A 57,671-nucleotide genomic window follows, 5' to 3' on the forward strand; every position below is an offset into this window, starting at 1 on the left:
ACATTCGTTTGCGTCAGGCAGGCGTTGAAAAGCCGGAGCGTGAAACCTTTGAAGGTGCGCTGAAAACCGGGCGTCTGGCGCTGGAAAGTTTAGGTCTGGGACCGTATGAAGCACGGGAGCGCGCCGATGTTTTTCGCCGTTTTAATATTCAGATGGTGGAAGAGATGGCAATGGTTGAGAACGACACCAAAGCCCGTGCGGCGGTCTATAAACGTACCAGCGCGATGTTAAGTGAGATCATTACTGAGGACCGCGAACATCTGTCATTAATTCAACGACATGGCTGGCAGGGAACCGAAGAAGGGAAACATACCGGCAACATGGCGGATGAACCGGAAACGAAACCCTCATCCTAATAAAGAGTGACGTAAATCACACTTTACAGCTAACTGTTTGTTTTTGTTGCATTGTAATGCGGCGAGTCCAGAGGGAGAGCGTGGACTCGCCAGCAGAATATAAAATTTTCCTCAACATCATCCTCGCACCAGTCGACGACGGTTTACGCTTTACGTATAGTGGCGACAATTTTTTTTATCGGGAAATCTCAATGATCAGTCTGATTGCGGCGTTAGCGGTAGATCGCGTTATCGGCATGGAAAACGCCATGCCGTGGAACCTGCCTGCCGATCTCGCCTGGTTTAAACGCAACACCTTAAATAAACCCGTGATTATGGGCCGCCATACCTGGGAATCCATCGGTCGTCCGTTACCAGGGCGCAAGAATATTATCCTCAGCAGCCAGCCGGGTACGGATGATCGCGTAACGTGGGTTAAATCGGTGGATGAAGCCATCGCGGCGTGTGGTGACGTACCAGAAATTATGGTGATTGGCGGTGGTCGCGTTTATGAGCAGTTTCTGCCAAAAGCGCAAAAACTGTATCTGACGCATATCGACGCAGAAGTGGAAGGCGACACCCATTTCCCGGATTACGAGCCGGATGACTGGGAATCGGTATTCAGCGAATTCCACGACGCTGATGCGCAGAACTCTCATAGCTATTGCTTTGAGATTCTGGAGCGGCGGTAAGTTTGTATATCAGAATTCCGGCATCACTGATACGTGCAGATATCCGTGTATACAAGACGTATAAATTGTACAGGAGCACGATATCATGACTGCAAAACGTACCACACAAAGTGTGACCGTCACCGTCGACCGTGAGTTAGTCAATCGCGCTCGTGATGCAGGCTTAAATATGAGCGCCACCCTTACGGTTGCGCTCAATGCTGAACTTAAAAAACATGCAGCAACACGTTGGCGTGAAGAGAATGCAGAAGCTATCGCTGCGTTAAATCAATTGGCTGATGAAACCGGATGTTTCTCTGATGAGTACCGGAACTTCTAGCGATGCAATTTACGGTATACCGCAGTCGCGGCAGGAACGCCGCGTTGCCCTTTGTTATCGATGTTACCAGCGACATTATTGGTGAGATTAATCGCCGTATCGTTAATCCATTAACACCTATTGAACGATTTAGCCATATTCGCCCACCAGAACGGCTTAACCCAATCCTTTTACTGGTAGACGGCAAAGAATATGTGCTCATGACGCATGAGACTGCAACTGTTCCAGTTAACACGCTGGGAACGAAATTTTGCGATGCCAGCGCGCACCGAACTTTGATTAAAGGAGCATTAGATTTTATGCTCGACGGGATTTAAGACGCGACCGCCTCTCCCTCACCCAAATCCTTATGCCGGTTCGACGGCTGGACAAAATACTGTTTATCTTCCCAGCGCAGGCAGGTTAATGTCCCGCCCCAACAGCAGCCAGTATCCAGCGCGTAAATACCTTCCGGCGTACCTTTGCCCTCCAGCGATGCCCAGTGACCAAAGGCGATGCTGTACTCTTCAGCGACAGGGCCAGGAATCGCAAACCACGGTTTCAGTGGGGCAGGGGCTTCTTCCGGCGATTCTTTGCTGTACATATCCAGTTGACCGTTCGGGAAGCAAAAACGCATACGGGTAAAGGCGTTGGTGATAAAACGCAGTCTTCCCAACCCCCGCAATTCCGGTGACCAGTTATTTGGCATATCGCCGTACATAGCGTCGAGAAAGAAGGGATAGGAGTCACTCGACAGCACCGCTTCTACATCGCGTGCGCACTCTTTGGCGGTCTGCAGATCCCACTGCGGCGTGATCCCTGCGTGGGCCATTACCAGCTTTTTCTCTTCGTCGATTTGCAGCAAAGGCTGGCGACGCAGCCAGTTAAGCAGCTCGTCGGCATCCGGCGCTTCCAGCAGCGGTGTCAGGCGATCTTTCGGTTTATTGCGGCTGATCCCGGCGAATACCGCCAGCAGATGCAGATCGTGATTGCCCAGCACCAGACGTACGCTGTCGCCTAAGGATTTCACATAGCGCAGAACATCCAGCGAACCCGGTCCGCGCGCAACCAGATCGCCTGTCAGCCAGAGGGTATCTTTCCCAGGGGTAAATTCTACTTTATGCAGCAATGCGATCAGTTCATCGTAACAACCATGAACGTCGCCAATAAGGTATGTCGCCATATTCTTTTAATGAATGAGTGTGGGAACGGCGAGTCGGAATACGGGAATGTCGATGCTGAAGGGGACGCCATTTTCATCGATCATTTCGTAGTGACCCTGCATGGTGCCCAGCGGGGTTTCAATGATTGCACCGCTGGTGTACTGGTACTCTTCGCCAGGCGCGATAAGTGGCTGAACGCCAACCACTCCTTCGCCCTGGACTTCGGTTTCACGGCCATTGCCATTGGTGATCAGCCAGTAACGCCCCAACAACTGCACTGGCGCTCGCCCCAGATTGCGTATGGTTACGGTATAAGCAAAAACGTAACGTTCATTATCAGGTGAAGATTGTGCCTCAATGTAGACGCTTTGAACCTGAATACACACTCGGGGCGAATTGATCATCGTTAACTCTCCTGCAAAGGCGCGTTCTCCGCCAGATAGTTCGCCATCTGGCAATATTGCGCGACAGAGATATTTTCCGCTCGCATCGCCGGGTCGATCCCCATTCCCGTTAACACCTCGACGCTAAACAGGTTGCCGAGGCTGTTACGAATGGTTTTACGACGCTGGTTAAAGGCTTCGGTGGTGATGCGGCTCAACACGCGAACATCTTTGACCGGGTGAGGCATCGTTGCATGAGGAACCAGGCGCACGACGGCGGAATCCACTTTGGGTGGTGGTGTAAAGGCTGACGGCGGAACTTCCAGCACCGGGATCACGTTGCAATAGTATTGCGCCATGACGCTTAATCGACCATACGCCTTGCTGTTCGGTCCTGCAACCAGACGATTCACCACCTCTTTTTGCAACATAAAGTGCATGTCGGCAATGGCATCAGTATAGCTAAACAGATGGAACATCAACGGCGTGGAGATGTTATAAGGCAGGTTGCCGAAAACACGCAGCGGCTGGCCCATTTTCGTAGCCAGTTCGCCAAAGTTAAAGGTCATCGCATCCTGCTGATAAATAGTCAGTTTCGGGCCTAAGAATGGATGCGTTTGCAGACGTGCCGCCAGATCGCGGTCAAGTTCGATGACCGTCAGCTGGTCCAGGCGTTCGCCGACCGGTTCGGTCAATGCCGCCAGACCGGGGCCGATTTCGACCATCGCCTGGCCCTTCTGCGGGTTAATGGCAGAAACAATGCTGTCGATCACGAACTGATCGTTAAGAAAGTTTTGCCCGAAGCGTTTACGGGCTAAGTGGCCCTGGTGGACTCGATTATTCATTGGGTGTTAACAATCATTTTGATGGCGAGATTAAGCGCCGTAATAAAACTGCCGACATCGGCTTTGCCACGTCCCGCCAGTTCAAGCGCGGTGCCGTGGTCCACTGATGTGCGAATAAAGGGCAGGCCCAGCGTAATGTTCACACCGCGCCCGAAGCCCTGGTATTTTAGCACGGGAAGACCCTGATCGTGGTACATCGCCAGCACGGCGTCGGCGTTATCGAGATATTTCGGCTGAAACAGGGTATCGGCAGGCAGCGGCCCGTTGAGTTTCATCCCCTGCGCCCGCAGCTCGTCGAGCATCGGAATAATGGTGTCTATCTCTTCCGTACCCATATGACCGCCTTCGCCTGCGTGCGGATTCAGCCCGCAGACCAGAATGCGCGGTTCGGCAATACCAAATTTGGTCCGCAAATCGTGATGCAAAATAGCAATGACTTCGTGCAAAAGCGCAGGGGTGATGGCGTCCGCAATATCGCGCAGCGGTAAATGCGTCGTTGCCAGCGCCACGCGAAGTTCTTCGGTTGCCAGCATCATCACCACTTTTTTTGCCTGTGAGCGCTCTTCGAAAAACTCGGTATGACCGGTAAATGGAATGCCAGCGTCGTTAATAACGCCTTTATGCACGGGGCCTGTGATCAGCGCAGCAAATTCACCGTGCAGACAGCCATCACACGCTCGCGCCAGCGTCTCCACCACATAATGCCCATTTTCAACCGCTAACTGCCCCGCAGTGACAGATTCACGTAGCGCGACAGGAAGTAGCGTTAATGTGCCCGCAGTTTGCGGTTGTGCAGGGGAGTTGGGGGTATAAGGGCGGAGGGTGAGCGGCAAACCGAGCATCGCTGCCCGGTCGGTAAGGAGAGTGGCATCGGCACAAACAACCAGTTCGACCGGCCACTCACGCTGTGCAAGCTGGACAACTAAGTCCGGGCCAATCCCGGCGGGTTCGCCGGGAGTGATCACAACACGTTGGGTTTTAACCATTAGTTGCTCAGGATTTTAACGTAGGCGCTGGCACGTTGTTCCTGCATCCAGCTTGCTGCTTCTTCCGAGAACTTACGGTTCATCAGCATGCGGTATGCACGATCTTTCTGCGCAGCGTCGGTTTTATCGACATTACGGGTATCCAGCAGTTCGATTAAATGCCAGCCGAATGAAGAGTGAACCGGTGCACTCATTTGACCTTTGTTCAGGCGGGTCAGCGCATCACGGAAGGCTGGATCGAAAATATCTGGTGTAGCCCAGCCGAGATCGCCGCCCTGGTTAGCAGAGCCTGGATCCTGAGAAAACTCTTTCGCTGCAGCGGCAAAAGTCGTTTTACCACTCTTGATATCGGCAGCAATTTGCTCCAGTTTCACGCGGGCCTGTTCGTCGGTCATGATCGGCGACGGTTTCAGCAGAATATGGCGAGCATGAACTTCGGTCACCGAGATATTTTTGCTTTCGCCGCGCAGGTCGTTAACTTTCAGAATATGGAAGCCAACGCCGGAACGAATCGGGCCAACAATGTCGCCTTTCTTCGCGGTGCTTAACGCCTGGGCAAAGATACCCGGCAACTCCTGAATACGACCCCAGCCCATCTGGCCGCCGTTCAGCGCCTGCTGGTCGGCAGAATGAGCAATCGCCAGCTTACCGAAATCAGCGCCGTTACGCGCCTGATCGACAATGGCGCGCGCCTGGCTTTCCGCTTCGTTCACCTGATCAGAGGTCGGGTTTTCCGGCAGCGGGATCAGGATGTGGCTCAGGTTCAGCTCAGTGCTGGCGTCGTTTTGGTTACCCACCTGCTGCGCCAGGGATTCGACTTCCTGCGGCAGGATGGTGATGCGACGACGCACCTCGTTGTTACGCACTTCAGAGATAATCATCTCTTTGCGGATCTGGTTACGATAGGTGTTGTAGTTCAGACCATCATAAGCCAGACGGCTGCGCATCTGATCCAGCGTCATGTTGTTCTGTTTCGCGATGTTAGCAATCGCCTGATCCAGCTGCTCATCGGAGATTTTCACTCCCATTTTCTGCCCCATCTGCAGGATGATTTGATCCATGATCAAACGCTCCATGATTTGGTGGCGCAGCGTCGCGTCATCAGGAAGTTGCTGTCTTGCCTGAGCAGCGTTCAGTTTTACCGACTGCATTAATCCATCAACGTCGCTTTCCAGCACGACGCCGTTATTGACGACGGCTGCGACTTTATCGACTACCTGGGGGGCAGCGAAACTGGTATTCGCGATCATGGCGATACCGAGAAGCAGCGTTTTCCAGTTCTTCATACTTTTTCCATTTCAATTAACCGCACTGCGGATTACGTGGTAAATCAACAAATCACAAAGTGTTTTGATACGGCAGAATGTTCGAACGCAGCATCTCTTGCGTACCCAGACCGTAGTTGGAGCTCAGGCCGCGAAGTTCGATGTTAAAGCCGATTGCGTTGTCATATACCGCATGTTGTTTATCGTTATCCCAACCGTTCAGCTTCCGCTCGTAACCGACGCGAATCGCATAGCAGCAGGAGCTATATTGCACACCTAACATAGAGTCGGCTTGCTTGTTCGCATTGGTGTCGTAGTAGTAGGCCCCGACAATTGACCAACGATCGGCAATTGGCCAGCTGGCGACGGCACCTACCTGCGAAATACCATTCTTATACTGCTCTGCCGTGGAATAGTACTTAGGCAGCGTAGCCTGAATATATTCCGGGCTGGCGTAACGGTAGTTCAACTGCACCAGACGGTCTTCATCCCGACGGTATTCAATGCTGGAGTTACTGGTGGCTACGTTATCCAGACGCGTGTCGTACTGAATCCCGCCACGCAACCCCCAGCGCTCGGAGATACGCCAGTAGGTATCGCCTGCCCATACCAGTGAGCCCGTTTTGTCGTCATTCTCCCATGTTATGTTGTCATCGCCAGTGCGAGACTCCGTGAAATAGTAGATTTGACCAACGGAAATATTAAAACGTTCAACGGCAGCATCATCATATATGCGAGATGTGACACCGGTCGTCACCTGGTTAGCGGAGGCAATACGGTCAAGACCGCCGTAAGTCCGGTCCCGGAACAGGCCAGAGTAGTCAGATTGCAGCAGAGACGAGTCGTAGTTATAGATGTCGCTCTGATCGCGATACGGCACGTATAAATACTGCGCGCGCGGTTCCAGCGTTTGGGTATAACCCGGAGCCAGCATTTCCATATCGCGTTCAAAGACCATTTTGCCGTCAACTTTGAATTGCGGCATCACACGGTTAACGGATTCGTCCAGCTTGGTTGTGTTTCTGGAGTTATACCAGTCAAGATTAGTTTGCTGATAATGGGTTGCCAGCAACTTCGCTTCGGTATTGATGCTGCCCCAGTTATTAGAGAGCGGCAAATTGATGGTCGGTTCCAGGTGAACACGGGTTGCTTCAGGCATGTCGTCTCTGGTGTTAACAAAGTGTACTGCCTGGCCGTAAATGCGTGTATCAAACGGACCAACATCATTCTGGTAGTAGTTAACGTCTAACTGCGGCTCTGCCGAGTAGCTACTGGTGTTCTGCTCGCTGAAGACCTGGAACTGCTTGGTTGAAACGGTGGCATTGAAGTTTTGCACCGCATAGCCAACGCTGAATTTTTGCGTTGCGTAGCCGTCAGTACTGGAACCGTACTTGTTATCAAAATCATTGAAGTAGCTAGGATCGCTCACCTTGGTGTAGTCGACGTTGAAACGCCACACCTGATCCATGACCCCGGAGTGTTGCCAGTAGAACAACCAACGACGTGAACTGTCATCGTTCGGGTGTTCATCTTCATAGACTTTATCGGAAGGCAGATAGTCCAGTTCCATCAAACCTGCGCCCGCCTGGGAGAGGTAGCGGAATTCGTTCTCCCACATGATGTTGCCACGACGATGCATATAATGCGGCGTGATGGTGGCATCCATATTTGGCGCAATGTTCCAGTAATATGGCAGGTAGAACTCAAAGTAGTTGGTGGTGGTGTACTTGGCGTTCGGGATCAAGAAACCAGAACGACGTTTGTCACCCACCGGCAACTGCAAATACGGGCTATAAAAGATCGGTACCGGACCCACTTTAAAGCGGGCGTTCCAGATTTCCGCAACTTGTTCTTCGCGGTCATGAATAATTTCGCTACCTACTACGCTCCAGGTGTCGGAACCCGGCAGACAGGAGGTAAAGCTACCGTTATCCAGAATGGTATAGCGGTTTTCGCCACGTTGTTTCATCAGGTCCGCTTTACCGCGACCCTGGCGACCCACCATCTGGTAATCACCTTCCCAGACGTTGGTATCTTTGGTGTTCAGGTTCGCCCAGCCTTTCGGCCCTTTGAGGATCACCTGGTTATCGTCGTAATGGACATTACCGAGCGCATCAACGGTACGTACTGGCTCCGGTTGTCCTGGTGCCTCTTTTTGATGGAGCTGCACTTCGTCGGCCTGCAGACGGCTGTTACCCTGCATGATATCCACGCTGCCAGTAAACACGGCGTCATCCGGGTAGTCCCCTTTCGCGTGGTCAGCATTGATAGTCACGGGTAAGTCATTGGTATCGCCCTGTACCAGAGGACGATCATAGCTTGGCACGCCCAACATGCACTGTGAGGCGAGGTCGGCTGCCAGTCCCTGTTGACTATAAAGGGCGGTGGCAATCATGGTGGCCAGGAGAGTGGGGATACGTTTTTTCATACGTTGATTTTATTGTTCCATCATCGGTAACGTTGCGCGTGACAAACGGTCAGAGACTAACGTACTCGTCATCTCTACGCTAGTGTTAATCCTGTCCGAATAGCGTCAGTGGTGTTAGGCACGGCATTGAATGACAGGTATGATAATGCAAATTATAGGCGATGTCCCACAATTGACCGCAGCCGGAAAACGGTAAAAGCACCTTTATATTGTGGGAGATAGCCCTGATATCCGTGTGTCGATTTGGGGAATATATGCAGTATTGGGGAAAAATCATTGGCGTGGCCGTGGCCTTACTGATGGGCGGCGGCTTTTGGGGCGTAGTGTTAGGCCTGTTAATTGGCCATATGTTTGATAAAGCCCGTAGCCGTAAAATGGCGTGGTTCGCCAACCAGCGTGAGCGTCAGGCGCTGTTTTTTGCCACCACTTTTGAAGTGATGGGGCATTTAACCAAATCCAAAGGTCGCGTCACGGAGGCTGATATTCATATCGCCAGCCAGTTGATGGACCGAATGAACCTTCATGGTGCTTCCCGTACTGCGGCGCAAAATGCGTTCCGGGTTGGAAAATCAGACAATTACCCGCTGCGCGAAAAGATGCGCCAGTTTCGCAGTGTCTGCTTTGGTCGTTTTGACTTAATTCGTATGTTTCTGGAGATCCAGATTCAGGCGGCGTTTGCTGATGGTTCGCTGCATCCGAATGAACGGGCGGTGCTGTATGTCATTGCCGAAGAGTTAGGCATCTCCCGCGCCCAGTTTGACCAGTTTTTGCGCATGATGCAGGGCGGTGCACAGTTTGGCGGCGGTTATCAGCAGCAATCTGGCGGTGGTAACTGGCAGCAAGCGCAGCGTGGCCCGACGCTGGAAGATGCCTGTAATGTGCTGGGCGTGAAGCCGACGGATGATGCGACCACCATCAAACGTGCCTACCGTAAGCTGATGAGTGAACACCATCCGGATAAGCTGGTAGCAAAAGGTTTGCCGCCTGAGATGATGGAGATGGCGAAGCAGAAAGCGCAGGAAATTCAGCAAGCCTATGAGCTGATAAAGCAGCAGAAAGGGTTTAAATAAGTTTCAAATTGTAGGCCGGATAAGGCGTTCACGCCGCATCCGGCGGCACAAATTGCCGGATGCGGCGTGAACGCCTTATCCGGCCTACCTAATCGCGCTAGCGAGACTATTAAAAATCCGCGGGTGCCTTAAACGTCATACTATTGCCATATGCCGGATGGGTAATCGTCAACATCTCTGCATGTAGCAGTAAACGTGGTGCCATTGCCCTGGCTTCTGGTGATGCATAAAAACGATCGCCGAGAATCGGATGACCCAGCGCCAGCATATGCACACGCAATTGATGCGAACGCCCGGTAATCGGTTTTAACACCACTCTTGCCGTATTATCTGCCGCATATTCCACCACTTCATATTCCGTCTGCGCAGGTTTACCCGTTTCGTAACAGACTTTCTGTTTCGGGCGGTTTGGCCAGTCGCAAATCAGCGGCAGATCTACCAGACCTTCCGCAGGGGATGGATGCCCCCAGACGCGGGCCACATATTGCTTTTTCGGCTCGCGCTCGCGGAACTGGCGTTTTAATTCCCGCTCCGCGGCTTTGGTCAGCGCCACTACAATCACGCCGCTGGTAGCCATATCCAGACGATGCACCGATTCCGCCTGAGGATAATCACGCTGAATGCGTGTCATCACGCTGTCTTTGTGCTCCTCCAGACGCCCCGGCACAGACAACAAACCGCTCGGCTTGTTGACCACCATAATGTGGTCATCCTGATACAGGATAACCAGCCAGGGTTCCTGCGGTGGATTGTAGTTTTCCATCCCCATTTTTGGCTCCGTTACTGATGCGTCACAACGATCAAACGCAGGGCATCCAGACGCCAGCCTGCCTGATCCAGGCTTTCCATTACCTGCTGACGGTTGCTCTCAATGGCGGTCAGTTCGTCGTCACGAATGTTCGGGTTCACTGCGCGCAGCGCTTCCAGACGAGACAGCTCGGCAGACAGTTTTTCGTCGGCTTCGTTACGTGCTGCATCAATCAATGCACGGGCAGATTTCTCGATCTGCGCTTCACCCAGCTGAAGGATAGCGTGAACATCCTGCTGCACGGCATTAACCAGCTTGCTGCCAGTGTGGCGGTTAACCGCGTTAAGCTGACGGTTAAAGGTTTCAAACTCCACCTGCGCCGCCAGGTTGTTGCCATTTTTATCCAGCAGCATACGTACCGGCGTCGGCGGCAGGAAGCGGTTGAGCTGCAACTGCTTCGGAGCCTGGGCTTCAACGACATAAATCAGTTCCACCAACAGCGTACCTACCGGCAACGCTTTGTTTTTCAACAGTGAAATCGTGCTGCTACCGGTATCGCCAGAGAGGATCAGATCCAGACCGTTGCGGATCAGTGGGTGCTCCCAGGTAATAAACTGCGCATCTTCACGCGCCAGCGCTACCTCACGGTCGAAGGTGATGGTGATGCCATCTTCCGACAGGCCCGGGAAGTCCGGCACCAGCATATGATCGGACGGCGTCAGTACGATCATGTTGTCGCCGCGATCGTCCTGATTGATACCGATAATATCGAACAGGTTCATGGCGAAGGCGATCAGGTTGGTATCGTCATCCTGCTCTTCAATGCTTTCAGCTAATGCCTGCGCTTTTTCGCCACCGTTGGAATGGATCTCCAGCAGGCGGTCACGACCCTGTTCCAGCTGTGCCTTCAACGCCTCGTGCTGCTCGCGGCAGTTTTTGATCAGATCGTCAAAGCCTTCGGTTTGATCCGGTGAGGCCAGGTAGTTAATCAGATCGTTATACACGCTATCGTAGATAGTGCGTCCGGTCGGGCAGGTGTGCTCGAATGCATCCAGACCTTCGTGATACCAGCGTACCAGTACCGACTGAGCGGTTTTTTCCAGATAAGGCACATGGATCTGAATATCGTGCGCCTGACCGATACGATCCAGACGACCAATACGCTGCTCCAGCAGATCCGGGTTGAACGGCAGATCGAACATTACCATGTGGCTGGCGAACTGGAAGTTACGCCCTTCAGAACCAATTTCCGAACACAGCAGCACCTGCGCGCCGGTGTCTTCTTCGGCAAACCATGCCGCAGCGCGGTCACGCTCAATAATCGACATGCCTTCGTGGAACACCGCGGCGCGGATACCTTCACGCTCACGCAGTACCTGCTCCAGTTGCAGCGCGGTAGCGGCTTTAGCGCAGATCACCAGCACTTTCTGAGAGCGATGGCTGGTCAGGTAACCCATCAGCCACTCAACGCGCGGGTCGAAGTTCCACCAGGTGGCGTTATCGCCTTCAAATTCCTGATAAATACGCTCCGGGTAGAGCATATCGCGAGCGCGATCTTCCGCACTTTTACGTGCGCCCATAATGCCGGACACTTTAATCGCCGTCTGATACTGCGTCGGCAGCGGCAGCTTAATAGTGTGCAGCTCGCGTTTCGGGAAGCCTTTCACACCGTTACGCGTGTTACGGAACAGCACGCGGCTAGTGCCGTGGCGATCCATCAGCATCGAAACCAGTTCCTGACGGGCGCTCTGGGCATCTTCGCTGTCGCTGTTTGCCGCCTGCAGTAACGGCTCAATATCCTGCTCGCCGATCATCTCACCGAGCATGTTCAGTTCGTCATTGCTGAGTTTGTTACCTGCCAGCAGCATGGCAACGGCATCTGCTACCGGACGATAATTTTTCTGCTCTTCAACGAACTGCGCGAAATCGTGGAAACGGTTCGGGTCCAGCAGACGCAGACGGGCGAAGTGGCTTTCCATCCCCAGTTGTTCCGGGGTCGCAGTCAGCAGCAGAACGCCGGGCACATGCTCTGCCAGTTGTTCAATGGCCTGATATTCACGGCTCGGCGCATCTTCGCTCCACACCAGGTGATGCGCTTCATCGACCACCAGCAGGTCCCATTCGGCTTCACAGAGATGTTCCAGACGCTGTTTGCTACGACGGGCAAAATCCAGCGAGCAAATGACCAGCTGTTCGGTGTCGAACGGGTTGTAAGCATCGTGCTGAGCTTCGGCGTAACGCTCGTCATCAAACAGGGCAAAACGCAGATTGAAGCGGCGCAGCATTTCTACCAGCCACTGATGCTGTAAGGTTTCCGGGACGATAATCAGTACACGTTCAGCAGCGCCAGAGAGTAGTTGCTGATGCAGGATCATCCCGGCTTCAATGGTTTTCCCTAAACCCACTTCGTCAGCCAGCAGGACGCGCGGCGCATGGCGGCGACCAACATCATGAGCGATGTTGAGCTGATGCGGGATCAGACTGGTACGCTGACCGCGCAGGCCGCTGTACGGCATACGGAACTGTTCGCTGGAATATTTACGTGCGCGATAACGCAGCGCAAAGCGGTCCATACGGTCAATCTGCCCGGCAAACAGACGGTCCTGCGGTTTGCTGAACACCAGTTTGCTATCAAGGAAAACTTCACGCAGGGCTACGCCGGACTCTTCAGTATCCAGGCGAGTACCGATATAGGTCAGCAAGCCATTTTCTTCTTTTACTTCTTCGACTTGCATCTGCCAGCCGTCGTGGCTGGTAATAGTATCACCAGGGTTGAACATCACGCGGGTCACGGGGGAATCACTGCGTGCGTACAGACGGTTTTCACCAGTAGATGGGAAAAGTAAAGTGACAGTTCGCGCATCCACCGCGACAACGGTTCCAAGTCCCAATTCGCTTTCTGTATCGCTGATCCAGCGTTGACCAAGTGTAAAAGGCATATGTGTTCGGCTCTATATCTTTAATTGCAGGCAATAACCACCCGCTACCTTGCTTATGAGGTAGTGGCGTTATTCAGGTCCAGGAATGGAAAGGGCGCTATGGTACTGGATGGCAAAGCATTCGTCACGCATCAAAATGGTATCTGACGAACTCTTTTTTTGCTCAAAATAGCCCAAGTTGCCCGGTCATAAGTGTAGCAAAATTATCCTCAATAAAAGGGAGTATTCCCTCCGCCACCGGTTGCAACTGGCGGGTCAGATAGTGTTCGTAATCCAGTGGTGAACGTTGGTAGTCCAGCGGCTCCGGGCCGTTGGTGGTCCAGACGTACTTAATGGTGCCGCGGTTCTGATATTGCAAGGGGCGACCGCGCTTTTGGTTTTCTTCATCGGCAAGGCGAGCGGCGCGTACATGAGGCGGCACATTACGCTGGTATTCGCTCAGTGGACGGCGAAGGCGTTTACGGTAAACCAGCCGTGCATCCAGTTCGCCAGCCATCAGTTTGTCGATGGTTTCGCGAACGTATTCCTGATATGGCTCGTTGCGGAAGATACGTAGGTATAGCTCCTGCTGAAACTGCTGGGCCAGCGGTGTCCAGTCGGTGCGCACGGTTTCCAGCCCTTTAAACACCATCCGCTGCTTATCGCCCTCCTGAATCAGCCCGGCATACCGTTTTTTACTGCCGGTATCGGCTCCGCGAATGGTTGGCATCAGAAAACGGCAGAAATGGGTTTCATACTCCAGTTCTAATGCGCTAGTCAGCCGTTGCTGTTGCAATGTTTCTGCCCACCAGGCGTTAACGTGCTGCACCAGTGCACGACCGATTTTCGCCGCTTCTTCTTCCGAATGTGCGCCTTTCAGCCAGACAAACGTTGAGTCGGTATCGCCGTAGATCACGTCGTAGCCCTGCGCTTCAATCAACGCTTTGGTTTGCCGCATGATCTGATGACCACGCATGGTGATCGACGACGCCAGGCGCGGATCGAAGAAGCGGCAGGCGGTGGTGCCAAGCACGCCATAAAAGGCATTCATAATGATCTTCAGCGCCTGCGACAGCGGTTTATTGCCCTGGCGTTTGGCTTCATCGCGCCCGTGCCAGATGTTAGTCACAATCTCCGGCAGGCAATGTTTCTCCCGCGAGAACCAGGCATCGAGAAAGCCTTCGGTGCTGTGCTCTGGATCAGGCTGCGCCATGCCTTCCACCAGCCCGACGGGATCAATCAGATAGGTGCGGATGATCGAGGGGTACAGGCTTTTGTAGTCCAGCACCAGTACCGAATCATAAAGCCCAGGCCGCGAATCCATCACATAGCCGCCAGGGCTGGCGTGCGGCGGCACTTCGCCGAGATTAGGCGCGACATAACCAGCGCGATGCATTCGCGGAAAATAGAGATGACCAAACGCTGCCACCGACCCCCCGTGCCGATCTACCGGCAGGCCGTTAACCGTCGCTCGTTCGAGTAAAAACGGCATGATTTCAGTTTTGTGGAAGATCTGCGTCACCAGTTCGCAATCTTTCAGGTTATAAGTTGCCAGCGCAGGTTTATCTTCGGCGAAACGGCGGTCAATTTCGTCCATCCGATCCCACGGGTTATCGATAGATTTTCCTTCGCCTAATAACTCCTGAGCGACGGTTTCCAGCGAGAATGAAGAGAAATTCCAGAATGCAGATTTCAGCGCCTCAATACCGTCGATAATTAGCCGACCTTTGGCCTGGGCAAAAAAGACGCCGTTTTTAAAGCCGTGCTCGCGCCACTCCAGCTCACTGTTATCGCGCCCCAGACGCAGTGGAATACGGTAGCGCTCGGCATGTTTTTGCAGCATTCGCAGATCGAACTGCACCACGTTCCAGCCGATGATCACATCGGGATCATGAGTTGCAAACCAGGCGTTGAGTTTTTCCAGCAGCTGCGGACGACTGGCGACGTACTCCAGTTCGAAATCAAGCGCGGAGGCATCGCCATTCTCCGGCCCCAGCATATAAACGATGCGCTGCCCGCAGCCTTCCAGACCGATGCAGTACAGTTCACCGTGGCGGGTGGTTTCAATATCAATAGAAACCCACTTGAGCGGCGGGCGGTAGTCGGGATGCGGTTTCAGACGGGCATTAACGATAGCGCCATTGCGCATATCACCCTCGACCCACACCGGAGAGGTGATAAACCGCTCCATCAGATAGCGTTCTGGCGGGCGCACATCGGCCTCGTAGACGGTAACGCCACCTTCACGCAGGCGCTTTTCGTAATTCATCAACTGGCGATGGGCGCGACAGTAAAGGCCATACACCGGCTGGCGGTGAAAATCCTTTAACGCCAGCGGCGTCAGGCGAAAGCCTTGTTCACCCTGCAAAATATGCTGGGCGCGGGGAACCTGATTGGCGGGAATAAACGCCACGGACTCTTGCGGTGCAAGCGTAACCTGCAACGGCCCGTTGTCCGTCGCCAGCCAGAAGGAGACCTCTGTCCCTTGCGGGGTGTCCCGCCAGTGTCGGGTTAAGATAAAACCTGCCTGCGCCACGCTGAAATTCCATCAAAAAACCAGGCTTGATTATAGCCTGGTTTCGTTTGATTGGCTGTGGTTTTATACAGTCATTACTGCCCGTAATATGCCTTCGCACCATGCTTACGCAGATAGTGTTTATCCAGCAATGTTTGCTGCATATCTGGCAATTGCGGGGCTAACTGGCGGCAGAAAATCCCCATATAAGCGACTTCTTCCAGCACGATGGCGTTATGCACTGCGTCTTCGGCGTTTTTACCCCATGCAAACGGGCCGTGAGAATGGACCAGCACGCCAGGCATTTGCGCTGCGTCGATACCCTGTTTTTCGAAAGTTTCAACGATGACGTTACCGGTTTCCCACTCATATTCGCCGTTGATTTCTGCGTCGGTCATTTTACGGGTACAGGGAATGGAGCCGTAGAAATAGTCGGCGTGGGTGGTGCCGGTTGCCGGGATTGACTGACCCGCCTGCGCCCAGATGGTGGCGTGGCGCGAGTGTGTATGCACAATGCCGCCAATGGACGGGAATGCCTGATAGAGCAGTCGGTGAGTTGGCGTGTCGGAGGAGGGCTTTTTCGTACCTTCTACCACTTCACCGGTTTCGATGCTGACCACGACCATATCGTCAGCGGTCATGATGCTGTAATCGACGCCGGAAGGTTTGATTACAAAGACGCCGCGCTCGCGATCAACGGCGCTGACATTGCCCCAGGTCAGCGTGACCAGGTTGTGTTTTGGCAGCGCCAGGTTGGCTTCTAAAACCTGACGTTTGAGATCTTCTAACATGTTGACTCCTTCGTGCCGGATGCGCTTTGCTTATCCGGCCTACAAAATCGGAACGTGTAGGCCAGATAAGACGCGTCAGCGTCGCATCAGGCGTTACATACCTGATGCGGCTACTTAGCGACGAAATCCGTAATACACTTCGTTCCAGCGCAGCGCGTCTTTAAACGCTGGCAGGCGGGTGTCGTTATCAATCACCGTGATTTCAATGTCGTGCATCTCGGCAAACTGGCGCATATCGTTGAGATTCAGCGCATGGCTGAAGACGGTATGGTGCGCGCCACCAGCAAGTATCCACGCTTCGGAAGCTGTTGGCAGATCCGGTTGCGCTTTCCACAGCGCATTCGCCACTGGCAGTTTCGGCAAGGAGTGCGGAGTTTTCACCGTGTCGATGCAGTTAACCAGCAGACGGTAACGATCGCCGAGATCAATCAAGCTGGCGACAATCGCCGGACCAGTTTGGGTATTGAAGATCAGGCGGGCAGGATCGTCTTTACCGCCAATACCGAGGTGTTGAACGTCGAGGATCGGTTTCTCTTCTACAGCGATCGACGGACAGACTTCCAGCATATGGGAGCCGAGCACCAGGTCATTACCTTTTTCGAAGTGGTAAGTGTAGTCCTCCATAAAGGAGGTGCCGCCCTGCAGACCGGTTGACATCACCTTCATGATGCGAAGCAGGGCGGCAGTTTTCCAGTCGCCTTCGCCCGCAAAGCCGTAGCCCTGCTGCATCAGACGCTGTACGGCCAGACCAGGAAGCTGCTTCAGACCGTGCAAATCTTCAAAGGTGGTGGTGAACGCGTGGAAGCCACCTTGTTCCAGGAAACGCTTCATCCCCAGCTCAATACGCGCCGCTTCCAGCACGTTCTGTCGTTTTTCGCCGTGGATTTGTGTCGCAGGCGTCATGGTGTAGCAGCTTTCGTACTCATCGACCAGCGCGTTAACATCGCCATCGCTGATGGAGTTCACTACCTGCACCAGATCGCCAACCGCCCAGGTATTGACGGAGAAACCGAACTTGATCTGTGCGGCAACTTTATCGCCATCGGTGACCGCCACTTCACGCATGTTATCGCCAAAACGGCAGACTTTCAGATGACGGGTATCCTGTTTAGATACCGCCTGACGCATCCAGGAGCCGATACGCTCATGTGCTTGTTTATCCTGCCAGTGACCGGTAACGACAGCATGTTGCTGACGCATACGCGCGCCAATGAAGCCGAACTCGCGACCGCCATGTGCAGTCTGGTTCAGGTTCATAAAGTCCATGTCGATACTGTCCCACGGCAGCGCCGCGTTGAACTGGGTGTGGAATTGCAGCAACGGTTTGTTGAGCATGGTCAGGCCGTTGATCCACATTTTGGCCGGGGAAAAGGTGTGCAGCCATACCACCAGACCAGCGCAACGATCGTCGTAATTCGCGTCACGGCAAATAGCGGTGATTTCATCCGGCGTGGTGCCCAGCGGTTTCAGCACCAGTTTGCAGGGCAGTTTCGCTTCCGTATTCAGCGCATTAACGACGTGTTCGGCATGTTGGGTGACCTGACGTAGGGTTTCGGGGCCATACAGGTGCTGGCTGCCAATTACAAACCACACTTCATAATTATCAAAAATCGTCATTGTCGTGTCCTTATAGAGTCGGAACGGCCTGGGCAGCCTGTGCCGGGGCGGAAGTTGGAAGATAGTGTTGTTCGGCGCTCATCGCCCATTGCTGATAGCGGCGATAAAGCTGTTCAAAGCGTTGTGCCTGTTCGCTGCGAGGTTGCAGGGTTTTCTCTACCGCACTGGCCATTTTTTGCTGTGCTGATGGGATGTCTGCGTGCACTTTCGCGGCGACGGCAGCAAAAATCGCCGCACCGAGCGCACAGCACTGGTCAGAGGCAACAATTTGCAGCGGGCGATTCAGCACGTCGCAGCAGGCCTGCATAATGACCTGGTTTTTACGCGCGATGCCGCCCAGTGCCATCACGTTATTGACGGCGATCCCCTGATCGGTGAAGCACTCCATAATTGCGCGTGCACCAAAGGCGGTGGCAGCAATTAAACCGCCGAACAGCAGCGGAGCATCGGTGGCGAGGTTCAGATCGGTAATCACGCCTTTCAGGCGTTGGTTCGCGTTTGGCGTGCGGCGGCCGTTAAACCAGTCGAGTACTACCGGCAGGTGATCCAGAGACGGATTTTTGGCCCATGCTTCGGTCAGCGCCGGGAGCAGTTGTTTCTGGCTGGCTTTGATTTGCTCTTTCAGTTCCGGATGTTGGGCGGCAAGCTGTTCCAGCGGCCAGCCGAGTACGCGACCGAACCAGGCGTAGATATCACCAAACGCCGATTGGCCTGCTTCCAGACCGATAAATCCAGGCACCACGCTGCCATCAACCTGACCGCAAATGCCTTTAACTGCCCGCTCGCCAACGCTCTGTTTGTCGGCAATCAGAATGTCGCAGGTGGAAGTACCGATAACTTTTACCAGAGCGTTAGGCTGTGCGCCCGCGCCGACTGCGCCCATATGGCAGTCAAACGCGCCGCCGGAAATCACCACGCTTTCAGGCAGGCCGAGACGCTGTGCCCATTCCGGGCATAACGTGCCCACCGGAATATCGGCAGTCCAGGTGTCAGTGAACAGCGGGGAAGGCAAATGGCGATTGAGGATTGGGTCCAGTTCGTCAAAGAAACTGGCTGGCGGCAGGCCGCCCCAGCTTTCGTGCCATAGCGACTTATGCCCGGCGCTGCAACGTCCGCGACGAATATCCTGCGGGCGCGTGGTACCGGAAAGCAGAGCTGGCACCCAGTCGCACAGCTCAATCCACGATGCGGCAGATTGCGCCACGGCGCTGTCCTGGCGAGTCACATGCAGTATTTTTGCCCAGAACCATTCGCTGGAATAAATACCGCCAATATAGCGGGAGTAGTCAACTTTGCCCGGCGCGTGACACAAACGGGTGATCTCTTCCGCTTCTTCAACCGCGGTGTGGTCTTTCCACAATACGAACATCGCGTTCGGGTTTTCGGCAAACTCCGGGCGCAGCGCCAGTACATTACCGTCGGCATCAATCGGTGCGGGCGTTGAGCCGGTTGTGTCTACGCCAATCCCGACCACGGTTGCGCGCTGTTCGGCACTAAGCGCTGCCAGCACGGTTTTCAGCGCCGCTTCCATTGACTCAATGTAGTCACGCGGATGATGACGGAACTGGTTATTTGGGGCATCACAAAATTGCCCTTTCTGCCAACGGGGATACCACTCTACGCTGGTGGCGATCTCTTTACCGGTGGCGCAGTCCACCGCCAAAGCTCGCACAGAATCACTGCCAAAATCGAGGCCAATTGCAATCGCCATCGTTTCACTCCATCCAAAAAAACGGGTATGGAGAAACAGTAGAGAGTTGCGAAAAAAAGCGTCAGGTAGGATCCGCTAATCTTATGGATAAAAATGCTATGGCATAGCAAAGTGTGACGCCGTGCAAATAATCAATGTGGACTTTTCTGCCGTGATTATAGACACTTTTGTTACGCGTTTTTGTCATGGCTTTGGTCCCGCTTTGTTACAGAATGCTTTTAATAAGCGGGGTTACCGGTTGGATTAGCGAGAAGAGCCAGTAAAAGACGCAGTGACGGCAATGTCTAATGCAATATGGACAATTGGTTTCTTCTCTGAATGGCGGGAGTATGAAAAGTATGGCTGAAGCGCAAAATGATCCCCTGCTGCCGGGATACTCGTTTAACGCCCATCTGGTGGCGGGTTTAACGCCGATTGAGGCCAACGGATATCTCGATTTTTTTATCGACCGACCGCTGGGAATGAAGGGTTATATTCTCAATCTCACCATACGCGGCCAGGGGGTGGTGAAAAATCAGGGACGAGAATTTGTCTGCCGACCGGGTGATATTTTGCTGTTCCCGCCAGGAGAGATTCATCACTACGGTCGTCATCCGGAGGCTCGCGAATGGTATCACCAGTGGGTTTACTTTCGTCCGCGCGCCTACTGGCATGAATGGCTTAACTGGCCGTCAATATTTGCCAATACCGGTTTCTTTCGCCCGGATGAAGCGCACCAGCCGCATTTCAGCGACCTGTTTGGGCAAATCATTAACGCCGGGCAAGGGGAAGGGCGCTATTCGGAATTGCTGGCGATAAATCTGCTTGAGCAATTGTTACTGCGGCGCATGGAAGCGATTAACGAGTCGCTCCACCCACCGATGGATAATCGGGTACGCGAGGCTTGTCAGTACATCAGCGATCACCTGGCAGACAGCAATTTTGATATCGCCAGCGTGGCGCAGCATGTCTGCCTGTCGCCGTCGCGTCTGTCACATCTGTTCCGCCAACAGTTAGGGATTAGTGTCTTAAGCTGGCGCGAGGACCAACGCATCAGCCAGGCGAAGCTGCTTTTGAGCACCACACGGATGCCTATCGCCACTGTCGGTCGCAATGTTGGCTTTGACGATCAACTCTATTTCTCGCGGGTATTTAAAAAATGCACCGGGGCCAGCCCCAGTGAGTTCCGTGCCGGTTGTGAAGAAAAAGTGAATGATGTAGCCGTCAAGTTGTCATAATTGGTAACGAATCAGATAATTGACGGCTTGACGGAGTAGCATAGGGTTTGCAGAATCCCTGCTTCGTCCATTTGACAGGCACATTATGCAAGCATTGCTGGAACACTTTATTACCCAATCCACCGTGTATTCATTGATGGCGGTGGTGTTGGTGGCCTTTCTGGAGTCGCTGGCGCTGGTCGGTTTGATTTTACCCGGTACGGTGCTAATGGCGGGACTGGGGGCGCTGATTGGCAGCGGCGAGTTAAGTTTCTGGCACGCCTGGCTGGCAGGGATCGTCGGTTGCCTGCTGGGCGACTGGATCTCCTTCTGGCTGGGCTGGCGTTTTAAAAAGCCGTTGCATCGCTGGTCATTTCTGAAGAAGAACAAAGCATTACTCGATAAAACTGAACATGCGTTGCATCAACACAGCATGTTTACCATTCTGGTCGGTCGTTTTGTCGGCCCGACGCGTCCGCTGGTGCCAATGGTGGCGGGAATGTTGGATCTCCCGGTGGCGAAATTTATTACGCCAAATATTATCGGCTGCCTGTTATGGCCTCCGTTTTACTTCCTGCCGGGGATTCTGGCGGGTGCGGCGATCGATATTCCTGCCGGGATGCAGAGCGGTGAATTTAAGTGGTTGCTGCTGGCAACAGCGGTGTTTTTGTGGGTTGGCGGCTGGCTGTGTTGGCGGTTATGGCGCAGCGGCAAGGTAACTGATCGTTTAAGTCATTATTTGTCGCGCGGTCATTTGTTGTGGTTGACACCGTTGATTTCTGCCATCGGCGTGGTGGCGCTGGTGGTGTTAATTCGCCACCCGTTGATGCCGGTATATATCGATATTTTGCGGAAAGTGGTTGGGGTTTAGGGGATAGTCTGTGCGGGTTGCCTGATGCGACGCTTGCCGCGTCTTATCAGGCCTACAAAACGCACTGTCCGTAGGTCGGATAAGGCGTTCACGCCGCATCCGACAGTGCATACTAACCCGTAATCCCCAATATTGCCGAAGCACTCGCCTTACCGCTCAACAATTCTTCAGTCTTACCCTGCCAGGCGATGCGCCCGTCGGCGACCACCACCGAGCGTGTGGCGATCCGCGCCGCATCTTCCACACTGTGCGACACCATCAATAGCGTCATTTTTTGCTGCTGGCAGCTCGTGCTCACCAGCGTCAGCATCTCCTGACGTAACGCCGGATCGAGCGCAGAGAACGGTTCATCGAGCAATAAAATCGGCTGTTCGCGCACCAGACAACGCGCTAACGCCACGCGCTGTCGCTGACCGCCGGAAAGCTCGCCCGGTAACCGCGCCATTAAATTATCAATCCCCATCTGACGGGCAATAGCGTGCATTTTCTCCTGCTGCGCCGCGTTCAGTTTCAAGCCCGGATTTAGCCCCAGCCCGATGTTCTGCGCGACCGTCAGGTGACTGAACAGGTTGTTCTCCTGAAACAGCATCGACACCGGACGGCGTGACGGCGGCGTAGTGGTGTGATCAATACCCTCGATAGTCAGCGAACCGCTGGCTGGCGTCAGAAAACCGGCGATCAAATTTAGCAGGGTACTTTTACCCGCGCCGCTTGGCCCGAGGATCGCCACCTGCTCGCCGGGTTCCACCGTTAAGCTAAAACGCATCGGCAAATGGTGATAAAGCCAGGTGATATCAGTCAGTTTTAACATTTCGCCCCGGTAGTTTTTCAATCACGGTAAACAGCAGAAAACAGAGCAGCAGCAGAATTAACGCGGTGACCGCGCCGTCCTGGCTGCGATAGGAGCCAATTTGCTGGTAGAGATAAAACGGTAGGGTTCGGAAATCATCGTTACCGAACAACGCCACCACGCCAAAATCACCAATCGACAGTACACAGGCAAAGGCCAGCGCCTGCGCCAGCGGACGTTTCAGGGCGCGCAGCTCCACCACTTTTAAGCGCGACCAGCCTTCAATGCCCAGCGACTGACAAAGCATGCTATAGCGGGCAGTGATATCGCGCATCGGGTTTTCCAGCACTTTCAGCGCATAAGGGATGGCCATTAACGCATTGGTGAAAATCACGATGCCGTCAGCAGATTGTGGCAGGCCGATGGTGTTGTTGAGCAGTAAAAAGAAGCCCGTTGCCAGCACAATCCCCGGCATAGCGAGGATCAACATGCCGCTCATCTCCAGCGCCTGGCCCGCCAGCATTTTTTGCCGTGCCCGCAGTTCGCGACTGCTCCATAGCAGCATCATGGTCAGCACCACGCACAATACGCCTGCCGCCAGCGCAATACGCAACGAGGTCCACAGCGCCTGCCACAGCACCGGCTGCGCCAGCACTTCCGGCAACTGGCGATTTATCCCATCGACGAGCACCGCCAGTAACGGTGGCAGCAACAGCAACAGCGCCAGCACAATTAACACCGTGTCGCAAATGCGGCTATGCAGACGATCGTCCGGGTCGCGCCAGCCTTGCAGCAGCGTGGTGCCGGGCGCAATGGCCTTACTTAGTCGCTGACTCAACAGCACCAGCCCAAGGCAACAAACCATCTGGATCAGCGCCAGCATCGCCGCGCGGGCGGGATCGTAGTCGTAACTCAGCGCTTGATAGATTGCCAGCTCGATAGTGGTCGCCTGCGGACCACCGCCCAGCGACAGCACGGTGGCGAAGCTGGCGAAACAGAGCATAAAGATCAGCGCAGCAACCGGCGGGATTTGGCGCCGTAACCACGGCCATTCAACGAAGCGGAAAAAATGCCAGCCGCGCATGCCAAGCTGGGCAGCAAGCTGACGCTGTTCGCCGGGAATGTTTTCCAGTGCCTGGAGCAATAAGCGGCTCGCCATCGGCAGATTAAAAAATACGTGCGCCAGCAAAATGCCTTGCAGGCCGTAGGGCGAAAAGGTCCACTCCAGACCGAGCGACTGGCAGAGTGATGCCAGCCAGCCCTGGCGACCATAGACGCTAAGAATGCCGAAAACAGCAACCAGCACCGGGAGGATCAAGGTCATTGCGCACAGACGCAACAGCACCAGCCGACCCGGAAAGCGCCTGCGATAGAGCGCGCGGGCGAGGAATATCGCGGGTACGACAGAGAGCAGCGCCGAGAGAAACGCCTGCCAGAAGGAGAAGCGCACCACATGCCACAGGTAGCTGTCCTGCCAGATTGCCATCCAGTCACCCTGCGGCGCGTTCCACCACAGGGCGAGAAATGCCGCCAGTGCAACCGCCACCACAAGCGTAGCGGCGCTTACGCCTGGAATTAACCAGCCGGGAATTAACGGCTGACGGCGCGTTGCCATTCGCTAATCCATGCCTGACGTTGTGCCGCCACCTCGGCTGGCGTGAACTCCAGCGTGGTTGCCGGTTTGGTCAATTTTTCAAAACCGGCAGGCAGCGTGACGTTTGCCACCGGATACATCCAGTTGCCGGTTGGGATCGCATTCTGAAAAGCCGGAGAAACCATAAACTGGAGGAATTTTTGCGCCAGCTCCGGCTGTTTGCTGGCAGCGGTGCGGGCGGCGACTTCCACTTGCAAATAGTGACCTTCGCTGAAGTTCGCGGCGGCGTAGTTATCTTTCTTCTCTTCGAGAATGTGATAAGCCGGAGAGGTGGTGTAACTCAGTACCAGATCGCTTTCGCCTTTTAAAAACAGGCCGTAGGCTTCGCTCCAGCCTTTGGTGACCGTGACCGTTTTCTTCGCCAGCTTCTGCCAGGCTTGTGGGGCGTCATCGCCATAGACTTTTTGCATCCACAACAACAGGCCCAGGCCCGGCGTACTGGTACGCGGATCCTGATAAATCACCCGCCAGTTTTGATCGCTTTCAACCAATTCTTTCAGGCTTTGCGGCGGATTTTTCAGTTTGTTCTTGTCATAGACGAAGGCGAAATAGCCGTAATCAAACGGGACGAAAGTGTCATTATTCCAGCCGCCGGGAACGTTAACGGCATCCGCTGCCACACCGCTTTTAGCAAACAGCCCGGTTTTGCTGGCGGCATCTAACAGATTGTTATCCAGCCCCAGCACCACATCGGCTTTACTGTTTTTGCCTTCCATCCGCAGACGGTTGAGAAGCGAAACGCCATCTTCCAGCGCCACCAGTTTCAGTTCGCAATTACAGTCGGCTTCAAAGGCTTTTTTCACCACCGGACCTGGCCCCCAGTCGGCGGCGAAGGAATCGTAGGTATAAACAGTCAGAACGGGTTTAGCGAAAGCGGGTGCTGTACAGAGCAACAGCAGGGGAAGATATTTTTTTAACACTTTGCACCTCAAAGAAGAGTGGCAAAGGACTTGAGAAGGAGCCTCAAATCCCTTCGCCGGCGTTATCCGGATCAGGTTCGACGGGTATTTTCTCAGCGCACGCGGCAGCGTGGCACCCCGTTGAGAACGGCGTTAGTGTAGTGATTTTGTTATCAACCAGCAATCATGGATCCGGTGGTGCAAACCACGCGGATTTAAAATCGAACCAGCCGAGGGTGTTCATACGCAGACCGCGCATACTGCGTTGCCCCTGAATGATCAGCCAGTGGTGGATAAGTGGCACCATTGCTTTACTGGCGACCAGTTGCTGGCACCAGTTCGCCAGATTCATTTCGCCATTGCGCCAGCGGGCGGCGTCGGCTTGCCAGTCGATCGGAATACAGTGTTGGAGCAGCGGCACCTCGCACAAGTGCGCGAACAGCGAAAAATCCAGCGGCAGCGTAAAGTTGGCGCTGTTAAGCCAGATATCGCTCTCGATCTCTCCTTCGTGCCACTGATCGTAGCTGATCTCTTTAATTTCAAGTGTGACCTGATGACTTGCCAGAATCTGCTGCATGATCCTGGCAATCACCCGATGCTCAATATGATCCTGATAAAAGGTCAGGGTGAGGCTTTCCAGCCCGGCAGGTTTTTCGCACTGCGCCGGGTGGGCATGATGCCAGCGCGGCAACAGCCCGTAGGCTGGAAACCAGAGTTGCTGGTATTGTTCCTCGGCGAAATAGACCAGATTAGTTGGAGAAAGCACATAACTTACCCAGTCCCTGACTTGCTGATTCGCCCCACGATGGGTGCGGCTGTCGAACAGTAAATAGTAGCAACCTTCCTCCAGCCGACTTTCAATCTCTTTTTCCTCGCCCTGCGGCCCTTTTAGCATCAGACCGCCGGCTGGCTCGTCGGCAATTTCTGGCAGAACCCAGACATTTACTTCGTCGATTAATGCGCGATAACCGAAGAAGTCATCGAATGCCTGAATTTTCAGTTGATTGGTGCTGTTGCGGATCACCGCATACGGACCGGTGCCGATGGGATGGCTGGCAAAGTTACTGAGGGTTTCCCATTCTCGTGGCAGGATCATCGCCGGAACTTGCCCCAGCAGTAACGGTAACCAGCGGTCCGGTTGCGTGAGATGGATATCCAGCGTCCAGGGCGTCGGCGACACAATGTCCGCAATATGCGAATAGAGCGGCAGCGTATTGATTCGTTTTAAAGAGGCGATCACGTCGTCCATTTCCAGTTCACGACCATGATGAAAATGGACTCCTGGACGCAAAAAGAAGCGCCAGTGAAGCGGTGATATTTGCTGCCAGTGGTGGGCGATGTCTGCTTCCAGTTCCCCATTTTCCTCATTTATGCGCGTTAGCGAACTGAAGATTTGCCGGGCGATATGGGTTTCGGAACGGCGCAATGCACTGCCGGGCAGCAGATTGCGCAACGGACGATAGTAGAGAACGCGCAGGATGTGCCGCCCCTGGCGGAAGGTACGCCCCAGATGAGAAACCAGCATTTGCCGCACAGCCGCTTTGTCGCCAACCAGTTGCACCAACTGATCGATACGATCCTGCTCCAGCAGGTCCTCTGCTCGCTGTTGCTGAAGCGCCAGCCCGGTATAGAGGAATGTTAAACGTGAGCGTTTACCGCGCCCGACCTCCGCTTCCCACGTCAGCCAGCCGCGATCCTGCATGGTATTGAGCAGGGTGCGCATATGACGACGGGAGCAGCTCAATAACTCCGCTAGTTCGTTGAGCGTTGTGTCCTGCGATTTACCCTCGCAGCATTGCCACAGGCGGATGAACTGTTGTTGCAGACGAGCGGATGGCATAAAAGGGGAACTCCTGCGCAAAAGTCAGCAATTTTATTTTCCCTATATTAAGTCAATAATTCCTAACGATGAAGCAAGGAGGTGCCCCATGCGTCAGTTTTATCAGCACTATTTTACCGCGACAGCGACGTTGTGCTGGTTGCGTTGGTTAAGCGTCCCACAACGATTAACCATGCTTGAAGAGCTGATGCAGTGGGAGGGGAGTCATTCTGACTACTGATTTGCGGACATCATGTGTGACTGAGTATTGGTGTTAATCGCCACGCCAGCAGTGATTATCTGCTGGCTTTTTTCTTTTTGGCGATTGAGTGCCGGACGGTTTACAAACTAACGCATAAATGCCGGTTGCTTCTCTTCATAAGACGCAATAGCGTCGTCGTGCTGCAGGGTCAGGCCGATGCTGTCCAGACCATTCATCATGCAGTGGCGGCGGAAGGCATCAATGGCAAAGCGATAAGTTTTCTCACCCGCTTTCACCTCTTGCGCTTCCAGGTCTACATCAAAATGAATCCCCGGATTGGCTTTCACCAGCGCAAACAGTTCGTCCACTTCTGCATCGCTTAATTTCACCGGCAGCAGCTGGTTGTTAAAGCTGTTGCCGTAGAAGATGTCAGCAAAACTCGGTGCAATCACCACTTTAAAACCGTAATCGGTCAATGCCCACGGCGCATGCTCACGCGAGGAACCGCAGCCGAAGTTTTCTCGTGCCAGCAAAATGGAAGCGCCCTGATATTGCGGGAAGTTCAGCACGAAGTCCGGGTTTGGCTGTTGGCCTTTTTCATCCAGAAAACGCCAGTCGTTAAACAGATGCGCGCCAAAACCTGTACGGGTCACTTTCTGCAAAAACTGTTTCGGGATGATTGCATCGGTATCGACATTGGCGGCATCCAGCGGAACCACCAGGCCTGTGTGTTTGATAAATTTCTCTGCCATGGTGTGCTCCTTATTTAATGTTGCGAATATCGGCGAAATGACCAGTAACAGCAGCAGCGGCAGCCATTGCCGGGCTGACCAGATGCGTGCGTCCACCGCGCCCCTGGCGGCCTTCAAAGTTACGGTTGCTGGTGGAGGCACAACGTTCGCCCGGATTCAGGCGGTCGTTGTTCATCGCCAGACACATTGAGCAGCCTGGCAAGCGCCATTCAAAACCGGCTTCGATAAAGATTTTGTCCAGACCTTCCGCTTCCGCCTGGGCTTTTACCGGACCAGAGCCGGGAACCACCAGTGCCTGCACGCCCGGCGCGACTTTCCGGCCTTTGGCGATTTCTGCCGCTGCGCGTAAATCTTCAATGCGCGAGTTGGTGCAGGAACCGATAAACACTTTGTCGATAGCCACTTCGGTCAGCGGAATACCCGGTTTCAGCCCCATATAGGCCAGCGCTTTTTCTGCCGACGCGCGTTCAACCGGATCGGCAAACGAAGCCGGATCGGGAATGTTGTCGTTCACGGAGATCACCTGACCGGGGTTAGTTCCCCATGTTACCTGCGGGGCGATCTCTTCTGCTTGCAGAGTGACAACGGTATCGAAAGTTGCGCCTTCGTCGGTTTTCAGAGTTTTCCAGTAGGCAACGGCGTCGTCGAAATCTTTACCTTTCGGCGCATGCAGACGGCCTTTAATATAGTTAAAGGTGGTTTCGTCCGGCGCAACCAGACCGGCTTTTGCGCCCATTTCGATTGCCATGTTGCACAGGGTCATACGACCTTCCATGCTTAAATCACGGATTGCTTCGCCGCAAAACTCCACCACATGCCCGGTACCGCCAGCGCTGCCGGTTTTACCGATAATCGCCAGCACAATATCTTTCGCGGTAATGCCCGGCGCAGCTTTGCCCTGGACTTCAATTTTCATGGTTTTCGCGCGCCCCTGTTTCAGGGTCTGCGTTGCCAGTACGTGTTCGACCTCGGATGTACCGATACCAAAGGCCAGTGCACCAAACGCCCCGTGGGTGGCGGTATGTGAGTCGCCGCAGACAATGGTCATTCCGGGTAAGGTGACGCCCTGTTCCGGCCCCATTACGTGGACAATCCCCTGATACGGGTGATTCAGGTCATACAGTTCGACGCCAAACTCTTTGCAGTTTTTGATCAGTTCCTGCATCTGGATGCGCGCCATCTCACCGCAGGCATTAATGTCTTTAGTCTGAGTCGAGACGTTGTGATCCATGGTGGCGAAGGTTTTCCCCGGCTGACGTACCGGGCGACCGTGGGCGCGCAGACCATCGAACGCCTGCGGTGAGGTCACTTCATGTACCAGATGACGGTCGATATATAACAGCGGGGTTTCGTTTTCGGCTTCGTACACTACGTGAGCGTCGAATAATTTTTCGTATAACGTCTTAGCCATGATTACACCCCTTCTGCCACATAGCGGGCAATGATATCGCCCATTTCATCGGTACTAACGGCGGCAGCGCCACGGGCTAAATCCCCGGTGCGAATGCCTTCTTCTAACGCGCGGTTAATGGCGCGTTCAATGGCGGAAGCCGCATCATCGGCATCCAGGCTGTAACGCAGCAGCAGCGCCAGCGACAGAATTTGTGCAATCGGGTTGGCGATGTTTTTGCCTGCGATATCGGGTGCCGAGCCGCCCGCCGGTTCATACAGACCAAAACCTTGCTCGTTCAGGCTGGCGGAAGGCAACATGCCCATCGAGCCTGTGATCATCGCGCATTCATCAGACAGAATGTCGCCAAACAGGTTGGAGCACAGCAGTACGTCAAACTGCGACGGATCTTTAATCAGCTGCATGGTAGCGTTGTCGATGTACATATGCGCCAGTTCGACATCCGGATACTCCGTGGCGATCTCGTTAACAATTTCCCGCCATAAAATAGAGGATTGCAGCACATTGGCTTTGTCGATTGAGGTGACTTTGCGACGACGCTTGCGGGCAGATTCAAACGCGATACGGGCAATGCGCTCGATCTCAAAACGGTGATACACCTCGGTATCAAACGCTTTTTCATATTGTCCGCTACCTTCGCGGCCTTTTGGTTGACCGAAATAGATGCCACCGGTCAGTTCGCGCACGCACAGGATGTCGAAGCCGTTAGCGGCAATGTCAGCACGCAGCGGACAGAATGCTTCCAGCCCCTGATACAGTTTTGCCGGACGCAGGTTGCTGAATAATTTGAAGTGCTTACGCAAAGGCAACAGCGCGCCGCGTTCTGGTTGCTGGTCTGGCGGCAAATGTTCCCATTTCGGGCCGCCCACCGAGCCAAACAGCACGGCATCGGCTTGCTCACAACCTTCAACCGTCGCAGGCGGCAGCGGCTGCCCGTGGTTATCAATGGCTGCGCCGCCTACATCGTAATGGCTGGTGGTGATACGCATCGCAAAGCGGTTACGCACGGCATCCAGCACTTTCAGTGCCTGGGTCATCACTTCCGGCCCGATCCCATCTCCGGGTAAAACGGCAATATGGTAATTCTTCGACATCACACGGTTTCCTTGTTGTTTTCGTTGTGTTGAGCTTTGCGTTGCAACTCTTTTTCGACTTCTGCGGCGCGCCAGATATTGTTCAGTACGTGCACCATGGCTTTGGCGGAGGACTCGACAATATCGGTGGCCAGGCCGACGCCGTGGAAGCGGCGACCGTTGTAGTTAGCGACGATATCCACCTGACCCAGCGCATCTTTACCGTGGCCTTTGGCGGTCAGGCTGTATTTCACCAGTTCGACGTTATAGTCAGTGATGCGGTTAATCGCCTGATAGACGGCATCGACCGGACCATTACCGTTGGCAGCTTCCGCTTTAACTTCCTCGCCACAGGCCAGTTTGACGGCGGCAGTGGCAATATCGTTAGAACCAGACTGCACGCTGAAGTAATCCAGACGGAAATGCTCCGGCTCTTCTTGCTGCTTACCGATGAAGGCCAGCGCCTCCAGATCGTAATCAAACACCTGACCTTTTTTGTCCGCCAGCTTCAGGAAGGCATCGTACAAATTGTCTAAATTATATTCACTTTCTTTATACCCCATCTCATCCATGCGGTGTTTTACTGCCGCACGACCGGAACGAGAGGTCAGATTCAGCTGGATTTGGTTCAGACCAATAGATTCTGGTGTCATGATTTCGTAGTTTTCGCGGTTTTTCAGCACGCCATCCTGGTGGATACCGGAGGAGTGTGCGAATGCGCCGCTGCCAACAATGGCTTTGTTTGCCGGGATCGGCATATTACAAATCTGGCTAACTAACTGGCTGGTGCGCCATATTTCCTGGTGATTAATGGCGGTATGAACGTTAAGAATATCCTTACGTACTTTGATCGCCATGATCACTTCTTCCAGCGAACAGTTACCGGCTCGCTCGCCGATCCCATTCATTGCACCTTCCACCTGGCGCGCTCCGGCATGTACCGCCGCCAGTGAGTTGCCAACTGCCAGGCCTAAATCGTCGTGGGTATGTACGGAGATAATGGCTTTGTCGATGTTAGGCACGCGTTCATACAGGCCGCTGATGATTCCGGCGAACTCAAATGGCATGGTGTAGCCCACGGTGTCCGGAATGTTGATGGTGGTGGCACCGGCATTAATCGCCGCTTCAACCACGCGCGCCAGATCGGCAATGGGTGTGCGTCCGGCATCTTCGCAAGAAAATTCAACATCATCGGTGTAATTACGGGCGCGTTTCACCATATAGATAGCGCGTTCGATCACTTCATCCAGCGTGCTGCGCAGCTTGGTGGCGATGTGCATTGGCGAAGTGGCAATAAAGGTATGGATACGGAAGGCTTCGGCAACTTTCAGAGATTCAGCTGCCACGTCGATATCCTTTTCCACGCAGCGAGCTAACGCACATACGCGGCTGTTTTTGACCTGGCGGGCGATGGTCTGCACCGATTCGAAATCGCCCGGCGAAGAGACGGGGAAACCGACTTCCATCACGTCAACACCCATACGCTCAAGGGCCAGCGCAATTTGCAGTTTTTCTTTCACACTCAAGCTTGCCTGTAACGCCTGTTCACCGTCGCGCAATGTGGTATCGAAAATAATGACTTGCTGGCTCATGGTTTGGGTCCTTGTCTCTTTTTGAGCGCCTCGCTTCGGGCATAAAAAAACCCGCGCAATGGCGCGGGTTTTTTGTTTGACTGCGTGCTGGCTTAATGCTGAATGCCGCTCACTCGTCTACCGCGCAAAGAAGATGCGTTTAGTAGTAGTAGACCGATAAAGCGAACGATGTGAGTCATTAAATCAGCTCCAGATGAATACGATATGCTTTTAGAGTTACTGGATACAAAAACGGATGTCAACCCTGACGCAACAAAAACGTTCCGCCAGAGTGAGTTCTGCATTCGTCAAATTAGCTAATTGTGCTGCGGTGGTTAAAACAAGCGATATTAATTTCTGCTTAACCACCGACGCTTTTCATCGGTTGACATATTTCAGAATAAATTTTTGCATCTAATCAACGAGGAAAAGGGGGATAAAATGCACGCGTTACAAAACCTATCTTGATGATTTGTATTGAATTATATGTTTTGCTAATTTTTTGATATTCATTTGGTGAATATTATTGTTCGATTAATGTTAAGAATTAATGCATTAAACATATAAATTAATTATTAAAAAAGCACATTTAATCCATTTTGTGGATGATTGAGTATTCGCGGTAGTTATGATTAGATTGTTTTCGCAACAAAAACATTATGGATTATTATGCTGCGGTAAATGACTCTTTACTCGGCAATGGGTTCTGTTTTTATAAGAACCCGTATCTTTATGTTTTCCTAATTTTTCTCATTTTCCTTTTTCTTATTTTATATGCATGATAAATCATATTCTCGAGGATTATTTCTCTGCATTCCAATAAGGGAAAGGGAGTTAAGTGTGACAGTGGAGTTAAGTATGCCAGAGGTACAAACAGAGCAACCAGAGACGGCGGAGTTAAGCAAGCCACAACTACGCATGGTCGATCTCAACTTATTAACCGTTTTCGATGCCGTGATGCAGGAGCAAAACATCACCCGTGCCGCTCATGTTCTGGGGATGTCGCAACCTGCGGTCAGTAACGCGGTTGCACGCCTGAAGGTGATGTTTAATGACGAGCTTTTTGTTCGTTATGGCCGTGGCATTCAACCGACTGCTCGCGCATTTCAACTTTTTGGTTCAGTTCGTCAGGCATTGCAATTAGTACAAAATGAATTGCCAGGTTCAGGTTTTGAACCCGCGAGCAGTGAACGTGTATTTCATCTTTGTGTTTGCAGTCCGTTAGACAGCATTCTGACCTCGCAGATTTATAATCACATTGAGCAAACTGCGCCAAATATACATGTTATGTTCAAGTCTTCATTAAATCAGAACACTGAACATCAACTGCGTTATCAGGAAACGGAGTTTGTGATTAGTTATGAAGACTTCCATCGTCCTGAATTTACCAGTGTGCCATTATTTAAAGATGAAATGGTGCTGGTAGCCAGCAAAAATCATCCAACAATTAAAGGCCCGTTACTGAAACATGATGTTTATAACGAACAACATGCGGCAGTTTCGCTCGATCGTTTCGCGTCATTTAGTCAACCGTGGTATGACACGGTAGATAAACAAGCCAGTATCGCGTATCAGGGCATGGCAATGATGAGTGTACTGAGCGTGGTGTCGCAAACGCATCTGGTCGCTATTGCGCCGCGTTGGCTGGCTGAAGAGTTCGCTGAATCTTTAGAGTTACAGGTATTACCGCTGCCATTAAAACAAAATAGCAGAACCTGTTATCTCTCCTGGCATGAAGCTGCCGGGCGCGACAAAGGCCATCAGTGGATGGAAGAGCAATTAGTCTCAATTTGCAAACGCTAACTGAATGCAGAATAGGTCAGATATTGATTACTGATTTATTCTGTATTTTTTATTGAATATAGAATTTTATTCTGAATGTGTGAGTTCACTATTTTAGGATTAATTAAAAAAATAGAGAAATTGCTGTAAGTTGTGGGATTTAGCCGATTTATTATCAATTTAATCCTCCGTAATGGAGGATTTTATCGTTTCTTTTCACCTTTCCTCCTGTTTATTCTTATTACCTCGTATTTATGTCTCTGGCTACCAATTGCTTAAGCAAGATCGGGCGGTTAATGTGTTTTACACATTTTTCCGTTAAACAGTGAGGCAGGCCATGGAGATGTTGTCTGGAGCCGAGATGGTCGTCCGATCGCTTATCGATCAGGGCGTTAAACAAGTATTCGGTTATCCCGGAGGCGCGGTCCTTGATATTTACGATGCATTGCATACCGTGGGTGGTATCGATCATGTATTAGTTCGTCATGAGCAGGCGGCGGTGCATATGGCCGATGGTCTGGCGCGCGCGACCGGGGAAGTCGGCGTCGTGCTGGTAACATCGGGGCCAGGGGCGACCAATGCGATTACTGGCATTGCCACCGCTTATATGGATTCCATTCCATTAGTTGTCCTTTCCGGGCAGGTAGCGACCTCGTTGATAGGTTATGATGCCTTTCAGGAGTGCGACATGGTGGGAATTTCCCGCCCAGTGGTGAAGCACAGTTTTCTGGTTAAGCAAACGGAAGACATTCCGCAGGTGCTGAAAAAGGCTTTTTGGCTGGCGGCAAGTGGTCGCCCTGGACCAGTGGTCGTTGATTTACCGAAAGATATTCTTAATCCTGCGAACAAATTACCCTACGTCTGGCCGGAGTCGGTCAGTATGCGATCTTACAATCCCACGACCTCCGGACATAAAGGGCAAATTAAGCGCGCTCTGCAAACGCTGGTGGCGGCAAAAAAACCGGTTGTGTATGTAGGCGGTGGGGCAATCACGGCGGGCTGCCATCAGCAGTTGAAAGACACGGTGGAGGCGTTGAATCTGCCCGTTGTTTCCTCATTAATGGGGCTGGGGGCGTTTCCGGCAACGCATCGTCAGGCACTGGGCATGCTGGGAATGCACGGCACCTACGAAGCCAATATGACGATGCATAACGCGGATGTGATTTTTGCCGTCGGGGTACGTTTTGATGACCGAACGACGAACAATCTTGCGAAGTACTGCCCAAATGCCACGGTTCTGCATATCGATATTGATCCTACTTCCATTTCTAAAACTGTGACTGCTGATATCCCGATTGTTGGAGATGCCCGCCAGGTCCTCGAACAAATGCTTGAACTCCTGTCGCAAGAATCCGCCCATCAACCGCTGGATGAGATCCGCGATTGGTGGCAGCAGATTGAACTGTGGCGTGCTCGTCAGTGCCTGAAATACGATATTCACAGTGAAAAGATTAAACCGCAGGCGGTTATCGAGACTCTTTGGCGGCTGACGAAGGGGGACGCTTACGTGACGTCTGATGTCGGGCAGCACCAGATGTTCGCCGCACTTTATTATCCTTTCGACAAACCGCGTCGCTGGATTAACTCTGGTGGCCTCGGCACGATGGGGTTTGGTTTACCTGCGGCACTGGGTGTCAAAATGGCGCTGCCAGAAGAAACCGTGGTTTGCGTCACTGGTGACGGCAGTATTCAGATGAACATTCAGGAACTGTCAACCGCCTTGCAATACGAGTTGCCGGTATTGGTGGTGAATCTCAATAATCGCTATCTGGGGATGGTGAAGCAGTGGCAGGACATGATCTATTCCGGCCGTCATTCACAATCTTATATGCAATCGCTACCCGATTTCGTCCGTCTGGCGGAAGCCTATGGGCATGTTGGGATCCAGATTTCTCATCCGCAAGAGCTGGAAAGCAAACTTAGCGAGGCGCTGGAACAGGTGCGCAATAATCGTCTGGTCTTTGTTGATGTTACCGTCGATGGCAGTGAGCACGTCTACCCGATGCAGATTCGCGGGGGCGGAATGGATGAAATGTGGTTAAGCAAAACGGAGAGAACCTGATTATGCGCCGGATATTATCAGTCTTACTCGAAAATGAATCAGGCGCGTTATCCCGCGTGATTGGCCTTTTTTCCCAACGTGGGTACAACATTGAAAGCCTGACCGTTGCGCCCACCGACGATCCGACATTATCGCGTATGACCATCCAGACCGTGGGCGATGAAAAAGTGCTTGAGCAGATCGAAAAGCAATTACACAAACTGGTCGATGTCTTGCGCGTGAGCGAGCTGGGGCAGGGGGCGCACGTCGAGCGGGAAATTATGCTGGTGAAAATTCAGGCCAGCGGCTACGGACGTGACGAAGTGAAGCGCAATACGGAAATATTTCGTGGGCAAATCATCGATGTCACGCCATCGCTTTACACCGTCCAACTGGCAGGCACCAGCGATAAGCTTGATGCATTTTTAGCATCGATTCGCGATGTGGCGAAAATTGTGGAAGTTGCTCGCTCTGGTGTAGTTGGACTTTCGCGCGGCGATAAAATAATGCGTTGAGAATGATCTCAATGCGCAATTTGCAGCCCAACATGTCACGTTGGGCTTTTTTTGCGAATTCAGTGGGAACCTGGAATAAAAGCAGTTGCCGCAGTTAATTTTCTGCGCTTAGATGTTAATGAATTTAACCCATACCAGTACAATGGCTATGGTTTTTACATTTTACGCAAGGGGCAATTGTGAAACTGGATGAAATCGCTCGGCTAGCGGGAGTGTCGCGGACCACTGCAAGCTATGTTATTAACGGCAAAGCGAAGCAATACCGTGTGAGCGACAAAACCGTTGAAAAAGTCATGGCTGTGGTGCGTGAGCACAATTACCACCCGAACGCCGTGGCAGCTGGGCTTCGTGCTGGACGCACACGTTCTATTGGTCTTGTGATCCCCGATCTGGAGAACACCAGCTATACCCGCATCGCTAATTATCTTGAACGTCAGGCGCGGCAACGGGGTTATCAACTGCTGATTGCTTGCTCAGAAGATCAGCCAGACAACGAAATGCGTTGTATTGAGCATCTTCTACAGCGTCAGGTTGATGCCATTATTGTTTCGACGTCGTTGCCACCAGAGCATCCTTTTTATCAACGCTGGGCTAACGACCCGTTCCCGATTGTCGCGCTGGACCGCGCCCTCGATCGTGAACACTTCACCAGCGTGGTTGGTGCCGATCAGGATGATGCCGAAATGCTGGCGGAAGAGTTACGTAAGTTTCCCGCCGAGACGGTGCTTTATCTTGGCGCGCTGCCGGAGCTTTCTGTGAGCTTCTTGCGTGAGCAAGGTTTCCGTACTGCCTGGAAAGATGATCCGCGCGAAGTGCATTTCCTTTATGCCAACAGTTATGAGCGGGAGGCGGCTGCCCAGTTATTCGAAAAATGGCTGGAAACGCATCCGATGCCGCAGGCGCTGTTCACAACGTCGTTTGCGTTGTTGCAAGGGGTGATGGATGTCACGCTGCGTCGCGATGGCAAACTGCCTTCTGACCTGGCAATTGCCACCTTTGGCGATAACGAACTGCTCGACTTCTTACAGTGCCCGGTGCTGGCAGTGGCTCAACGTCACCGCGATGTCGCAGAGCGTGTGCTGGAAATTGTCCTGGCAAGCCTGGACGAACCGCGTAAGCCAAAACCTGGGTTAACGCGCATTAAACGTAATCTCTATCGCCGCGGCGTGCTCAGCCGTAACTAAGCCGCGAACAAAAATACGCGCCAGTGAATTTCTCATTGGCGCGTCGAGTACGGGAATGGACATCAATATCCTTAAAGTAAATAAGACTATTCCTGGCTATTATTGATAAATGCTTTTAAACCCGCCCATTAATTAACTCACCTGCTGAAATTCACAATAATTAAGCAATATTGACAGAGCGTTTTTGCATTATTTTGTTACATGCAGAGATGAATTGCCGATTTAACAAACACTTTTCTTTGCTTTTGCGCAAACCTGCTGGCATCAAGCGCCACACAGACGCAACAGGGACTGTTAACTGGGGAAGATATGTCCTAAAATGCCGCTCGCGTCGCAAACTGACACTTTATATTTGCTGTGGAAAATAGTTAGTCATTTTAAAACGGTGATGACCATGAGGGATTTTTTCTTACAGCTATTCATAACGTTAATTTGCTTCGCACGTTGGACGTAAAATAAACAACGCTGATATTAGCCGTAAACATCGGGTTTTTTACCTCGGTATGCCTTGTGACTGGCTTGACAAGCTTTTCCTCCGCTCCGTAAACTCCTTTCAGTGGGAAATTGTGGGGCAAAGTGGGAATAAGGGGTGAGGCTGGCATGTTCCGGGGAGCAACGTTAGTCAATCTCGACAGCAAAGGGCGCTTATCAGTGCCTACCCGTTATCGGGAACAGCTGCTTGAGAACGCTGCCGGTCAAATGGTTTGCACCATTGACATTCATCACCCGTGCCTGCTGCTTTACCCCCTGCCTGAATGGGAAATTATCGAGCAAAAATTATCGCGTCTGTCGAGCATGAACCCGGTTGAGCGCCGTGTGCTGCGCCTTCTGTTAGGTCATGCCAGCGAATGTCAGATGGATGGCGCCGGTCGATTATTAATCGCGCCAGTACTGCGGCAACATGCCGGGCTGACAAAAGAAGTGATGCTGGTTGGACAGTTCAACAAGTTTGAGCTGTGGGATGAAACAACCTGGCATCAACAGGTCAAGGAAGATATCGACGCAGAGCAGTTGGCTACCGGAGACTTATCGGAGCGACTGCAGGACTTGTCTCTATAAAATGATGGAAAACTATAAACATACTACGGTGCTGCTGGATGAAGCCGTTAATGGCCTCAATATCCGTCCTGATGGCATCTACATTGATGGGACTTTTGGTCGCGGTGGTCACTCACGTCTGATCCTCTCGCAGCTTGGCGAAGAGGGGCGTTTGCTGGCGATCGATCGCGACCCGCAGGCTATCGCCGTTGCGAAGACTATTGATGATCCGCGCTTCTCCATCATCCACGGACCTTTCTCCGCGCTGGGCGAATATGTTGCCGAGCGCGATCTTATCGGCAAGATCGACGGCATTCTCCTCGATCTTGGCGTCTCTTCACCGCAACTTGATGATGCTGAACGCGGCTTTTCCTTTATGCGCGATGGTCCGCTGGACATGCGTATGGACCCAACCCGTGGGCAGTCAGCCGCTGAATGGCTACAAACCGCAGAAGAAGCCGATATCGCCTGGGTATTGAAAACCTATGGTGAAGAGCGTTTTGCCAAACGCATTGCCCGCGCCATTGTCGAGCGAAACCGCGAACAGCCGATGACCCGCACCAAAGAACTGGCGGAAGTCGTGGCTGCCGCAACGCCGGTGAAAGATAAGTTTAAACATCCCGCGACCCGTACCTTCCAGGCGGTGCGCATTTGGGTAAACAGTGAACTGGAGGAGATAGAGCAGGCGCTAAAAAGCTCGCTCAACGTGCTGGCCCCGGGGGGGAGGCTCTCGATCATCAGCTTCCACTCGCTGGAAGACCGCATTGTGAAACGCTTTATGCGTGAAAACAGCCGTGGTCCGCAAGTTCCGGCAGGGTTACCGATGACTGAAGAGCAGCTCAAAAAACTGGGTGGCCGTCAGCTGCGAGCACTAGGCAAGTTAATGCCGGGCGAAGAAGAGGTGGCTGAGAACCCTCGTGCCCGTAGTTCAGTTCTGCGTATTGCAGAGAGGACGAACGCATGATCAGCAGAGTGACAGAAGCTCTAAGCAAAGTTAAAGGATCGATGGGAAGCCACGAGCGCCATGCATTGCCTGGTGTTATCGGTGACGATCTATTGCGATTTGGGAAGCTGCCACTCTGCCTGTTCATTTGCATTATTTTGACGGCGGTGACCGTGGTAACCACGGCGCACCACACCCGTTTGCTGACCGCTCAGCGCGAACAACTGGTGCTGGAGCGAGATGCTTTAGACATTGAATGGCGCAACCTGATCCTTGAAGAGAATGCGCTCGGCGACCATAGCCGGGTGGAAAGGATCGCCACGGAAAAGCTGCAAATGCAGCATGTTGATCCGTCACAAGAAAATATCGTAGTGCAAAAATAAGGATAAACGCGACGCATGAAAGCAGCGGCGAAAACGCAGAAACCAAAACGTCAGGAAGAACATGCCAACTTTATCAGTTGGCGTTTTGCGTTGTTATGCGGCTGTATTCTCCTGGCGCTGGCTTTTCTGCTCGGACGCGTAGCGTGGTTACAAGTTATCTCCCCGGATATGCTGGTAAAAGAGGGCGACATGCGTTCTCTTCGCGTTCAGCAAGTTTCCACCTCCCGCGGCATGATTACTGACCGTTCTGGTCGCCCGTTAGCGGTGAGCGTGCCGGTAAAAGCGATTTGGGCTGACCCGAAAGAAGTGCATGACGCTGGCGGTATCAGCGTCGGTGATCGCTGGAAGGCGCTGGCTAACGCACTCAATATTCCGCTGGATCAGCTTTCAGCCCGCATTAACGCCAACCCGAAAGGGCGCTTTATTTATCTGGCGCGTCAGGTAAACCCTGACATGGCAGAGTACATCAAAAAACTGAAACTGCCGGGGATTCATCTGCGTGAAGAATCTCGCCGTTATTATCCATCCGGCGAAGTGACCGCTCACCTCATCGGCTTTACTAACGTCGATAGTCAGGGGATTGAGGGCGTCGAGAAGAGTTTCGATAAATGGCTTACCGGGCAGCCGGGTGAGCGCATTGTGCGTAAAGACCGCTATGGTCGCGTAATTGAAGATATCTCTTCCACCGACAGTCAGGCGGCGCACAACCTGGCGCTGAGTATTGATGAACGCCTGCAGGCGCTGGTTTATCGCGAACTGAACAACGCGGTGGCCTTTAACAAAGCTGAATCTGGTAGCGCCGTGCTGGTGGATGTCAACACCGGTGAAGTGCTGGCGATGGCTAACAGCCCGTCATACAACCCAAACAATCTGAGTGGCACGCCGAAAGAGGCGATGCGTAACCGTACCATTACCGACGTGTTTGAACCGGGTTCAACGGTTAAACCGATGGTGGTGATGACCGCGTTGCAACGTGGCGTGGTGCGAGAAAACTCGGTACTGAATACCGTTCCTTATCGAATTAACGGCCACGAAATCAAAGACGTGGCACGCTACAGCGAATTAACCCTGACCGGGGTATTACAGAAGTCGAGTAACGTCGGTGTTTCCAAGCTGGCGTTAGCGATGCCGTCCTCAGCGTTAGTAGATACTTACTCACGTTTTGGACTGGGAAAAGCGACCAATTTGGGGTTGGTCGGAGAACGCAGTGGCTTATATCCTCAAAAACAACGGTGGTCTGACATAGAGAGGGCCACCTTCTCTTTCGGCTATGGGCTAATGGTAACACCGTTACAGTTAGCGCGAGTCTACGCAACTATCGGCAGCTATGGCATTTATCGCCCGCTGTCGATTACCAAAGTTGATCCCCCGGTTCCCGGTGAACGTGTCTTCCCGGAGTCCATTGTTCGCACCGTGGTGCATATGATGGAAAGCGTGGCGCTACCGGGCGGTGGCGGCGTGAAGGCGGCGATTAAAGGCTATCGTATCGCCATTAAAACCGGTACCGCGAAAAAGGTCGGGCCGGACGGTCGCTACATCAATAAATATATTGCTTATACCGCAGGCGTTGCGCCTGCGAGTCAGCCGCGCTTCGCGCTGGTTGTTGTTATCAACGATCCGCAGGCGGGTAAATACTACGGCGGCGCCGTTTCCGCGCCGGTCTTTGGTGCCATCATGGGCGGCGTATTGCGTACCATGAACATCGAGCCGGATGCGCTGACAACGGGCGATAAAAATGAATTTGTGATTAATCAAGGCGAGGGGACAGGTGGCAGATCGTAATTTGCGCGACCTTCTTGCTCCGTGGGTGCCAGACGCACCTTCGCGAGCACTGCGAGAGATGACACTCGACAGCCGTGTGGCTGCGGCGGGCGATCTCTTTGTAGCTGTAGTAGGTCATCAGGCGGACGGGCGTCGATATATCCCGCAGGCGATAGCGCAAGGTGTGGCTGCCATTATTGCAGAGGCGAAAGATGAGGCGACCGACGGTGAAATCCGTGAAATGCACGGCGTACCAGTCATCTATCTCAGCCAGCTCAACGAGCGTTTATCTGCACTGGCGGGCCGCTTTTACCATGAACCCTCTGACAATTTCCGTCTCGTGGGCGTAACGGGCACCAACGGCAAGACTACGACTACTCAGCTTCTGGCGCAGTGGAGCCAACTGCTTGGCGAAACCAGCGCGGTAATGGGGACTGTTGGTAACGGCCTGCTGGGAAAAGTGATCCCGACAGAAAATACCACCGGTTCGGCAGTCGATGTTCAGCATGAGCTGGCGGGACTGGTGGATCAGGGCGCGACTTTTTGCGCAATGGAAGTTTCCTCCCACGGACTGGTACAGCACCGTGTGGCGGCATTGAAATTTGCGGCGTCGGTCTTTACCAACTTAAGCCGCGATCACCTTGATTATCATGGTGATATGGAACACTACGAAGCCGCGAAATGGCTGCTTTATTCTGAACATCATTGCGGTCAGGCGATTATTAACGCCGACGATGAAGTGGGCCGCCGCTGGCTGGCAAAACTGCCGGACGCGGTTGCGGTATCAATGGAAGGTCATATCAATCCGAACTGTCACGGACGCTGGTTGAAAGCGACTGAAGTGAACTATCACGACAGCGGTGCGACTATTCGTTTTAGCTCAAGCTGGGGCGATGGCGAAATTGAAAGCCATCTGATGGGCGCTTTTAACGTCAGCAACTTGCTGCTGGCGCTGGCGACACTGCTGGCGCTGGGCTATCCACTGGCTGATCTGCTGAAAACTGCCGCACGCCTGCAGCCGGTTTGTGGACGTATGGAAGTGTTCACTGCGCCAGGCAAACCGACGGTAGTGGTGGATTACGCGCATACGCCGGATGCACTGGAAAAAGCCTTGCAGGCTGCACGTCTTCACTGTGCAGGCAAGCTGTGGTGCGTCTTTGGCTGTGGTGGCGATCGCGATAAAGGTAAGCGTCCACTGATGGGCGCGATTGCGGAAGAATTTGCTGACGTGGCGGTGGTAACGGACGATAACCCGCGTACCGAAGAACCGCGCGCTATCATCAACGATATTCTGGCGGGAATGTTAGATGCCGGACATGCCAAAGTGATGGAAGGCCGTGCTGAAGCGGTGACTTGCGCCGTTATGCAGGCTAAAGAGAATGATGTGGTACTGGTCGCGGGCAAAGGTCATGAGGATTACCAGATTGTTGGCAATCAGCGTCTGGACTACTCCGATCGCGTCACGGTGGCGCGTCTGCTGGGGGTGATTGCATGATTAGCGTAACCCTTAGCCAACTTACCGATATTCTCAACGGTGAACTGCAAGGTGCAGATATTACCCTTGATGCTGTAACCACTGACACGCGAAAACTGACGCCGGGCTGCCTGTTTGTTGCCCTGAAAGGCGAACGTTTCGATGCCCATGATTTTGCTGACCAGGCGAAAGCTGGCGGTGCGGGTGCACTACTGGTTAGCCGTCCGCTGGATATCGATCTGCCGCAGTTAATCGTCAAGGATACGCGTCTGGCGTTTGGTGAACTGGCTGCATGGGTTCGCCAGCAAGTTCCGGCGCGCGTGGTTGCTCTGACCGGTTCCTCCGGCAAAACCTCCGTTAAAGAGATGACGGCGGCGATTTTAAGCCAGTGTGGCAACACGCTTTATACGGCAGGCAATCTCAACAACGACATCGGTGTACCGATGACGCTGTTGCGCTTAACGCCAGAGTACGATTACGCAGTAATTGAACTTGGCGCGAACCATCAGGGCGAAATTGCCTGGACTGTGAGTCTGACTCGCCCGGAAGCGGCGCTGGTCAACAACCTGGCAGCGGCGCATCTGGAAGGTTTTGGCTCGCTTGCGGGTGTCGCGAAAGCGAAAGGCGAAATCTTTACCGGTCTGCCGGAAAACGGTATCGCCATTATGAATGCCGACAACAACGACTGGCTGAACTGGCAGAGTGTGATTGGCTCACGCAAAGTGTGGCGCTTCTCACCGAATGCTAACAACAGCGATTTCACCGCCACCAATATCCACGTGACCTCGCACGGTACGGAATTTACGCTGCAAACCCCAACGGGTAGCGTCGATGTTCTGCTGCCGTTGCCGGGGCGTCACAATATTGCGAATGCTCTGGCAGCCGCTGCGCTCTCCATGTCCGTGGGCGCAACGCTTGATGCTATTAAAGCGGGGCTGGCAAATCTGAAAGCTGTTCCTGGCCGTCTGTTCCCCATTCAACTGGCGGAAAATCAGTTGCTGCTCGACGACTCCTACAACGCTAACGTCGGCTCCATGACCGCCGCTGTTCAGGTACTGGCTGAAATGCCGGGCTACCGTGTGCTGGTGGTGGGCGATATGGCGGAACTGGGCGCTGAAAGCGAGGCCTGCCATGTACAGGTGGGCGAAGCGGCGAAGGCAGCGGGTATTGACCGCGTGTTAAGTGTGGGTAAACAAAGCCATGCTATCAGTACCGCCAGCGGCGTTGGTGAACATTTTGCCGATAAAACTGCGCTTATCACACGTCTTAAATCACTGATTGCTGAGCAACAGGTAATTACAATTTTAGTTAAGGGTTCACGTAGTGCTGCCATGGAAGAGGTAGTACGCGCTTTACAGGAGAATGGGACATGTTAGTTTGGCTGGCCGAACATTTGGTCAAATATTATTCCGGCTTTAACGTCTTTTCCTATCTGACGTTTCGCGCCATCGTCAGCCTGCTGACTGCGCTGTTCATCTCATTGTGGATGGGCCCGCGCATGATTGCTCATTTACAAAAACTCTCCTTTGGTCAGGTGGTGCGTAACGACGGTCCTGAATCACACTTCAGCAAGCGCGGTACGCCGACCATGGGCGGGATTATGATCCTGACAGCGATTGTGATCTCCGTGCTGCTGTGGGCATACCCGTCCAACCCGTATGTCTGGTGCGTGTTGGTCGTGCTGGTCGGTTACGGTGTTATTGGCTTCGTTGATGACTATCGCAAAGTGGTGCGTAAAGACACCAAGGGGTTGATTGCTCGCTGGAAGTATTTCTGGATGTCGGTTATTGCGCTGGGTGTTGCTTTTGCTTTGTACCTTGCCGGGAAAGACACGCCTGCAACGCAGCTGGTGGTCCCGTTCTTTAAAGATGTGATGCCGCAGTTGGGGCTGTTCTACATTCTGCTGGCTTACTTCGTCATTGTGGGCACCGGCAACGCGGTAAACCTGACCGATGGTCTTGATGGCCTGGCGATTATGCCGACTGTATTCGTCGCCGGTGGTTTTGCGCTGGTGGCATGGGCAACCGGCAACATGAATTTTGCCAGCTATTTACACATACCGTATCTGCGACACGCCGGGGAACTGGTCATTGTCTGTACCGCGATAGTCGGGGCAGGGCTGGGCTTCTTGTGGTTTAACACCTATCCGGCGCAGGTCTTTATGGGCGATGTAGGTTCGCTGGCGTTAGGTGGCGCGCTGGGCATTATCGCCGTACTGCTGCGTCAGGAATTCCTGCTGGTGATTATGGGCGGCGTGTTTGTCGTTGAAACCCTGTCGGTTATTTTGCAGGTCGGCTCCTTTAAACTGCGCGGACAACGTATTTTCCGCATGGCACCGATTCATCACCACTATGAACTGAAAGGCTGGCCGGAACCGCGCGTCATTGTACGTTTCTGGATTATTTCGCTGATGCTGGTCCTGATTGGTCTGGCAACGCTGAAGGTACGTTAATCATGGCTGATTACCAGGGTAAAAATGTCGTCATTATCGGCCTGGGCCTCACCGGGCTTTCTTGCGTGGACTTTTTCCTCGCTCGCGGTGTGACGCCGCGCGTTATGGATACGCGTATGACACCGCCTGGCCTGGATAAATTACCCGAAGCCGTAGAACGCCACACGGGCGGTCTGAATGATGAATGGCTGATGGCGGCCGATCTGATTGTCGCCAGTCCCGGTATTGCACTGGCGCATCCATCCTTAAGCGCTGCCGCTGATGCCGGAATCGAAATCGTTGGCGATATCGAGCTGTTCTGTCGCGAAGCACAAGCACCGATTGTGGCGATTACCGGTTCTAACGGCAAAAGCACGGTCACCACGCTAGTGGGTGAAATGGCGAAAGCGGCGGGGGTTAACGTTGGTGTGGGTGGCAATATTGGCCTGCCTGCGTTGATGCTGCTGGATGATGAGTGCGAACTGTACGTGCTGGAGCTGTCGAGCTTCCAGCTTGAAACCACCTCCAGTTTACAGGCGGTGGCAGCGACCATTCTGAACGTGACAGAAGATCATATGGATCGCTATCCATTTGGTTTACAGCAGTATCGTGCGGCAAAACTGCGCATTTATGAAAATGCGAAAGTTTGCGTGGTTAATGCTGATGATGCCTTAACAATGCCGATTCGTGGTGCGGATGAACGCTGCGTTAGCTTTGGTATCAATATGGGCGACTATCACTTGAATCATCAGCAGGGTGAAACCTGGCTGCGGGTGAAAGGCGAGAAAGTGTTGAACGTGAAAGAGATGAAACTTTCCGGTCAGCATAACTACACCAATGCGCTGGCGGCACTGGCGCTGGCAGACGCAGCTGGTTTGCCACGCGCCAGTAGCCTGAAAGCGTTAACTACGTTCACTGGTTTGCCGCATCGCTTTGAAGTGGTGCTGGAACATAACGGTGTGCGCTGGATTAACGACTCGAAAGCGACCAATGTCGGCAGTACGGAAGCGGCGCTGAATGGCCTGCACGTAGATGGCACGCTGCATTTGTTGCTGGGCGGCGATGGTAAATCGGCGGACTTTAGTCCGCTGGCACGTTACCTGAATGGCGATAACGTACGTTTGTATTGTTTCGGTCGTGACGGCGCACAGCTGGCGGCACTGCGCCCGGAAGTGGCAGAACAAACCGAAACCATGGAACAGGCGATGCGCTTGCTGGCTCCGCGTGTTCAACCAGGAGATATGGTTCTGCTCTCCCCGGCCTGTGCCAGCCTTGATCAATTCAAGAACTTTGAACAACGAGGCAATGAGTTTGCCCGTCTGGCGAAGGAGTTAGGTTGATGCGTTTATCTCTCCCTCGCCTGAAAATGCCGCGCCTGCCAGGATTCAGTATCCTGGTCTGGATCTCCACGGCGCTAAAGGGCTGGGTGATGGGCTCGCGGGAAAAAGATACCGAAAGCCTGATCATGTACGATCGCACCTTACTGTGGCTGACCTTCGGCCTCGCGGCGATCGGCTTTATCATGGTGACGTCCGCATCAATGCCTATCGGACAACGCTTGACTAACGATCCCTTTTTCTTCGCTAAGCGTGATGGCGTCTACCTGATCCTGGCGTTCATTCTGGCGATCATTACGCTGCGTCTGCCGATGGAGTTCTGGCAACGTTACAGCGCTACGATGCTACTCGGTTCAATCATCCTGTTGATGATCGTTCTGGTAGTGGGTAGCTCTGTTAAAGGGGCATCGCGTTGGATCGATCTCGGCTTGCTGCGTATCCAGCCTGCGGAGCTGACAAAACTGTCGCTGTTTTGCTATATCGCCAACTATCTGGTGCGTAAAGGCGACGAAGTGCGTAATAACCTGCGCGGCTTCTTGAAACCGATGGGCGTGATTCTGGTGTTGGCAGTGTTACTGCTGGCACAGCCAGACCTTGGTACGGTGGTGGTGCTGTTTGTGACCACGCTGGCGATGTTGTTCCTGGCGGGGGCGAAATTGTGGCAGTTCATTGCCATTATCGGCATGGGGATTTCAGCGGTTGTGTTACTGATCCTCGCCGAACCGTACCGTATCCGCCGTGTTACCGCATTCTGGAATCCGTGGGAAGATCCCTTTGGTAGCGGCTATCAGTTAACGCAATCGCTGATGGCGTTTGGTCGCGGCGAACTGTGGGGGCAAGGTTTAGGTAACTCGGTTCAAAAACTGGAGTATCTGCCGGAAGCACACACTGACTTTATTTTCGCCATTATCGGCGAAGAACTGGGGTATGTCGGTGTGGTGCTGGCACTTTTAATGGTATTCTTCGTCGCTTTTCGTGCGATGTCGATTGGCCGTAAAGCATTAGAAATTGACCATCGTTTTTCCGGTTTTCTCGCCTGTTCCATTGGCATCTGGTTTAGTTTCCAGGCGCTGGTTAACGTAGGCGCGGCAGCGGGGATGTTACCGACCAAAGGTCTGACATTACCGCTGATCAGTTACGGTGGTTCGAGCTTACTTATTATGTCGACAGCCATCATGATGCTGTTGCGTATTGATTATGAAACGCGTCTGGAGAAAGCGCAGGCGTTTGTACGAGGTTCACGATGAGTGGTCAAGGAAAGCGATTAATGGTGATGGCCGGCGGAACCGGTGGACATGTGTTCCCGGGACTGGCGGTTGCGCACCATCTAATGGCTCAGGGTTGGCAAGTTCGCTGGTTAGGGACTGCCGACCGTATGGAAGCGGACTTAGTGCCAAAACATGGCATCGAAATTGATTTCATTCGTATCTCTGGTCTGCGTGGTAAAGGTATAAAAGCACTGATTGCCGCACCGCTGCGAATCTTTAACGCCTGGCGTCAGGCGCGGGCGATTATGAAAGCGTTCAAACCTGATGTGGTGCTCGGTATGGGCGGCTACGTATCAGGTCCAGGTGGACTGGCTGCGTGGTCGTTAGGCATTCCGGTTGTACTTCATGAACAAAACGGTATTGCGGGCTTAACCAATAAATGGCTGGCGAAGATTGCCACCAAAGTGATGCAGGCGTTTCCAGGCGCTTTCCCTAATGCGGAAGTGGTGGGTAATCCTGTTCGTACCGATGTGTTGGCGTTGCCACTGCCGCAGCAACGTTTGGCTGGTCGTGAAGGTCCGGTTCGTGTGTTGGTAGTGGGCGGTTCTCAGGGCGCTCGTATTCTTAACCAAACAATGCCGCAGGTTGCAGCAAAGCTGGGCGATTCAGTCACTATCTGGCATCAGAGCGGCAAAGGTTCGCAACAAACCGTTGAACAGGCATATGCCGAAGCAGGGCAACCGCAGCATAAAGTGACGGAATTTATTGATGATATGGCGGCAGCGTATGCGTGGGCAGATGTCGTTGTTTGCCGCTCCGGCGCGTTAACGGTGAGTGAAATTGCCGCAGCGGGGCTACCGGCATTGTTTGTGCCGTTTCAACATAAAGACCGCCAGCAATACTGGAATGCGCTACCGCTGGAAAAAGCGGGCGCAGCCAAAATTATCGAGCAGCCACAGCTTAGCGTGGATGCAGTCGCCAACACCCTGGCCGGGTGGTCGCGAGAAACCTTATTAACCATGGCAGAACGCGCCCGTGCTGCATCCATTCCGGATGCCACCGAGCGAGTGGCAAATGAAGTGAGCCGGGCTGCCCGGGCGTAATTGTAGCGATGCCTTTTGCATCGTATGAATGTAAGAAGTTAATGGCGTAAAGAATGAATACACAACAATTGGCAAAACTGCGTTCCATCGTGCCCGAAATGCGTCGCGTTCGGCACATACATTTTGTCGGCATCGGTGGTGCCGGTATGGGCGGTATTGCCGAAGTTCTGGCCAATGAAGGTTATCAGATCAGTGGTTCCGATTTAGCGCCAAATCCGGTCACGCAGCAGTTAATGAATCTTGGGGCGACGATTTATTTCAACCATCGCCCGGAAAACGTACGTGATGCCAGCGTGGTCGTTGTTTCTAGCGCGATTTCTGCCGATAACCCGGAAATTGTCGCAGCTCATGAAGCGCGTATTCCGGTGATCCGTCGTGCCGAAATGCTGGCTGAGTTAATGCGTTTTCGTCATGGCATCGCCATTGCCGGAACGCACGGCAAAACGACAACCACCGCGATGGTTTCCAGCATCTACGCAGAAGCGGGGCTCGACCCAACCTTTGTTAACGGTGGGCTGGTAAAAGCGGCGGGCGTTCATGCGCGTTTGGGGCATGGTCGGTACCTGATTGCCGAAGCAGATGAGAGTGATGCATCGTTCCTGCATCTGCAACCGATGGTGGCGATTGTCACCAATATCGAAGCCGACCACATGGATACCTACCAGGGCGACTTTGAGAATTTAAAACAGACCTTTATTAATTTTCTGCACAACCTGCCGTTTTACGGTCGTGCGGTGATGTGTGTTGATGATCCGGTGATCCGCGAATTGTTACCGCGTGTGGGGCGTCAGACCACGACTTACGGATTCAGCGAAGATGCCGACGTGCGTGTAGAAGATTATCAGCAGATTGGTCCGCAGGGGCACTTTACGCTGCTGCGCCAGGACAAAGAGCCGATGCGCGTTACCCTGAATGCGCCAGGCCGTCATAACGCGCTGAATGCCGCAGCTGCGGTCGCTGTTGCCACGGAAGAGGGGATTGACGACGAGGCTATTTTGCGTGCGCTGGAGAGTTTCCAGGGGACAGGCCGTCGTTTTGATTTCCTCGGTGAATTCCCGCTGGAGCCAGTGAATGGTAAAAGCGGTACGGCAATGCTGGTTGATGACTACGGTCACCATCCGACCGAAGTGGATGCCACCATTAAAGCGGCGCGTGCAGGCTGGCCGGATAAAAACCTGGTAATGCTGTTTCAGCCGCACCGTTTTACCCGTACGCGCGACCTGTATGATGATTTCGCCAATGTGCTGACGCAGGTTGATACCCTGTTGATGCTGGAAGTGTATCCGGCTGGCGAAGCGCCAATTCCGGGAGCGGACAGCCGTTCGCTGTGTCGCACAATTCGTGGACGTGGGAAAATTGATCCCATTCTGGTGCCGGACCCAGCGCAGGTAGCCGAAATGCTAGCACCAGTATTAACCGGTAACGACCTGATTCTCGTTCAGGGGGCCGGTAATATCGGAAAAATTGCTCGTTCTTTAGCTGAAATCAAACTGAAGCCGCAAACTCCGGAGGAAGAACAACATGACTGATAAAATCGCGGTCCTGTTGGGCGGGACCTCCGCTGAGCGGGAAGTTTCTCTGAATTCTGGTGCAGCGGTGTTAGCCGGGCTGCGTGAAGGCGGTATTGACGCGTATCCTGTCGACCCGAAAGAAGTCGATGTGACGCAACTGAAGTCGATGGGCTTTCAGAAAGTGTTTATCGCGCTACATGGTCGCGGCGGTGAAGATGGCACGCTGCAGGGTATGCTCGAGCTGATGGGCTTGCCTTATACCGGCAGCGGAGTGATGGCATCTGCGCTTTCAATGGATAAACTACGCAGCAAATTGCTTTGGCAGGGCGCTGGTTTACCGGTAGCGCCGTGGGTAGCATTAACCCGCGCAGAGTTTGAAAAAGGCCTTAGCGATAAGCAGTTAGCAGAAATTTCTGCCTTAGGTTTGCCGGTTATCGTTAAGCCGAGCCGCGAAGGTTCCAGTGTGGGAATGTCAAAAGTAGTAGCAGAAAATGCTCTACAAGATGCATTAAGATTGGCATTTCAGCACGATGAAGAAGTATTGATTGAAAAATGGCTAAGTGGGCCGGAGTTCACGGTTGCGATACTCGGTGAAGAAATTTTACCGTCAATACGTATTCAACCGTCCGGAACCTTCTATGATTATGAGGCGAAGTATCTCTCTGATGAGACACAGTATTTCTGCCCCGCAGGTCTGGAAGCGTCACAAGAGGCCAATTTGCAGGCATTAGTGCTGAAAGCATGGACGACGTTAGGTTGCAAAGGATGGGGACGTATTGACGTTATGCTGGACAGCGATGGACAGTTTTATCTGCTGGAAGCCAATACCTCACCGGGTATGACCAGCCACAGCCTGGTGCCGATGGCGGCACGTCAGGCAGGTATGAGCTTCTCGCAGTTGGTAGTACGAATTCTGGAACTGGCGGACTAATATGTCGCAGGCTGCTCTGAACACGCGAAACAGCGAAGAAGAGGTTTCTTCTCGCCGCAATAATGGAACGCGTCTGGCGGGGATCCTTTTCCTGCTGACCGTTTTAACGACAGTGTTGGTGAGCGGCTGGGTCGTGTTGGGCTGGATGGAAGATGCGCAACGCCTGCCGCTCTCAAAGCTGGTGTTGACCGGTGAACGCCATTACACGCGTAATGACGATATCCGGCAGTCGATCCTGGCATTGGGTGAGCCAGGTACCTTTATGACCCAGGATGTCAACATCATCCAGACGCAAATAGAACAACGCCTGCCGTGGATTAAGCAGGTGAGCGTCAGAAAGCAGTGGCCTGATGAATTGAAGATTCATCTGGTTGAATATGTGCCGATTGCGCGGTGGAATGATCAACATATGGTAGACGCGGAAGGAAACACTTTCAGCGTGCCGCCAGATCGCACCAGCAAGCAGGTGCTTCCAATGCTGTATGGCCCGGAAGGCAGCGCCAATGAAGTGTTGCAGGGCTATCGCGAAATGGGGCAGATGCTGGCAAAGGACAGATTTACTCTGAAGGAAGCGGCGATGACCGCGCGGCGTTCCTGGCAGTTGACGCTGAATAACGATATTAAGCTCAATCTTGGCCGGGGCGATACGATGAAACGTTTGGCTCGCTTTGTAGAACTTTATCCGGTTTTACAGCAGCAGGCGCAAACCGATGGCAAACGGATTAGCTACGTTGATTTGCGTTATGACTCTGGAGCGGCAGTAGGCTGGGCGCCCTTGCCGCCAGAGGAATCTACTCAGCAACAAAATCAGGCACAGGCAGAACAACAATGATCAAGGCGACGGACAGAAAACTGGTAGTAGGACTGGAGATTGGTACCGCGAAGGTTGCCGCTTTAGTAGGGGAAGTTCTGCCCGACGGTATGGTCAATATCATTGGCGTGGGCAGCTGCCCGTCGCGTGGTATGGATAAAGGCGGGGTGAACGACCTCGAATCCGTGGTCAAGTGCGTACAACGCGCCATTGACCAGGCAGAATTGATGGCAGATTGTCAGATCTCTTCGGTATATCTGGCGCTTTCTGGTAAGCACATCAGCTGCCAGAATGAAATTGGTATGGTGCCTATTTCTGAAGAAGAAGTGACGCAAGAAGATGTGGAAAACGTCGTCCATACCGCGAAATCAGTGCGTGTGCGCGATGAGCATCGTGTGCTGCATGTGATCCCGCAAGAGTATGCGATTGACTATCAGGAAGGGATCAAGAATCCGGTAGGACTTTCGGGCGTGCGGATGCAGGCAAAAGTGCACCTGATCACATGTCACAACGATATGGCGAAAAACATCGTCAAAGCGGTTGAACGTTGTGGGCTGAAAGTTGACCAACTGATATTTGCCGGACTGGCATCAAGTTATTCGGTATTGACGGAAGATGAACGTGAACTGGGTGTCTGCGTCGTCGATATCGGTGGTGGTACAATGGATATCGCCGTTTATACCGGTGGGGCATTGCGCCACACTAAGGTAATTCCTTATGCTGGCAATGTCGTGACCAGTGATATCGCTTACGCCTTTGGCACGCCGCCAAGCGACGCCGAAGCGATTAAAGTTCGCCACGGTTGTGCGCTGGGTTCCATCGTTGGAAAAGATGAGAGCGTGGAAGTGCCGAGCGTAGGCGGTCGTCCACCGCGGAGTCTGCAACGTCAGACCCTGGCAGAGGTGATCGAGCCGCGCTATACCGAGCTGCTCAACCTGGTCAACGAAGAGATATTGCAGTTGCAGGAAAAGCTTCGCCAACAAGGGGTTAAACATCACCTGGCGGCAGGCATTGTTTTAACTGGTGGCGCAGCGCAGATCGAAGGTCTTGCAGCCTGTGCTCAGCGCGTGTTTCATACGCAAGTGCGTATCGGCGCGCCGCTGAACATTACCGGTTTAACGGATTATGCTCAGGAGCCGTATTATTCGACGGCGGTGGGATTGCTTCACTATGGGAAAGAGTCACATCTTAACGGTGAAGCTGAAGTAGAAAAACGTGTTACAGCATCAGTTGGCTCGTGGATCAAGCGACTCAATAGTTGGCTGCGAAAAGAGTTTTAATTTTTATGAGGTCGACGATAATTACGGCCTCAGGCGACAGGCACAAATCGGAGAGAAACTATGTTTGAACCAATGGAACTTACCAATGACGCGGTGATTAAAGTCATCGGCGTCGGCGGCGGCGGCGGTAATGCTGTTGAACACATGGTGCGCGAGCGCATTGAAGGTGTTGAATTCTTCGCGGTAAATACCGATGCACAAGCGCTGCGTAAAACAGCGGTTGGACAGACGATTCAAATCGGTAGCGGTATCACCAAAGGACTGGGAGCTGGCGCAAATCCAGAAGTTGGCCGTAATGCGGCTGATGAGGATCGCGATGCACTGCGTGCGGCGCTGGAAGGTGCAGACATGGTCTTTATTGCTGCGGGTATGGGTGGTGGTACCGGTACTGGTGCAGCACCAGTTGTCGCTGAAGTGGCAAAAGATTTGGGGATCCTGACCGTTGCTGTCGTGACTAAGCCTTTCAACTTTGAAGGCAAGAAGCGTATGGCATTCGCTGAGCAGGGGATCACTGAACTGTCCAAGCATGTGGACTCTCTGATCACTATCCCTAACGACAAACTGCTGAAAGTCTTGGGCCGCGGTATCTCCCTGCTGGATGCATTTGGCGCAGCGAACGATGTACTGAAAGGTGCTGTGCAAGGTATCGCTGAACTGATTACTCGTCCAGGCCTGATGAACGTGGACTTTGCAGACGTACGTACCGTAATGTCTGAAATGGGCTACGCAATGATGGGTTCTGGTGTGGCGAGCGGCGAAGACCGTGCGGAAGAAGCTGCTGAAATGGCTATCTCCTCTCCGCTGCTGGAAGATATCGATCTGTCTGGCGCGCGCGGCGTGCTGGTTAACATCACGGCGGGCTTCGACCTGCGTCTGGATGAGTTCGAAACGGTAGGTAACACCATCCGTGCATTTGCATCCGACAACGCAACTGTCGTTATCGGTACTTCTCTTGACCCGGATATGAATGACGAGCTGCGCGTAACTGTTGTTGCGACAGGTATCGGTATGGACAAACGTCCTGAAATCACTCTGGTGACCAATAAGCAGGTTCAGCAGCCAGTGATGGATCGCTACCAGCAGCACGGGATGGCTCCGCTGACCCAGGAGCAGAAGCCGGTTGCTAAAGTCGTGAATGACAATGCGCCGCAAACTGCGAAAGAGCCGGATTATCTGGATATCCCAGCATTCCTGCGTAAGCAAGCTGATTAAGAATTGACTGGAATTTGGGTTTCGAGGCTCTTTGTGCTAAACTGGCCCGCCGAATGTATAGTACACTTCGGTTGGATAGGTAATTTGGCGAGATAATACGATGATCAAACAAAGGACACTTAAACGTATCGTTCAGGCGACGGGTGTCGGTTTACATACCGGCAAGAAAGTCACCCTGACGTTACGCCCTGCGCCGGCCAACACCGGGGTCATCTATCGTCGCACCGACTTGAATCCACCGGTAGATTTCCCGGCCGATGCCAAATCTGTGCGTGATACCATGCTCTGTACGTGTCTGGTCAACGAGCATGATGTACGGATTTCAACCGTAGAGCACCTCAATGCTGCTCTCGCGGGCCTCGGCATCGATAACATTGTTATCGAAGTTAACGCGCCGGAAATCCCGATCATGGACGGCAGCGCCGCTCCGTTTGTATACCTACTGCTTGACGCCGGTATCGACGAGTTGAACTGCGCCAAGAAATTTGTTCGCATCAAAGAGACTGTTCGTGTCGAAGATGGCGATAAGTGGGCTGAATTTAAGCCGTACAATGGTTTTTCGCTGGATTTCACCATCGATTTTAACCATCCGGCTATTGATTCCAGCAACCAGCGCTATGCGATGAACTTCTCCGCTGATGCGTTTATGCGCCAGATCAGCCGTGCGCGTACGTTCGGTTTCATGCGTGATATCGAATATCTGCAGTCCCGTGGTTTGTGCCTGGGCGGCAGCTTCGATTGTGCCATCGTTGTTGACGATTATCGCGTACTGAACGAAGACGGCCTGCGTTTTGAAGACGAATTTGTGCGTCACAAAATGCTCGATGCGATCGGTGACTTGTTCATGTGTGGTCACAATATTATTGGTGCATTTACCGCTTATAAATCTGGTCATGCACTGAATAACAAACTGCTGCAGGCTGTCCTTGCAAAACAGGAAGCCTGGGAATATGTGACCTTCCAGGACGACGCAGAACTGCCGTTGGCCTTCAAAGCGCCTTCAGCCGTACTGGCATAACGACATTTATACTGTCGTATAAAATTCGACTGGCAAATCTGGCACTCTCTCCGGCCAGGTGAACCAGTCGTTTTTTTTTGAATTTTATAAGAACGATAAAAAACGGTGCGAACGCTGTTTTCTTAAGCACTTTTACGCACAACTTATCTTCATTCGTGCTGTGGACTTCAGGCTTTAATGATAAGATTTGTGCGCTAAATACGTTTGAATACGATCGGGATGGCAATAACGTGAGTGGAATACTGACGCGCTGGCGACAGTTTGGTAAACGCTACTTCTGGCCGCATCTCTTATTAGGGATGGTCGCGGCGAGTTTAGGTTTGCCTGCGCTCAGCAACGCAGCCGAACCAAACGCGCCCGCAAAAGCGACAACCCGCAACCACGAGCCTTCAGCCAAAGTTAACTTTGGTCAATTGGCCTTGCTGGAAGCGAACACGCGCCGCCCGAATTCGAACTATTCCGTTGATTACTGGCATCAACATGCCATTCGCACGGTAATCCGTCATCTTTCCTTCGCAATGGCACCGCAAACGCTGCCCGTTGCTGAAGAATCTTTGCCTCTTCAGGCGCAACATCTTGCATTACTGGATACGCTCAGCGCGCTGTTGACCCAGGAAGGCACGCCGTCTGAAAAGGGTTATCGCATTGATTATGCGCATTTTACCCCGCAAGCAAAATTCAGCACGCCCGTCTGGATAAGCCAGGCGCAAGGTATCCGTGCTGGCCCTCAACGCCTCAGCTAACAACGATAAACTTTTATTTCATTTTATTGACTCCGCAACACGGGGCGTTTGAGATTTTATTATGCTAATCAAATTATTAACTAAAGTTTTCGGTAGTCGTAACGATCGCACCCTGCGCCGGATGCGCAAAGTCGTCAACATTATCAATGCCATGGAACCGGAGATGGAAAAACTCTCCGACGAAGAACTTAAAGGGAAAACTGCAGAGTTTCGTGCACGTCTGGAAAAAGGCGAAGTGCTGGAAAATCTGATCCCAGAAGCTTTCGCTGTAGTGCGTGAGGCAAGTAAGCGCGTCTTTGGTATGCGTCACTTCGACGTTCAGTTACTCGGCGGTATGGTTCTTAACGAACGCTGCATCGCGGAAATGCGTACCGGTGAAGGTAAAACCCTGACCGCAACGCTGCCTGCTTACCTGAACGCATTAACCGGTAAGGGCGTACACGTTGTTACCGTCAACGACTACCTGGCGCAACGTGACGCCGAAAACAACCGTCCGCTGTTTGAATTCCTCGGCCTGACAGTCGGTATCAACCTGCCGGGTATGCCAGCACCGGCGAAGCGTGAAGCTTACGCAGCTGACATCACTTACGGTACGAACAACGAATACGGCTTTGACTACCTGCGCGATAACATGGCGTTCAGCCCTGAAGAACGTGTACAGCGTAAACTGCACTATGCGCTGGTGGACGAAGTGGACTCCATCCTGATCGATGAAGCGCGTACACCGCTGATCATTTCCGGCCCGGCAGAAGACAGCTCGGAAATGTATAAACGCGTGAATAAAATTATTCCGCACCTGATCCGTCAGGAAAAAGAAGACTCCGAAACCTTCCAGGGCGAAGGCCACTTCTCGGTGGACGAAAAATCTCGCCAGGTGAACCTGACCGAACGTGGTCTGGTGCTGATTGAAGAACTGCTGGTGAAAGAAGGCATCATGGATGAAGGGGAGTCTCTGTACTCTC

Annotated in this window: 52 protein-coding genes, 1 pseudogene and 1 riboswitch (2 of these 54 cut by a window edge); of the genes and pseudogenes, 31 read left to right on the forward strand and 22 right to left on the reverse strand. The window is 53.0% G+C overall.

From position 1 onward, the window contains the following. From kefC to QUE34_RS00270, 4 genes and pseudogenes are all read left to right on the forward strand, one after another. Positions 1-356: pseudogene (kefC, locus tag QUE34_RS00255) on the forward strand (glutathione-regulated potassium-efflux system protein KefC); it begins 1,497 nt to the left of the window's first position. Between the two features lie 191 nt (positions 357-547). Continuing rightward, complete coding sequence (gene folA / locus QUE34_RS00260) at positions 548-1,027, forward strand: type 3 dihydrofolate reductase (protein WP_000624375.1); 480 nt, start codon at positions 548-550, stop codon at positions 1,025-1,027. Between the two features lie 85 nt (positions 1,028-1,112). Beyond that, a complete protein-coding gene (locus QUE34_RS00265) occupies positions 1,113-1,346 on the forward strand; it encodes a type II toxin-antitoxin system CcdA family antitoxin (protein ID WP_032302360.1) in 234 nt (77 codons plus the stop codon). A gap of 2 nt (positions 1,347-1,348) precedes the next feature. Further along, positions 1,349-1,663, forward strand: coding sequence for a CcdB family protein (locus tag QUE34_RS00270; protein ID WP_032302363.1), 315 nt, complete (start codon positions 1,349-1,351; stop codon positions 1,661-1,663). On the opposite strand, the gene apaH is transcribed toward QUE34_RS00270, so the two are convergent. From apaH to lptD, 6 genes are read right to left on the reverse strand one after another with little or no spacing between them, the layout of a single operon-like run. Next, positions 1,660-2,508 (reverse strand): bis(5'-nucleosyl)-tetraphosphatase (symmetrical) ApaH, encoded by an 849-nt coding sequence (gene apaH / locus QUE34_RS00275; protein ID WP_000257193.1) that lies wholly within the window; start codon positions 2,506-2,508, stop codon positions 1,660-1,662. The two genes, QUE34_RS00270 and apaH, sit on opposite strands and share 4 nt — an antisense overlap. A gap of 6 nt (positions 2,509-2,514) precedes the next feature. Further along, complete coding sequence (gene apaG, locus QUE34_RS00280; RefSeq protein WP_000610901.1) at positions 2,515-2,892, reverse strand: Co2+/Mg2+ efflux facilitator ApaG/CorD; 378 nt, start codon at positions 2,890-2,892, stop codon at positions 2,515-2,517. A gap of 2 nt (positions 2,893-2,894) precedes the next feature. Beyond that, positions 2,895-3,716, reverse strand: a complete 822-nt coding sequence (gene rsmA, locus QUE34_RS00285; protein WP_001065391.1) for a 16S rRNA (adenine(1518)-N(6)/adenine(1519)-N(6))-dimethyltransferase RsmA — start codon at positions 3,714-3,716, stop codon at positions 2,895-2,897. Next, complete coding sequence (pdxA, locus tag QUE34_RS00290) at positions 3,713-4,702, reverse strand: 4-hydroxythreonine-4-phosphate dehydrogenase PdxA (RefSeq protein WP_032302365.1); 990 nt, start codon at positions 4,700-4,702, stop codon at positions 3,713-3,715. The genes rsmA and pdxA overlap by 4 nt, the downstream gene beginning before the upstream one ends. Beyond that, positions 4,702-5,988: a peptidylprolyl isomerase SurA gene (gene surA, locus QUE34_RS00295; RefSeq protein WP_000800457.1), complete on the reverse strand. Its 1,287-nt coding sequence runs from the start codon at positions 5,986-5,988 to the stop codon at positions 4,702-4,704. The genes pdxA and surA overlap by 1 nt, the downstream gene beginning before the upstream one ends. Positions 5,989-6,040: 52 nt before the next feature. Beyond that, positions 6,041-8,395, reverse strand: coding sequence for an LPS assembly protein LptD (gene lptD, locus QUE34_RS00300; protein ID WP_000746156.1), 2,355 nt, complete (start codon positions 8,393-8,395; stop codon positions 6,041-6,043). A 254-nt stretch (positions 8,396-8,649) separates the two neighbouring features. Here lptD and djlA point away from each other — a divergent pair, with 254 nt between their 5' ends. Next, positions 8,650-9,465: a co-chaperone DjlA gene (gene djlA, locus QUE34_RS00305; protein ID WP_001200573.1), complete on the forward strand. Its 816-nt coding sequence runs from the start codon at positions 8,650-8,652 to the stop codon at positions 9,463-9,465. A gap of 109 nt (positions 9,466-9,574) precedes the next feature. Here the strand turns inward: djlA and rluA are convergent, their stop codons facing one another. The 6 genes from rluA to araB all read right to left on the reverse strand — a co-directional run bounded on the left by rluA (position 9,575) and on the right by araB (position 19,765). After that, positions 9,575-10,234: a bifunctional tRNA pseudouridine(32) synthase/23S rRNA pseudouridine(746) synthase RluA gene (gene rluA, locus QUE34_RS00310; RefSeq protein ID WP_000525176.1), complete on the reverse strand. Its 660-nt coding sequence runs from the start codon at positions 10,232-10,234 to the stop codon at positions 9,575-9,577. Positions 10,235-10,245: 11 nt separating this feature from the next. After that, positions 10,246-13,152 carry an RNA polymerase-associated protein RapA gene (gene rapA / locus QUE34_RS00315; RefSeq protein ID WP_001117011.1) on the reverse strand — a complete coding sequence of 969 codons (2,907 nt, stop codon included), beginning with the start codon at positions 13,150-13,152 and terminating at the stop codon, positions 10,246-10,248. Positions 13,153-13,315: 163 nt separating this feature from the next. Next, a complete protein-coding gene (gene polB, locus QUE34_RS00320; protein WP_103253549.1) occupies positions 13,316-15,667 on the reverse strand; it encodes a DNA polymerase II in 2,352 nt (783 codons plus the stop codon). A gap of 74 nt (positions 15,668-15,741) precedes the next feature. Continuing rightward, the gene (araD, locus tag QUE34_RS00325) at positions 15,742-16,437 is read right to left on the reverse strand and encodes an L-ribulose-5-phosphate 4-epimerase (protein ID WP_032302369.1); all 696 of its coding nucleotides are present in this window, start codon (positions 16,435-16,437) and stop codon (positions 15,742-15,744) included. A gap of 114 nt (positions 16,438-16,551) precedes the next feature. Continuing rightward, positions 16,552-18,054, reverse strand: coding sequence for an L-arabinose isomerase (gene araA / locus QUE34_RS00330; protein WP_000151734.1), 1,503 nt, complete (start codon positions 18,052-18,054; stop codon positions 16,552-16,554). Between the two features lie 10 nt (positions 18,055-18,064). Further along, positions 18,065-19,765 carry a ribulokinase gene (araB, locus tag QUE34_RS00335; protein WP_032302372.1) on the reverse strand — a complete coding sequence of 567 codons (1,701 nt, stop codon included), beginning with the start codon at positions 19,763-19,765 and terminating at the stop codon, positions 18,065-18,067. 338 nt (positions 19,766-20,103) lie between these two features. Here araB and araC point away from each other — a divergent pair, with 338 nt between their 5' ends. Both araC and QUE34_RS00345 read left to right on the forward strand, forming a co-directional pair. After that, positions 20,104-20,982: an arabinose operon transcriptional regulator AraC gene (gene araC / locus QUE34_RS00340; protein ID WP_001300811.1), complete on the forward strand. Its 879-nt coding sequence runs from the start codon at positions 20,104-20,106 to the stop codon at positions 20,980-20,982. A gap of 85 nt (positions 20,983-21,067) precedes the next feature. Continuing rightward, a complete protein-coding gene (locus tag QUE34_RS00345) occupies positions 21,068-21,832 on the forward strand; it encodes a DedA family protein (protein WP_001148408.1) in 765 nt (254 codons plus the stop codon). 112 nt (positions 21,833-21,944) lie between these two features. Here QUE34_RS00345 and thiQ read toward each other — a convergent pair whose 3' ends face one another. The 4 genes from thiQ to sgrR form a co-directional block, all read right to left on the reverse strand. Next, the gene (gene thiQ, locus QUE34_RS00350) at positions 21,945-22,643 is read right to left on the reverse strand and encodes a thiamine ABC transporter ATP-binding protein ThiQ (protein WP_032302375.1); all 699 of its coding nucleotides are present in this window, start codon (positions 22,641-22,643) and stop codon (positions 21,945-21,947) included. Beyond that, positions 22,627-24,237 (reverse strand): thiamine/thiamine pyrophosphate ABC transporter permease ThiP, encoded by a 1,611-nt coding sequence (gene thiP / locus QUE34_RS00355; RefSeq protein ID WP_103253550.1) that lies wholly within the window; start codon positions 24,235-24,237, stop codon positions 22,627-22,629. The genes thiQ and thiP overlap by 17 nt, the downstream gene beginning before the upstream one ends. Then, positions 24,213-25,196 carry a thiamine ABC transporter substrate binding subunit gene (gene thiB, locus QUE34_RS00360; RefSeq protein ID WP_001355216.1) on the reverse strand — a complete coding sequence of 328 codons (984 nt, stop codon included), beginning with the start codon at positions 25,194-25,196 and terminating at the stop codon, positions 24,213-24,215. The genes thiP and thiB overlap by 25 nt, the downstream gene beginning before the upstream one ends. A 30-nt stretch (positions 25,197-25,226) precedes the next feature. After that, a riboswitch (TPP riboswitch) is annotated at positions 25,227-25,326 on the reverse strand. Positions 25,327-25,359: 33 nt separating this feature from the next. Further along, complete coding sequence (gene sgrR / locus QUE34_RS00365; RefSeq protein WP_024212241.1) at positions 25,360-27,015, reverse strand: DNA-binding transcriptional regulator SgrR; 1,656 nt, start codon at positions 27,013-27,015, stop codon at positions 25,360-25,362. 88 nt (positions 27,016-27,103) lie between these two features. Here sgrR and sgrT point away from each other — a divergent pair, with 88 nt between their 5' ends. Beyond that, positions 27,104-27,235 (forward strand): glucose uptake inhibitor SgrT, encoded by a 132-nt coding sequence (sgrT, locus tag QUE34_RS00370; protein WP_001248772.1) that lies wholly within the window; start codon positions 27,104-27,106, stop codon positions 27,233-27,235. Between the two features lie 107 nt (positions 27,236-27,342). Here the strand turns inward: sgrT and leuD are convergent, their stop codons facing one another. The 5 genes from leuD to leuL all read right to left on the reverse strand — a co-directional run bounded on the left by leuD (position 27,343) and on the right by leuL (position 32,203). Next, positions 27,343-27,948: a 3-isopropylmalate dehydratase small subunit gene (gene leuD, locus QUE34_RS00375; RefSeq protein ID WP_000818223.1), complete on the reverse strand. Its 606-nt coding sequence runs from the start codon at positions 27,946-27,948 to the stop codon at positions 27,343-27,345. Between the two features lie 10 nt (positions 27,949-27,958). After that, the gene (gene leuC / locus QUE34_RS00380) at positions 27,959-29,359 is read right to left on the reverse strand and encodes a 3-isopropylmalate dehydratase large subunit (protein WP_032302378.1); all 1,401 of its coding nucleotides are present in this window, start codon (positions 29,357-29,359) and stop codon (positions 27,959-27,961) included. 2 nt (positions 29,360-29,361) lie between these two features. Next, positions 29,362-30,453 (reverse strand): 3-isopropylmalate dehydrogenase, encoded by a 1,092-nt coding sequence (gene leuB / locus QUE34_RS00385; RefSeq protein ID WP_000042368.1) that lies wholly within the window; start codon positions 30,451-30,453, stop codon positions 29,362-29,364. Next, a complete protein-coding gene (gene leuA / locus QUE34_RS00390; RefSeq protein WP_000082846.1) occupies positions 30,453-32,024 on the reverse strand; it encodes a 2-isopropylmalate synthase in 1,572 nt (523 codons plus the stop codon). The genes leuB and leuA overlap by 1 nt, the downstream gene beginning before the upstream one ends. A 92-nt stretch (positions 32,025-32,116) precedes the next feature. Then, the gene (gene leuL, locus QUE34_RS00395) at positions 32,117-32,203 is read right to left on the reverse strand and encodes a leu operon leader peptide (RefSeq protein WP_001300467.1); all 87 of its coding nucleotides are present in this window, start codon (positions 32,201-32,203) and stop codon (positions 32,117-32,119) included. 658 nt (positions 32,204-32,861) lie between these two features. Here leuL and leuO point away from each other — a divergent pair. Next, positions 32,862-33,806, forward strand: a complete 945-nt coding sequence (leuO, locus tag QUE34_RS00400; RefSeq protein WP_001353461.1) for a transcriptional regulator LeuO — start codon at positions 32,862-32,864, stop codon at positions 33,804-33,806. 154 nt (positions 33,807-33,960) lie between these two features. On the opposite strand, the gene QUE34_RS00405 is transcribed toward leuO, so the two are convergent. Continuing rightward, entirely contained in the window at positions 33,961-34,005 is a 45-nt protein-coding gene (locus tag QUE34_RS00405) for a hypothetical protein (protein WP_175565144.1), read from the reverse strand. A 117-nt stretch (positions 34,006-34,122) separates the two neighbouring features. Between QUE34_RS00405 and ilvI the strand changes: the two genes are divergently transcribed. The 22 genes from ilvI to secA all read left to right on the forward strand — a co-directional run. Further along, positions 34,123-35,847: an acetolactate synthase 3 large subunit gene (ilvI, locus tag QUE34_RS00410; RefSeq protein ID WP_032302380.1), complete on the forward strand. Its 1,725-nt coding sequence runs from the start codon at positions 34,123-34,125 to the stop codon at positions 35,845-35,847. Between the two features lie 2 nt (positions 35,848-35,849). After that, positions 35,850-36,341 carry an acetolactate synthase small subunit gene (gene ilvN / locus QUE34_RS00415; protein ID WP_001252744.1) on the forward strand — a complete coding sequence of 164 codons (492 nt, stop codon included), beginning with the start codon at positions 35,850-35,852 and terminating at the stop codon, positions 36,339-36,341. A gap of 11 nt (positions 36,342-36,352) precedes the next feature. After that, positions 36,353-36,439, forward strand: coding sequence for a hypothetical protein (locus QUE34_RS00420; RefSeq protein WP_032160836.1), 87 nt, complete (start codon positions 36,353-36,355; stop codon positions 36,437-36,439). A gap of 81 nt (positions 36,440-36,520) precedes the next feature. Then, on the forward strand, positions 36,521-37,525 hold the full coding sequence (gene cra, locus QUE34_RS00425; RefSeq protein ID WP_000762400.1) for a catabolite repressor/activator: 1,005 nt from the start codon (positions 36,521-36,523) through the stop codon (positions 37,523-37,525). Positions 37,526-38,125: 600 nt separating this feature from the next. Next, positions 38,126-38,584, forward strand: a complete 459-nt coding sequence (mraZ, locus tag QUE34_RS00430; protein WP_097748638.1) for a division/cell wall cluster transcriptional repressor MraZ — start codon at positions 38,126-38,128, stop codon at positions 38,582-38,584. A 1-nt stretch (position 38,585) separates the two neighbouring features. Then, entirely contained in the window at positions 38,586-39,527 is a 942-nt protein-coding gene (gene rsmH / locus QUE34_RS00435) for a 16S rRNA (cytosine(1402)-N(4))-methyltransferase RsmH (RefSeq protein ID WP_000970479.1), read from the forward strand. Continuing rightward, a complete protein-coding gene (gene ftsL, locus QUE34_RS00440) occupies positions 39,524-39,889 on the forward strand; it encodes a cell division protein FtsL (protein WP_000625658.1) in 366 nt (121 codons plus the stop codon). The genes rsmH and ftsL overlap by 4 nt, the downstream gene beginning before the upstream one ends. A 15-nt stretch (positions 39,890-39,904) precedes the next feature. Then, entirely contained in the window at positions 39,905-41,671 is a 1,767-nt protein-coding gene (ftsI, locus tag QUE34_RS00445) for a peptidoglycan glycosyltransferase FtsI (RefSeq protein WP_000642212.1), read from the forward strand. Continuing rightward, entirely contained in the window at positions 41,658-43,145 is a 1,488-nt protein-coding gene (murE, locus tag QUE34_RS00450; protein WP_032302381.1) for a UDP-N-acetylmuramoyl-L-alanyl-D-glutamate--2,6-diaminopimelate ligase, read from the forward strand. Before ftsI ends, murE begins: the two co-directional genes overlap by 14 nt. Continuing rightward, on the forward strand, positions 43,142-44,500 hold the full coding sequence (murF, locus tag QUE34_RS00455) for a UDP-N-acetylmuramoyl-tripeptide--D-alanyl-D-alanine ligase (RefSeq protein WP_103253554.1): 1,359 nt from the start codon (positions 43,142-43,144) through the stop codon (positions 44,498-44,500). Before murE ends, murF begins: the two co-directional genes overlap by 4 nt. Further along, the gene (mraY, locus tag QUE34_RS00460; protein ID WP_000964131.1) at positions 44,494-45,576 is read left to right on the forward strand and encodes a phospho-N-acetylmuramoyl-pentapeptide-transferase; all 1,083 of its coding nucleotides are present in this window, start codon (positions 44,494-44,496) and stop codon (positions 45,574-45,576) included. The genes murF and mraY overlap by 7 nt, the downstream gene beginning before the upstream one ends. 2 nt (positions 45,577-45,578) lie before the next feature. Continuing rightward, positions 45,579-46,895 (forward strand): UDP-N-acetylmuramoyl-L-alanine--D-glutamate ligase, encoded by a 1,317-nt coding sequence (gene murD, locus QUE34_RS00465; protein WP_000796457.1) that lies wholly within the window; start codon positions 45,579-45,581, stop codon positions 46,893-46,895. After that, a complete protein-coding gene (gene ftsW, locus QUE34_RS00470; RefSeq protein ID WP_032302385.1) occupies positions 46,895-48,139 on the forward strand; it encodes a cell division protein FtsW in 1,245 nt (414 codons plus the stop codon). The genes murD and ftsW overlap by 1 nt, the downstream gene beginning before the upstream one ends. Then, a complete protein-coding gene (gene murG / locus QUE34_RS00475) occupies positions 48,136-49,203 on the forward strand; it encodes an undecaprenyldiphospho-muramoylpentapeptide beta-N-acetylglucosaminyltransferase (RefSeq protein ID WP_032302386.1) in 1,068 nt (355 codons plus the stop codon). The genes ftsW and murG overlap by 4 nt, the downstream gene beginning before the upstream one ends. Positions 49,204-49,256: 53 nt before the next feature. Beyond that, positions 49,257-50,732 (forward strand): UDP-N-acetylmuramate--L-alanine ligase, encoded by a 1,476-nt coding sequence (gene murC, locus QUE34_RS00480; RefSeq protein ID WP_001096048.1) that lies wholly within the window; start codon positions 49,257-49,259, stop codon positions 50,730-50,732. Then, positions 50,725-51,645, forward strand: coding sequence for a D-alanine--D-alanine ligase (ddlB, locus tag QUE34_RS00485; RefSeq protein ID WP_000130056.1), 921 nt, complete (start codon positions 50,725-50,727; stop codon positions 51,643-51,645). The genes murC and ddlB overlap by 8 nt, the downstream gene beginning before the upstream one ends. Before the next feature lies 1 nt (position 51,646). Continuing rightward, positions 51,647-52,477, forward strand: a complete 831-nt coding sequence (gene ftsQ, locus QUE34_RS00490) for a cell division protein FtsQ (RefSeq protein ID WP_000075744.1) — start codon at positions 51,647-51,649, stop codon at positions 52,475-52,477. Next, positions 52,474-53,736, forward strand: a complete 1,263-nt coding sequence (ftsA, locus tag QUE34_RS00495; RefSeq protein WP_000588474.1) for a cell division protein FtsA — start codon at positions 52,474-52,476, stop codon at positions 53,734-53,736. Before ftsQ ends, ftsA begins: the two co-directional genes overlap by 4 nt. Positions 53,737-53,796: 60 nt before the next feature. Next, entirely contained in the window at positions 53,797-54,948 is a 1,152-nt protein-coding gene (gene ftsZ / locus QUE34_RS00500; RefSeq protein ID WP_000462776.1) for a cell division protein FtsZ, read from the forward strand. A 100-nt stretch (positions 54,949-55,048) separates the two neighbouring features. After that, positions 55,049-55,966, forward strand: coding sequence for a UDP-3-O-acyl-N-acetylglucosamine deacetylase (gene lpxC, locus QUE34_RS00505; RefSeq protein WP_000595482.1), 918 nt, complete (start codon positions 55,049-55,051; stop codon positions 55,964-55,966). A gap of 230 nt (positions 55,967-56,196) precedes the next feature. After that, on the forward strand, positions 56,197-56,709 hold the full coding sequence (gene secM, locus QUE34_RS00510) for a secA translation cis-regulator SecM (protein ID WP_000014320.1): 513 nt from the start codon (positions 56,197-56,199) through the stop codon (positions 56,707-56,709). 61 nt (positions 56,710-56,770) lie between these two features. Further along, positions 56,771-57,671, forward strand: partial view of a preprotein translocase subunit SecA gene (secA, locus tag QUE34_RS00515; RefSeq protein WP_000905777.1) — the 5' portion only. The gene runs 1,805 nt beyond the window's last position; the window shows 901 of its 2,706 coding nt (coding positions 1-901); it begins with the start codon at positions 56,771-56,773; its stop codon lies beyond the right edge, outside the window.

The sequence above is a fragment of the Escherichia sp. KS167_9B genome (genome assembly GCF_030295215.1).
Taxonomy (GTDB): domain Bacteria; phylum Pseudomonadota; class Gammaproteobacteria; order Enterobacterales; family Enterobacteriaceae; genus Escherichia; species Escherichia coli_F.

Coding starts and splice junctions, on each gene's coding strand:
- folA (WP_000624375.1), top strand. CDS start 548: ATGATCAGTCTGATTGCGGCGTTAGCGGTAGATCGCGTTATCGGCATG.
- QUE34_RS00265 (WP_032302360.1), top strand. CDS start 1,113: ATGACTGCAAAACGTACCACACAAAGTGTGACCGTCACCGTCGACCGT.
- QUE34_RS00270 (WP_032302363.1), top strand. CDS start 1,349: ATGCAATTTACGGTATACCGCAGTCGCGGCAGGAACGCCGCGTTGCCC.
- apaH (WP_000257193.1), bottom strand. CDS start 2,508: ATGGCGACATACCTTATTGGCGACGTTCATGGTTGTTACGATGAACTG.
- apaG (WP_000610901.1), bottom strand. CDS start 2,892: ATGATCAATTCGCCCCGAGTGTGTATTCAGGTTCAAAGCGTCTACATT.
- rsmA (WP_001065391.1), bottom strand. CDS start 3,716: ATGAATAATCGAGTCCACCAGGGCCACTTAGCCCGTAAACGCTTCGGG.
- pdxA (WP_032302365.1), bottom strand. CDS start 4,702: ATGGTTAAAACCCAACGTGTTGTGATCACTCCCGGCGAACCCGCCGGG.
- surA (WP_000800457.1), bottom strand. CDS start 5,988: ATGAAGAACTGGAAAACGCTGCTTCTCGGTATCGCCATGATCGCGAAT.
- lptD (WP_000746156.1), bottom strand. CDS start 8,395: ATGAAAAAACGTATCCCCACTCTCCTGGCCACCATGATTGCCACCGCC.
- djlA (WP_001200573.1), top strand. CDS start 8,650: ATGCAGTATTGGGGAAAAATCATTGGCGTGGCCGTGGCCTTACTGATG.
- rluA (WP_000525176.1), bottom strand. CDS start 10,234: ATGGGGATGGAAAACTACAATCCACCGCAGGAACCCTGGCTGGTTATC.
- rapA (WP_001117011.1), bottom strand. CDS start 13,152: ATGCCTTTTACACTTGGTCAACGCTGGATCAGCGATACAGAAAGCGAA.
- araD (WP_032302369.1), bottom strand. CDS start 16,437: ATGTTAGAAGATCTCAAACGTCAGGTTTTAGAAGCCAACCTGGCGCTG.
- araA (WP_000151734.1), bottom strand. CDS start 18,054: ATGACGATTTTTGATAATTATGAAGTGTGGTTTGTAATTGGCAGCCAG.
- araB (WP_032302372.1), bottom strand. CDS start 19,765: ATGGCGATTGCAATTGGCCTCGATTTTGGCAGTGATTCTGTGCGAGCT.
- araC (WP_001300811.1), top strand. CDS start 20,104: ATGGCTGAAGCGCAAAATGATCCCCTGCTGCCGGGATACTCGTTTAAC.
- QUE34_RS00345 (WP_001148408.1), top strand. CDS start 21,068: ATGCAAGCATTGCTGGAACACTTTATTACCCAATCCACCGTGTATTCA.
- thiQ (WP_032302375.1), bottom strand. CDS start 22,643: ATGTTAAAACTGACTGATATCACCTGGCTTTATCACCATTTGCCGATG.
- thiP (WP_103253550.1), bottom strand. CDS start 24,237: ATGGCAACGCGCCGTCAGCCGTTAATTCCCGGCTGGTTAATTCCAGGC.
- sgrR (WP_024212241.1), bottom strand. CDS start 27,015: ATGCCATCCGCTCGTCTGCAACAACAGTTCATCCGCCTGTGGCAATGC.
- sgrT (WP_001248772.1), top strand. CDS start 27,104: ATGCGTCAGTTTTATCAGCACTATTTTACCGCGACAGCGACGTTGTGC.
- leuD (WP_000818223.1), bottom strand. CDS start 27,948: ATGGCAGAGAAATTTATCAAACACACAGGCCTGGTGGTTCCGCTGGAT.
- leuC (WP_032302378.1), bottom strand. CDS start 29,359: ATGGCTAAGACGTTATACGAAAAATTATTCGACGCTCACGTAGTGTAC.
- leuB (WP_000042368.1), bottom strand. CDS start 30,453: ATGTCGAAGAATTACCATATTGCCGTTTTACCCGGAGATGGGATCGGG.
- leuA (WP_000082846.1), bottom strand. CDS start 32,024: ATGAGCCAGCAAGTCATTATTTTCGATACCACATTGCGCGACGGTGAA.
- leuL (WP_001300467.1), bottom strand. CDS start 32,203: ATGACTCACATCGTTCGCTTTATCGGTCTACTACTACTAAACGCATCT.
- leuO (WP_001353461.1), top strand. CDS start 32,862: ATGCCAGAGGTACAAACAGAGCAACCAGAGACGGCGGAGTTAAGCAAG.
- ilvI (WP_032302380.1), top strand. CDS start 34,123: ATGGAGATGTTGTCTGGAGCCGAGATGGTCGTCCGATCGCTTATCGAT.
- ilvN (WP_001252744.1), top strand. CDS start 35,850: ATGCGCCGGATATTATCAGTCTTACTCGAAAATGAATCAGGCGCGTTA.
- QUE34_RS00420 (WP_032160836.1), top strand. CDS start 36,353: ATGCGCAATTTGCAGCCCAACATGTCACGTTGGGCTTTTTTTGCGAAT.
- mraZ (WP_097748638.1), top strand. CDS start 38,126: ATGTTCCGGGGAGCAACGTTAGTCAATCTCGACAGCAAAGGGCGCTTA.
- rsmH (WP_000970479.1), top strand. CDS start 38,586: ATGATGGAAAACTATAAACATACTACGGTGCTGCTGGATGAAGCCGTT.
- ftsL (WP_000625658.1), top strand. CDS start 39,524: ATGATCAGCAGAGTGACAGAAGCTCTAAGCAAAGTTAAAGGATCGATG.
- ftsI (WP_000642212.1), top strand. CDS start 39,905: ATGAAAGCAGCGGCGAAAACGCAGAAACCAAAACGTCAGGAAGAACAT.
- murF (WP_103253554.1), top strand. CDS start 43,142: ATGATTAGCGTAACCCTTAGCCAACTTACCGATATTCTCAACGGTGAA.
- mraY (WP_000964131.1), top strand. CDS start 44,494: ATGTTAGTTTGGCTGGCCGAACATTTGGTCAAATATTATTCCGGCTTT.
- murD (WP_000796457.1), top strand. CDS start 45,579: ATGGCTGATTACCAGGGTAAAAATGTCGTCATTATCGGCCTGGGCCTC.
- ftsW (WP_032302385.1), top strand. CDS start 46,895: ATGCGTTTATCTCTCCCTCGCCTGAAAATGCCGCGCCTGCCAGGATTC.
- murG (WP_032302386.1), top strand. CDS start 48,136: ATGAGTGGTCAAGGAAAGCGATTAATGGTGATGGCCGGCGGAACCGGT.
- murC (WP_001096048.1), top strand. CDS start 49,257: ATGAATACACAACAATTGGCAAAACTGCGTTCCATCGTGCCCGAAATG.
- ddlB (WP_000130056.1), top strand. CDS start 50,725: ATGACTGATAAAATCGCGGTCCTGTTGGGCGGGACCTCCGCTGAGCGG.
- ftsQ (WP_000075744.1), top strand. CDS start 51,647: ATGTCGCAGGCTGCTCTGAACACGCGAAACAGCGAAGAAGAGGTTTCT.
- ftsA (WP_000588474.1), top strand. CDS start 52,474: ATGATCAAGGCGACGGACAGAAAACTGGTAGTAGGACTGGAGATTGGT.
- ftsZ (WP_000462776.1), top strand. CDS start 53,797: ATGTTTGAACCAATGGAACTTACCAATGACGCGGTGATTAAAGTCATC.
- lpxC (WP_000595482.1), top strand. CDS start 55,049: ATGATCAAACAAAGGACACTTAAACGTATCGTTCAGGCGACGGGTGTC.